Genomic DNA, 57,351 nt, shown 5'->3' on the forward strand with positions numbered 1-57,351 from the left:
AATCCAGTTTTGGGCGAAGTTTCAGATATTATGGCGGCAGTTGGCGGAACAACTATGCTTGCCGAGTTCCCTGAATTGTGTGGAGTAGAGCAGGAGTTGGTCAACCGTTGTATCAACGATGAAGACGGTGTAAAGTTCCTGAAACTGATGAAAGATTTTGAAGCCTCTGTTGTTGCGGCAGGTTCAGGATTTGATATGAATCCTTCTCCCGGAAATATTAAAGACGGTTTAATTACCGACGCCATGAAATCTGCAGGAGCATCCAAAAAAGGCGGAGCTGCCCCAATCGTGGAAGTTCTCGATTTTACAGAATATGCTACAAAACCAGGTCTGAATCTTTTGTGCACTCCCGGAAATGATGCCGAATGTACAACGGCTTTAGTCGGTTCAGGTGCGACTGTAGTCCTTTTCACCACAGGTCTTGGAACTCCGATGGGAAATCCTATTACGCCGGTTGTGAAGATTTCTTCCAACACGATTTTGGCAGAAAAAATGTCAGACATTATTGATTTCAATGCAGGAACTGTAATCAGCGGAGAAAAAACAATTCCCGAAGCGGCAGACGAACTTCTGGAACTCATCATCAACGTAGCCAGCGGCGAAGTAAAAACCAAAGCAGACGTTCTTAATCAGAATGATTTCATTCCCTGGAGACGAGGTGTCTCTCTGTAATGGGTTAATTATATTAAATATTAGGGTTGAAAATGCTTTCTACATCGGTAGGGAGCATTTTCTTTTTGGTGGTTAAATAATTATTGATTGCTTAATTGTTAGTTTGAATAAAATTTGTCAAGTTTTATATCTTTAATTTCCATTCATTTACAAGTTCCGGAATTCTACTTAGAACTTCTTTTCCAAAAATCACTTCATCTACTAAGCCCATATGCATCGAATCTATTAGTCGACATAAATAAGATCTGCCTTTAACCCACCAGGTAAAATAATCATCTACAATTAAGTAATGTAAAGCGTCTTTTCCAACATTTTCTTTTGCTTCCCATAATTCCCATCCATCAAGTTGAGTTTCATAAACTCCATCAGCAACTCGACTTCCAAAAGTTGTGGTGTAGTAATATTCTTTAATTTCCCAAATTGCAATGGGATTAATTACACCTGGAAAAGCACCATCAACTCTTCGAGATAATGTTCTAATTGGAAATCCATTATCGGTAAATGCAGTAAGTTCTTTTGGGTCAAAATCACAAGAAAATTCAGCTTTATTCTCATTGATAAGCATATTTACTAGTCCAGTAAGATAAGAGTGATCCCTTTTTTCATCTTTTTGTTTATTAAATGGTAATGGAATTTGAGGGTTTAACTGATTTTTTAAATTATAAAATGTTTCTTTTGCAGAATCCTTGTCCATCAAATTAGGCTTTACAAAGTCAGTAAGTAATACTCCTCTATAAATCATATAATCGATTATTAATTGTCCGAATTCTGTAAAAGTATCATCGTTGTTTATAATTTTAGTGAAATTTAGACCTTCACTAATAAAAACTGTTTTTATTTGTAACAAAGTTGGTATAATGAATCCACCGGTTGGGTTTTTTGGACTTTGTCTTAAAACATATCCTAATCGTTGATTTAATAATTTAATATTTGCCCAAAATTCTAATGTTTGGTTTTTGAAAAGTTTATTTGGTTTCATTTAATCTTTCTTCAAATTTTTTTATGAATTCTGTCAAAGTTGTATTCATTGTCTCAACAATTTCTTTTAATTCAATTAAATCAATTCTTCTTTCACCGTTCTCTATTTTGCTGATAAAAGATTGAGCTACATTAAGTTTTTCAGCTAAATCACTTTGAAGTAAATTGTTTCCAATTCTTAAACTGTACAACGTTTCTAATAAAATTTTGTATTCCTTGCTATAAATACTTTTTTTCATAACACAAATCTATATTCTAAAAAAGGATATACCAAAATGGGATATTAGCACATAAAGTAGTATGTTTGTATTTTTAAAAGATTATGCAGTTAACATTAGATAGCAAATTTGCTTCGTACATACCACCAAAATCTCAGTTATTGAAATGGGTTGGAAACAAACAGAAATTTGCAGGACAAATAAGCAAGTTTTTTCCTGCAAATTTTGATACATTTTATGAACCATTTTTAGGAAGCGGTGCAGTAATGGCTACTGTATGTCCAACTAATGGAGTAGGTTCTGATATTTATGAACCGTTGATTGAAATTTGGAATACTTTGAAGAATGATCCTGAAAAATTAGTTCAATGGTATAAGGATAGGGTCGATAGAATTAAATTTGAAGATAAGAGTGATGTATATAATTCAATATTAGAATCATTCAATAGAAATAATAATGGAGCTGATTTCTTATTTTTAACAAGAACTTGTTACGGTGGAATTGTTAGATTTAGAAAATCAGACGGTTATATGAGTACGCCTTGTGGTATACATAATCCTATTCCTGTTGAAACCTTTAGAAAAAGAGTTTCTGAATGGAATTATAGAATGAAGAATATCGAATTTTTACATTGTGATTATAAAGCTATTTTTGAAAAAGCAAAAGTAGGAGATTTAATTTATTGCGATCCACCGTATTCATACAGCCAAAGTATTTTATATGGAGCACACGATTTTAAATTAACAGAACTTTTCAAATGTATAGAAGAAGCAAAGCAAAAGGGAGTTTTTGTTGCGTTAAGTATAGATGGTTCTAAAAAATCAGGAAATTATCTTTGTGATCTACCAATTCCAGAAGGTTTATTTGAACAAGAAATTTTAATTTCTTTGGGAAGATCTATGTTACGAAGATTTCAAATGGAAGGACAGACATTAGAAAATGAAGATGTTAAAGATCGTCTTTTGTTGACTTACGATCTTTAAAATTCCCCCTCACGCTAACGCGAGCATCCTGCTCGTGCCCATTCAAAAAGATACGAGCGAGACGCTCGCGCCAGCAAAGCAAAAACAGATATTTCCACGTTCCCAACCCCAACCGACACGTCCAATACCTATCCCGCCACGTTCCGAAGAAGTTTCGATACGTTCTGTAAAGGTTCCGATACGTTGTACAACCTATCCCGATACGTTCATCAGAAGTCCGGCGGGGTTACCGATACCTTCGATAGGGTTCCCAATACATTCGTACACGTTATACAACCTATCCCGACAGGTAAAATATATGTCCGGATATATAAAAGACCACTTCCTACCTTTCCAGAACGTGTCCTGAGGAGTTGATAACTTCGTCCGACCATTAAAGAACGTCTCCGGATGATTAAATAAGCTGTCCGAAGATATGTTGAATGTATCGGAAGTAGTATAAAATGTCTACCGAGCATTCAATGACGTATCGAACCTGTTGAAAAACGAATTGAAAGCATAAAAATACCCCTCCGTATAATTGAAGGGGTGGTTAATTGTTGCTTTTTACTTTTTCGCCTCGGGTGGAGAAGTAGAGATGATGTTTTTGATAAAAAACTGTTTCAGATCTCTGTATTTATCCTCAAACCCCGGTGCTGAAGTGCCTGCTTTGTAAGTGCTGTATGAATAATCCACCAAAGCCGACTGATAGTTGTCGTAATCGTGAAGTGTTTTGGCATTATTCAATCTTGTAATCACACTTTCGAGCCTGCTGATCATGGTCTCCATGTTGTTTCGGGAGCTGTGATCTTTGTCAAATTCTTCCCAATCCACTTCGGGAGAACTCAGGTTAGACTGACTCTGATTGTAGTCGTAGACTTTGTTTACAAACAGTTTGTTTTGTTCATTGATGCTTCCGTAACGCCTGCGGTCTTCAGGTGAAAGATTGACTGTTATTTCAGCAAGAGCTGTTTCCAACGCCGCGATAGCACCCTGTGCGGCAGTGATCTTTGCACTGCTCAAATGGGTGGAGTTCAAATTTGTTAATCCCATCATTTTTGATTTTTAAAGGTTAATACTTGTATATAAAATCGTGTGTTTTTATTTTGAGGAATAACTAAGGTAGGAAAAAAATTAAAACGAAAAGAAAAATTTTGAATGTCTGAAATAACACCAATTTTATTCACCGGGAAATCCCCCTCCCTTAGAGGGGTGGATTTTTCCGAAAGGAAAAAGATGGGGTGGTTAAAACACTTACGATAGAATTTTCCATCTACTTGTGAAAACAAACCACCCCATCAAAAATTCTTTCGAATTTTCGCCACCCCTCCAGAGGAGGGGAATTTTTAATCTTTCGTTTATCTCTATTGTTTGAATTTGCAGAACCTTTGATTTAATAGCAAAATAAAATTAAAGCTGAGATTCTTCCTTCGTCAGAATGACAAAGATGCTGTAAAAGGAATGCTGACAAATATTTTATGCGCTTAAAAAAACGACATAGGAAATGAAAGCGTTAAGAAAATGATTTCTGTGAACGTTAAGAAAATTCTTCTGTTCGAAGCGCGAGACAAATTAAGAACCGAAGAAACAATTATGAATTCGCGCAAGTTTTAGAATTTTTAGAGAACAGAATTCATTTTTAGCCTTTCAGTTCCAAGTCTTGAATTTTTGTTTCTTTTGTTTTAAGACAAAAGAAAATTTACTTCCTCTTTGAAGACTTCCTGATGTAAAGTTGCGGAGCCAAAACCACTTTCTTCTCAATAGAAACTCCGGAACCGTTTTCTTTTACACTTTCGATAAAAACCTGGCCGGCCATTTTCCCCATTGTAACAGGAGTCTGATCAACGGAGCTCATCGGAAGCTCCATGAATTGCGTAAACGGTTCGTTGGAAAAACCGATAACTGCAACTTCTTCGGGGATTTTTATTTTACGTTTTTTCAGTTCCTGACAAGCGCCCAAAGCGGCAAAATCACTTGATGAAAAAATAGCATCGGGGATCGATTTTCTGCCCCAAAGCTTTTTTATGGCATCGATACCTTCATCAATTGAGCTTCCGGTAATGATGATATTGTCTTCTTTTACCTGAAAATTATGGTCGATTAATGCCTGCTTATAACCGTTCAGACGGTTTTGGTAAATTTCAAGATTCAGATCACCGGCAAAATGACAGATATTTTTATATCCTTCTTTGATCAGATGTTCTGTTGCCAAATAACCTCCGCGATAATCGTCGATTGTAACCGTGCTTATTCCCGGAATATCTTTTTTTCTGTCAAAGAATATTATAGGTGTATTGGTTGTATTTAAAATATGTTGAATATGTTCGGTATCGATCGTGGTACGCGAAACCGACATGAAAATGCCGTCTACCTGAGCGTTTAATAAAGTATTTAAATGCTTTTTTTCTGTTAAAACATCTTCGTGGCTTTGGCAGATAATGACGTGATAACCGTGCTCAGAAAGTCCTTCTTCAATCCCGCGGATGACAGATGAGAAAAAATTTGTGTTGATATAAGGGACAATAATTCCTACGTTTTTTGTTTCCCCGCTTTTCAGAGCTTTGGCAAGATTATTCTGCTTATAATTCATTTCTTTAGCAGTTTTCAGTACCAAATCTTTGGTTGCCTGGCTGATCCTCGGATTATTGTTGAGTGCTCTGGAAACAGTAGCCACACTCACATTGAGTTTTTTTGAAATATCGTATATGGTGGCATTTTTTTTATTCATAAATGTTTTTCTGCGGGGTTGTAATTAATCAACTTTTGTCAAAAATTGTTGATGTAAATTTAATCAATTTATGCCTAAGTATATTTGAGTTTATTGTAATTTATGCCAAAACTCAGGTTTTAATTAATCTAAAAAACTGAATTTTAAATTGTCATTATGAAGCAATTAAATTCTAAACTGAAGTATTGTTTTCTCGGTTTTGATTAAAATTTTATATTTATAAGTATTACTCAACGAATTTGCTGTTTAACACAGTAAATATAAGCAATCGATTGCGCAAAATTGAATTTATTGTTAAAGTTGAAGTTTTACTTAAACTATTTAATAAACCAATTCAGCTTTTCCGGTTATGCATTTAACAGATGTTGGTTCTGCCGTCATCATACAATCCGACGTAATATTGTATTTCTTATTATATTCGGACATATTTGCGGTGTATTCTTTAATTATCGGAAGAATGGTGGCTTCAAGCTTTTTAGGGTAAGCAATATAGGTAATCGGACCGCCGCAGGCTTTAGCGCCCAATGGTGAGAATGTCCATTCTGAAGCATTCGTACATTTTTCTTGACTGGCCAAAGACTCAATGGAAGCTTTTAGTTTATCAAGCTGTGCTTCGTCATATCTTTGGCTGCTTTCATTGGCCGGCCTTTCAGAAATATCTTTAGGTAGAGTAGAAGGGTCGCCTTGTGAAGTTTTGCAGGAAACTGCTGAAAGACTTATTAATAGAAGTACTGCAGAGATTTTGGTTAATTGATTTTTCATAATTACTTTTTTTAAAGGCAATCAAATTTCGTTCCTTATTTACATTTCCGTAATTTTGCCATCGATGAACAATCATTTTTTTGACTTAATAGAACATACCAGCAGAAGCGTTTTTCTTACAGGAAAAGCGGGGACGGGTAAAACCACATTTCTTAACGAGTTTGTAAAGAAAACCCGGAAAAAACATATTGTCGTTGCACCTACAGGAATTGCGGCAATCAATGCGGGTGGAGTTACGATTCATTCTATGTTTGGGTTGCCTTTGAGGACTTTTTTACCAACTACGGACAGAATTGATACCAGTTTGGCAAATAATATTGCCGATCTGATGTCTCATTTTAAATATCGAAAAGATAAGCTTAAACTTTTAAGAGAAGTTGAAGTTTTGATTATTGATGAGGTTTCGATGTTGAGAGCCGACGTTTTGGATATGATGGATTTTTCCCTGAGATTTATCCGAAGAAACAATCAAAGGTTTGGGGGTGTTCAGATGTTGTTCATTGGCGATTTGTACCAGCTTCCGCCGGTTGTGCGGGATGAGCATATTTTAAAGATGTGTTACAATTCACCTTTCTTTTTCGACAGTCATGCGATAAAAGATATTCCTTTAATTACCATTGAATTAACGAAAGTATACCGTCAATCTGATGAAGAATTTCTTGAAATTTTAAATGCAATTCGCGATGGCGACGTTTCTAATATAGATTTTGAATATCTTAATAAAAGATATATTCCTGATTTCAATTCAGGTGATGAGCCGTACGTTTATCTTTGTTCGCACAACAAAATGGCGGATGATATCAACCAGCAAAAATTAGCAGAAATAAAGCTTAGCCCCAAAATATATGAAGCAAAACTTTTCGGTGAATTCAAAGAAAATCAATTTCCGAATGAGCAGTTTTTAGAATTGAAAATTGGCGCTCAAGTCATGTTTATCCGGAACGATATTTCAGGCGAAAAAAGATATTACAACGGAAAATTAGGCGAAATTTCTGCTTTAGACGAAACCGAAATCAAGGTCATTCTCGACGGCAGCGAAAGGGAAATTACCGTAAAAAGAGAAGTTTGGGAGCAAAAAAGATATTCACTTGATACCGAGAAAAATATTAAAGAAGAAGTTTTAGGAAGCTTTGAACAGTTTCCGATCAAATTGGCTTGGGCGGTGACGATTCATAAAAGCCAGGGTTTAACGTTTGACAAAGTGATCATTGATGCAGGAAAAAGTTTCACGGCCGGCCAGGTTTATGTTGCGCTTTCGCGTTGCCGAACTTTGGAAGGAATTGTTTTGAAATCTAAAATCACACCCGATGTTATTTTTAAAGACAACAGAATTCTGCAGTTTCAGGGAGCTACTTTTGCCAACGATCATGTTGAAGCTATTTTAAATAAAGAAAAATACGATTACAGCATAAGAAAGGTGCTTCGTACCATAGATTCGAGATGGCTTTTGAAAGAGTTGGAAGATTGGAATAATTTATCGATCATTACAAAAAGTATTGATACGGTGAAGACCAATCAGCTTTATGTTCAACTGAAGCATGAAATTACCCAGCTCGGAAAAATCTTTGAAAAGCTCGAGAAAATTTTATTTCAAAAGGTAAACAATTTCATCGAAAATAAAGAAGAATGGAGCGATATTGAAAGTAAAGCAAAAGGCGCGGTTAACTTCTTTTTTAGCGAAATAAGAGATAAAATTTTCAATCCGTTAAAAGATTTTTATGCGGAAATAAAAGGAGCAAAAGGCTTGAAACAATACAACGAAGATTTCAGAAATTGGCTAGAAGATATTGAAGAATATTTAAACAGCTTAAAGGAAATTTACTTGTTGGAAACGCAACTTTTAGAAGAAAAAAACAATAAGGAAATCAGCATGAAAATTGCAAAAGTTCCGTCGCAGGTTCTTACTTTCCAATTGTTTGAACAAGGAAAAACGATTTCCGAAATCGCTCTGGAAAGAGGTTTGGTAAAAGAAACCGTGATCGGACATTTGGCAAAATTTGCCGAGCAAGGTTTGCTGGATATTTCAAGAGTGATTACTTCTGATAAAATCAAAACTTTTGAAAATGAATTTCATAAAAATCCACACGAAACTTTAAACGAATGGAAAACTGCATTGCCAAATGATTTTGAGTTTAATGAAATCAGGATTTTAATTAATCATTTTACGTATCAGAAGGAGAAAAATAACGGTTAATCTATCAAATGTAGCCTGAAATCTTCTGCAATGATATATTGATTATTAATCTTTATTAATTGGTTGTGTGAAAAGTTTTTCTCTCCAAAACAGCTGATTTTAACTCTGTTTTGATCTGATAACTCTTTAAGTTTTTCCATTATTGAAAAGGGAACCCTCATAAGTTTACCAGATCCTTTTTGTAAATTTTGGAGGAAAATTTCGTAAGTGATTCCTGTATCAATTTCAATATAGCCTTTCCAATTCCTCCATTCTTGTATGATGTAATTGATAGAATGTTTAATTTCTTCAATAAATTTATTAGGAGATTCAGGCTTTGAGTTCAGAAATATATCATACATGCTTTCGTTGTAATCAATTAACAAAGGATGTAATTTGTAAAAAGACAAATTTCCAACTTCCTTCTGCTTTAAAAAAGCTTCTTTTTTATTTATGAAATCAAAACGATACAATCTTTCTTGAAACTTTAAAATGATAAAAGTTGCTTGAAAATCTTGAATTTCTACAATCTGATCATGAAAATTTATAATTTTATCCATCATCAAATATAATTTTTTTAGATATAAATTGATGAGATATACAAATTAGACTTTTTATAAGTAAATCACATAAATTTATGTTTCAATAGTTTTTTCTCACCACAGCAATCAGACTTATCAATTACAAAAAGTAACTAATGCAGTTTAGAAGTTTTAAATTTGCTTGTTTAAAATTAATTTATGAAACATTTTGAAATATCCGTGCTTGATCTTGCTCCCGTAAAGCAGGATAAAACAATTCACGATACTTTTCAGGACAGTTTATCTTTAGCAAACTTTACTGAAAATCTTGATTATAAAAGATTCTGGCTTGCCGAACATCACAATATGGAAAGCATTGCCAGTTCTGCAACTTCAGTTCTGATCGGTTTTATCGCCAACGGAACAAAAAAAATAAGAGTCGGGTCGGGAGGAATAATGCTTCCGAATCACAGTTCGCTTGTGATTGCCGAACAATTCGGAACTTTGGAATCGCTTTTTCCAGGAAGAATTGATCTAGGTCTGGGAAGAGCTCCAGGAACAGATGGTTTAACTGCTCAGGCTTTAGGAAGAAATCCTGCAACCATCAACGAACAGTTTCCGAGACAGATTTTGGAACTGCAAAAATATTTTTCCAAAGAAAATTCTAATGCTTTGGTTCGCGCCATTCCAGGTGAAGGTTTGGATATTCCGCTGTATATTTTAGGTTCGAGCACAGATAGTGCTTGGCTGGCTGCGGAACTTGGACTTCCGTACGCTTTTGCGGGACATTTTGCGCCTGAGCAAATGGAAATGGCTTTTAATATTTACAGAGAACATTTTGAGCCTTCAAAACAATTGGATAAACCGTATATTTTAGCTTGTGTAAACGGTGTTGCAGCAGAAACTACAGAAGAAGCGCACAAACTTTCTACAACTTTATTTCAGACGTTCATTAATATTGTAAGAAACGACAGAAAGCCTTTTGCTCCACCGGTGGATGATATGGATGAGATTTGGTCAGCAATGGAAAAATCCATGGTTTTACAAAAATTGAGATATACTTTTATAGGTGATCAATCTGAAATTGAAGAAAAACTGAAAAGTTTTCAGGAAAAATTCAATGTTGATGAATTAATGATTAATTCTCACATTTACGATCATCAAAAAAGACTAGAATCTTACGAGATCATCAGAAAGGCAAAAGACTCATTATCTAAAGCGTAACAAACCGTTTATATTAATTGGCGGGTGCTTGTTTTTATGAGTATCTTTGCAAAAATTTAAAGTAAAAATGTCTGATATTAAATTAAATACTATTCCCGAGGCAATCGAAGACCTTAAAAATGGTAAAATAATCATAGTAGTAGATGATGAAGACAGAGAAAATGAAGGAGATTTTCTTTGCGCTGCAGAATTGACAACTCCGGAGCTTATAAATTTTATGGCTGTTCACGGAAGAGGCTTGATTTGTATGCCACTTCCTGAAAAAAGATGTGACGAGCTTGGCTTGGATATTATGGTAAGCCGAAGCAGCGATCCGAAGGAAACAGCTTTTACAGTTTCTGTTGATCTTTTGGGAAATGGTACTTCTACAGGAATTTCTGCAGGTGACAGAGCAAAAACTATTTTAGCTTTGATGGATGAAAATTCTAAACCGACAGATTTCATGAGACCCGGCCATATTTTTCCGCTTCGTGCTAAAAAAGGGGGTGTTTTGAAAAGAGCAGGACATACCGAAGCTGCAATTGATCTGACTCATTTGGCCGGATTAAAAGAAGGTGGCGTAATCTGCGAAATCATGAATGAAGATGGGTCAATGTCTCGTTTGCCGGAGCTTTATGCTTTTGCTCAGAAACATGATATGAAGATTGTTTCTATTGAAGATCTGATTCATTATCAGCTTAAAAAAGGAAATCTTATCGAAAGACTGGAAGAAAGAAAAGTAAAAACTGCTTACGGAGAATTTGACTTTTTTGCTTTCAGAGAAACTTCAAATGATCAGATTCATTTTGCTTTGACTAAAGGAGCCTGGACTGTTGATGAACCTGTTTTGGTGAGAGTTCAGTCGTCTGATTCTTATTTTGATGTTTTAACAAGACTAAATAATGGTGAAAAACCGTTGTTGGAAAAAGTGACCAACATGGTGAATGAAGCAGGAAAAGGAGCTGTTATTTTCATTAATAATGTTTCAAATTCTGAAAATACATTAAGAAAGTTACAGCAGTTTTTGAATTATCAAGATGGTCAGCAAAAGCATCCGACTGCAGCCTTTAATTATAGAGATTATGGAATCGGAACTCAGATTTTAAAGAATCTTGGAATTAATAAATTTAAAGTAATCACTCAAAATCCAGACATAAAACCTCAAGTTGGAGGATACGATGTTGAGGTGACGGAAATGGTTCAGCTTTAAAAGTGAATTGTGAATGGTCAATTTTGCTTTGCAAGTGAATTTTTCACAGTTTTAAAATTGACGGCGTAGATAATTCATAATTGGCAATTGACTTTCGGCGAAATAAAAATGGCTTGATTTAATCAAGCCATTTTTATTTCGTCGAAATTTCTAAATCCATTTAGAAAGTCTTTGATATTCATCCTTTTTTTGCCTTCTAATTGTAATTCCAAAGGAAAATAAACTCCGTCTTTAATAAAGATTTTAAATTCATTTTTAGAAATATCAAGACTTCCGACTGAGTTTTCATGATTTATAATTTCAAATTTACCTCCAAATATTTTTAATACTTTTTCTTCTTCTCCAATTTTTAAAGTAGTAAAAGCAGCAGGATAAGGCGACATTCCTAAAATAAACTGATGAATTTCTTTTGAACTTTCTGTCCAGTCAATTCTTGTATCTTCCTTGAAAATTTTAAAAGCATTTTTAGGATGTTCAACGTGTGGCTGAGGCTTTTCAATAATTGAATTTTCCGCAAGTCCATTCAACGTTTTTACCACCAATTTTGAGCCCATTTCCATTAATCTGTCGTGAAGACTTCCCGCATTTTCATCAGGTAAAATTTCCAATTCTTCCTGAAGTAGAATATTTCCTTCATCAATTTTTTCGTTGATAAAAAATGTTGTGGCTCCGGTTTTTTCTTCACCATTAATCACAGCATAATTGATCGGCGCTGCGCCTCTGTAATCGGGAAGTAACGAAGCGTGAAGATTGAATGTCCCCATTTTAGGCATTTCAAAGAGAACTTTTGGCATCATTCTGAAAGCAACAACCACAAAAACATCAGCATCTAGTTTTTTTAATTCTTCTAAAAATTCGGGGCTTCTTAATTTTTCTGGCTGAAAAACAGGAATATTATTTTCCACGGCAAAGATTTTTACCGGAGACTGATTGATTTTTTGGCCGCGTCCGCTTGCTTTGTCGGCAACCGTTACAACACCTACAACTTCATGATGAGATTGATGAATGGCTTCGAGTGAGGTTTTTGCAAACTCAGGAGTGCCTAAAAAAACGACTTTCAATGATTTCATTTTGCAAAGATAAAATTCTTTGAGTTATGAATTATAAATTGAACTACCTATTGCTTATTATCCATTACTTATGTTAATGTGTATGTTCTGAAATTCAGCATTTTAACTTTTCCGGCGTCTAAAAGAAAAATAAGATTTTCTAAAATATTTTCTTTCTTATGAAAATTAAGCTGAACAGAAAGTTCTTCAATTGTTGAGGGCCTTTTTGCCAATAAACTAAGGATTTCAGATGAAATGTTTTCCCCAAAAATAGACTGCTTATTTTTTTCACAAACCGAACATTGCCCGCAATTTTTTGTGTTTTTTTCTCCAAAATAAGCAAGAATAAGCTTCATTTTACAATATTTACTATCTTCAATAAAAAACTTCATCTCTTCCCATTTCTGGATTTTATTTTTCTGTATATGTTCGAAAAGTTTCCAGTAAATTCCTGCGTTCGCTCTTTCGTCACGAGGTTTAAGAAATTTCACACTGGATAACGCTCCATCTACATATTCAATATATTTTTTTTGCTGTAATTCTTTCAGTTTTTCTTTTATTAGATGGATACTTACGCCAATTTTATTACTCACATTTTGCTCGCTGAACATCACTTTATGAGTTGAAATTCCTGAAACTGTTCGCAATAAAAGTTCTATAAAATAAGAATCTTTTTGTGAAAGCTGATCAATTTCATCAGGTTTTATAAGAAGTTCTAATGACGATAAACTTTTGCTGCTGTTGTAATAAATTATCTCTTGAGTATGCAGGAAGTTGAGAACAATTTTAATTTTTGCCGTTGATAGTTTTGTGAAATTCTGGATTCCGGAAGTGTTGAGCTGAAATACTTTTTCGGGTAATTCAAATTCGACCACCTGAAAAATAGAGTAGAGGTACGAAATGATTTTTAAGAATTCTGCTTTATTTGGAATTTGATTTTTAAGAATCTGATCAAAATTTAAAAGCTCTTGTTTGTCCCAAAGTAAAAATGCATAACTGCTTTTCCCGTCCCGTCCGGCTCTTCCTATTTCCTGATAATAATTTTCGATGGAAGGTGAAGGTGAAAAATGAATCACAAATCTTACATTATCTTTGTCAATCCCCATTCCAAAAGCGTTTGTGGAAATCAAGACATTGTTATTACTGTTGTTCCAAAGGTTTTGCCTGTTGTTTTTTTCTTTCGTCGTTAATCCTGCATGAAAAAAGTCAACGTTTTTAATTTGGTTTTTGTGGAGAAATTCAGTGAGTAATTCGGCTTCTTTCCTCGTTCTTACATAAATAATTCCGGATTCTGTAGCGTATTTTAGAATTGTGAAAATCCTTTGATATTTATCTGAAATTTCTTCTGAACATATCTTTATATTTTCTCTTTTAAAACTTTTTTGAAATAGATTTGGGTTTTTTAGTTCTAGTTTATTTTTAATTTCTTCTAATACTTTCGGAGTTGCTGTGGCCGTTAAAGCAAGACATGAAATTCCAGGATTATTTTTTCTGAATTCTTTAATATTCTGATAACTTGGCCTGAAATCCTGCCCCCATTCTGAAATACAATGAGCCTCATCTACCGCAATAAATGATAACTGAATTTCTTCAATATTCTGTAAAAACTGTTTATTGGTAAGTCTTTCCGGTGACACGTATAACAATTTTGTAAGCCCGTCTTTGCATCGGTTATAAATAACTTCCGCATCAAACTCATCTAATTCGGAAGATAAATATTCTGCTTCAATTCCTCTGAATTTCAACTGATTTACCTGATCTTTCATCAATGCTAGAAGCGGAGAAATAACTAGGCAGACCCCTTCTTTCAACAAAGCTGGAAGCTGGTAACATAAAGATTTTCCGGCTCCGGTAGGTAAAAGCACCAATGTATCTTTTGAGGTAACGACAGAATCGATTATTTCCTCCTGAGAATCTCTAAAAGAATCATAACCCCAAAAGTGCTTGAGGGTTTTCTTTTTCAGTTCCTGAAAATCTTGTGAAGAAATCATCATGTAAAAATATAAAAACTAATATAACAAAAAAAGCCACGCATTGCGTGACTTTTAATTTATGTAAATAAATTTTAATTATTTAGCTTCGAAATAAACTCTTCTGTTTGCTCTGTTTTTCCATTCCGGACATTTAGTAGCAGGTTCACACTCAGGGTATTTAAGGTCTTTCTCACCTCTACCAACAGCGTTTAATTTAGAAGAATCTACACCATTCTTGATCAAATAGTTTTTAACACTGTTTGCTCTTCTTTCAGAAAGTTTTTGATTATAAGCATCTGAAGCTCTTGTATCTGTAGCTCCAATTACTGTATAAGCACCGTTTGAAGAATTAATATAGCTAACGGCATTGTTTAGAATTGGCGTATTTGAAGGTAAAATTCTGTCAGAATTTAAATCAAATTCAATTCCTTCAAGATTAGTTACCGTTTCACTAACAGGGCCTGTAGGTGTTGTAGGAGTCGTAGGACATCCATTGTTTTCAACCGGTCCAGGTACTGTCACACACTGATCGTAAAGATCAATTACGCCATCTAAATCTGCATCAAGAGCTACACCAGCACCATCTACTCTTGCACCTGCAGGAGTGTCAAGTTGTCTGTCCCAATCATCACAAACTCCATCATTATCAGCATCTCCTTTTTTACAAACTTCGATATCCTGATTTTTGTTGGCTAGTACATCTAATTTATAATAAATCTCCTGCAATGGGTCATGCCACATTAAGTGAGATTCGTGTTTTCCTAATTTTAAAGATAAACCTAAAGTAGCATTGAAGAAGTTATCTGAAACTTGGTCTTCTCTCTTGTTGATAGCGCTATATTGTTTACCACCACCATCGAATTGATCATCTCCAGTGTAAACGTACATTAATCTTGTTTCAAGATCTATTCTCCTGTTTACTTTAAATTTAACACCTGCACCTGCTTGACCAAATAATGAATTTAGTTTAAAAGGCTTGATTTCAGTCATCAATCTTTGACGTGTAGCATCTTTTTGGTAAGCTCTGTATGCCATTGTTCCTACACCTACATAACCGTGTAAAGCCCATCTGTAAGTAGATTTGTTATCAACTCTTCTTAATAGGTTTGAGAAGTTAATGTCTCCCAATAATGATATTGCATCATATTGAGTTCTTGCACCTACTTGTTGGTAAGGAAGATCACTAGGAGCATCATCTTTTGTATTGAACCATCCTTGTCTGGTTTCACCCCTGTCATATTGAAGCTTTAGTCCAAAAGCATGAGTAATTGCTTTGTCAATACTTACATAAGCAGAATATCCAAAAAGGTTTTTTCCGTTACCGTTTTTTATTGAGGTTAAATCTGCAGACTGCATTAATGGTACACCTACACCTGCAGAAATTGCCCAATCATTAAATCTTTTAGACTGCTGTGTAAAAGGTGATACATTCGCAGATCCAGATGAAAAGGTATTTGGGTATTCCTCAATTGAAACTGCTGTTGAGTCTTGTGCGTAACTTGCTGTAGGGACAGCCAGTGCTAATGCAACAATTGCTAAACTTAATTTCATAGTATATTTTTTATTTAGTTAATTAAATGATTTATTATTTAATAATAATTAGTTTGGACAACCATTATTATCAGCAGATCCTGCTACGGTAACACACTTATCATATAAGTCGATTACTCCGTCAAGATCCATATCTAAAGCTACACCAGAACCGTCAACTCTAGCTCCGGAAGGTGTATTTAGTTCTCTATCCCAGTCATCACATACGCCATCGTTGTCGCTGTCTCCTTTCTCGCATACTATTAGTTCTTCAGTTGTGTTTTCCAACACATGAGTTCTGTAATATACTTCTTGTAAAGGATCATGCCAAGCTAAATGTGATTTGTGTTTTCCAAGTTTGAATGACAATCCTAGATTAAATGTCATCGCAGCATCAGAATAAGAATCGTTTATTAGATTATAGTTGATTCTGTCTCCGGCAGCAGTTTCAAGCTCTCTGCCTTCTCCGCCACCATCAAATTCTTCATCAAAACTGTTGATGTACATTACTCTAGCTTCTATGTCTATCAGTTTGGATACATTATATTTCAATCCTACTCCGGCTTGCATAAAGAAAGATTCGATGCCAAGCTTTTGATCAATCATAATAGGAATTCTTGGAGGGTTGCTGCTCCATCTTGAAGCATCACTATCTATAAGTTCAGTTTCATAACCCATGAATCCACCACCTAAATATCCATGAAGAGCCCATCGATACGGTGAATGATTGTCAACTCTTCTCAAAAGGTTTGAGAAGTTAACGTCTCCTAATAAAGAAACCTGATGAAACTTCGTCCATGCAGTGGCTACACCGGCCGCCGGGTTGGTTTTCAATTCAGCTTTCTGATTAGTTTTTCCCATCTGGTATTGCAGACTTAGACCAAAGGTATGCGTTATCTGCTTGTCTAAGCTTACATACGCATTATAACCCCAGTTTATTTTTTTGTCATAAAATGAAGTAACATCTGCAAAAGTCATAAAAGCTGCACCACCTCCAATTGAGACCGCCCAATCGTTGAACTTTCTGGATTTGTTGTCAAACTTTTGAATATTTGCAGAGCCCGAAGAAAAAGTATTTGGGTACTGGTCTGAAGTATTAACCGCAATGCTATCTTGAGCGTAAGTAGCAATAGGGAATGTGGCCAATAAGAATAAACCTAATTTCATACAATTTGTTATGTTTTGGTTAAATAAAATCTTTTAATAATATTCTAGAAAATTCCCTTTCAAAAAGATGTTTTTTATGAGGGATTTCTAATCTTCTTGATGTAAATTTCAATTCATTATATTTAATGATGTCAATATCTATAATCCTGTCGGTATACCCATCGGTAACTTTAGAATCATTTACCCTTCCCATATTCCTTTCAATTGTTTTCACAAAATCCAGCAGCTGAATTGGAGATAAAGACGTAAATATTATTGTTGCAATATTACAAAAAATATTAGAACTGACAAACTCTACAGGATCAGATGTCAAATATTTACTTATTTTTAATATTGAAGCCTTCTCACTTATTCTTTTCATGGCAGTTTCTATATTACTTTTTTTATCACCAATATTACTTCCGAGTAACAAAATGACCTTATGCTGCGACATATTGAAAAATGATTATTTATGAAGAGTTTCTTTAAAAATGTATTAGCAAATATAGTGGCAATTGTGATACTTTGCGCTGTATTTTTCTTCTTTTTTATTATGATGGTCGCAATTGGCTCTATGAGTGGTGAAAAATCTGTAACGGTAAAAAAGAATTCTGTTTTAACGATTAATTTAAATACAGATATTATCGACAGTCCTACAGAAGATCAGCAAAGTATTTTCAATGTAAACAATAAAAACACAAGTGTATTAATATATGATGTTTTAGAAGCTGTAAAAAAAGCTAAAGATGATGATAATATTAAAGGTATAAGTATTGAAGTTGACAATTTAAATGCCGGAATTACACAAATTGACGATCTTAGAAATGCAATTCAGGATTTTAAAAAGAGTGGAAAGTTTGTATATGCTTACGGAAATGTTGTTTCGCAGGGGTCCTATTATTTAGGTTCGGTGGCGGATCAGTATTATCTAAATCCTGCCGGAGGAATTGATCTGAAAGGTCTTGCAACAGAAGTTGTTTTCTTTAAAGATTTTGCAGAAAAGTACGGAATCGGAATTGAGGTTATCCGTCACGGAAAGTTCAAATCTGCTGTTGAGCCATTCTTAAGAAATGATATTTCTCCTGAAAATAAAGAACAGCTAAGCACACTTTTAAATGATATTTGGAGCAATACATCTTCCAAAATTGCTGCTTCAAGAAAAATGGATGCTGCTCAGTTTAAAACTATTGTTGACAGTCTTTACGGAATGATTCCTGATCAAAGTTTAAAATATAAGCTTGCAGATAAGCTGATTCAGAAAACTGAATATGATAAAATGATCAGAACTAAACTGAGTCTTAAAGAAGATGATAAGCTTAATAAAATTTCTTTAAATAAATATATAGATTCGTTTTCCGACAAAGATCAATCTGGCGAAAAAGTGGCGGTTTTATATGCTTCAGGTTCTATAAACAGTGGTGATGAATACGGTGATATTTACTCTGAAAAGTATATTAAATATATAAAAGCGCTTCAGGATGATAAAAAAGTAAAAGCGGTTGTATTGAGAATCAATTCTCCTGGAGGAAGTGCCAATGCTTCTGATGAAATTTTATTTGAGCTTCAGCAATTGCAAAAAACGAAGCCGCTTGTTGTTTCTTTTGGAGATTATGCTGCTTCCGGAGGTTATTACATTGCAATGGCAGCCGATAAAATTTATTCCGAGCCCAATACGCTTACAGGTTCAATCGGAGTGTTTGGTGTGATGCCTTACTTTAAAGATATTGCCAATAAAAATGGAGTTCGTTCAGATATTGTCGCGACCAATGCCAATTCTGCTTTTTATTCTTCATTACACGGATTGACGCCTTACGGAGTAAACTTAATGACCAGAAGTGTTGAAGGAACTTACAAGAGATTTGTACATTTCGTTACCGAAAACAGAAAAAAATCTTTCGAAGAAATAGATAATGTTGGCGGCGGAAGAGTGTGGAGTGGTACGCGTGCCAAACAAATTGGTTTGGTTGATGAATTGGGAAGTTTGCAAGATGCCGTGAAATTTGCTGCACAAAAGGCGGGCTTAAAAAAATCTTACAGTGTTTCTTCTTATCCTAAAAAAATGACCGCGTTTGAGCAGATTTTTCAGGATTTGAATGAAGACGATCTTTCCGCAAGAATGATTAAAAATAAAATAGGTAAGGCCAATTATGAAATTCTTCAACAGATTACCGACGAAAAACTGAAGTCTGAAGTGAAAATGGAAATGCCTTATCAGATTAAGATTAACTAAATTATATTGTTTTTATAAAAAATCCGGGACTGAAATTTTTCAGACCCGGATTTTATTTTAATATTGTTTATTATTTCTTGGTGACCATCCTGTAGATTGCCAATAATAAAACTGCGCCACCAACTGCAACAAGGAAGCTGGAAATGTTAAAACCGGTTACATCTACGCCAAATATCATAGATCCCAGCCATCCGCCAAGCATACTTCCCAATATACCAATAATGATTGTGATGATCCATCCACCGGGATCGTTCCCTGGATGTAATGCTTTTGCAATTGCTCCCGCGATAAGACCGAATAAGATCCAAGCTAAAATTCCCATAGTTTAAAATTTTTAATGTTAATATTGAATTTGGTTTAAAGAAATATGAATTATCTCTTTTTGAAAAAAGAATCTACAAATTCTGTACCATTAAAAAGTTGTAAATCCTGCATCTTCTCTCCAACGCCAATATATTTCACAGGAATTTGGAACTGATCTGATATTCCGATAACGACTCCGCCTTTCGCAGTTCCGTCCAATTTTGTTACTGCCAATGCGTTTACTTCGGTTGCTGCTGTGAATTGTTTTGCCTGTTCAAATGCATTCTGTCCTGTTGACCCATCCAAAACCAGCAAGATCTCGTGTGGAGCATCAGGAATTACCTTTTGCATCACTCTTTTTATTTTGGAAAGTTCATTCATCAGATTTATTTTATTGTGAAGTCTTCCTGCGGTATCAATGATTACCACGTCTGCATCTTGGGCAACAGCACTTTGTACAGTGTCAAAAGCAACAGAAGCCGGGTCTGAGCCCATTTCCTGCTTTACAATCGTTACTCCGGCTCTTTCACTCCAAATTGTAAGCTGATCTACCGCAGCAGCACGGAAAGTATCTCCTGCACCTAAAATTACTTTTTTTCCATCGGCTTTAAACTGATGAGCCAATTTTCCGATTGTTGTTGTTTTTCCTACACCGTTTACACCTACAACCATGATGACGTAAGGTTTTTTTGAAGTGTCTATATTTCCTGTATTTGCTTGAGGATTTTCTAATAACAATCCTGAGATTTCTTCGCGAAGAATACGGTCAAGTTCACTTGTATTGACATACTTGTCTCTTGCAATACGTTCTTCAATTCTTTGGATGATTTTGATGGTGGTAGAAGCGCCTACATCGGAAGCGATAAGTATTTCTTCAAGATCATCAAGTACCTCATCATCTACTTTACTTTTGCCGACAACGGCTTTCGTCATTTTTTCAAAGAAACCCTGATTCGATTTTTCCAAACCTTTATCTAAAGTTTCTTTTTCTTCTTTTTTAAAAATATTTTTAAACCAACTCATATATACAGTGATTTTAATTATTATAATTCTATTTCTATTTCATCTCCCATTCTGGCAATATTAAAACCGTTTGCCAAAACTGTTTTACTTTGTTTGCTGTCTTTATTCAGGAGCTTGTTTGTATGGTTAAAATGAATAAAATAAATTTTCTTTTTGTCTTTGGCAGAAAGATTCTTAAAAAGTTCCATGCTTTCTACAACAAAAGGATGCGGAATCTCGGAGACATCTCTGAATCCTATTTCTTCGGCATCATAAAAAGTGGCATCTAAAAATGCATAATCCACATTTTTTATAAGATCGGTGATGTTGTGTTTCCACTTATTCCATTTATCAATATCGGGAATAAAAAGCGCTTTCTTTTTTGGGCCTTCAATCAGAAATCCTACGGTTTCGGAAAATTCGTCGCGATGCGGAACTTGTATTGGAGTTACCTGAAGATTGAGGCTTAGCTTCACCGGAACTTCATTTTGAATATCTTTAATGATAATATTTTTTGTGCTGACCAATTGCGACCACGGACCATTTTCTTCAAGATATTTTTTAAGTTTAGGCATAGCGTAAACAGGAATATTTTTGGAATTCATTGCTTCTTTTCCTAGATACATCAAACCTGTGTAATGGCCGATATGTGCATGCGTGATAAAAATACCGTCTGGTGTGGTTTTTTCTGAAGTGCCTGCGCGTTCCTGTAGAAACTGGATCTGCTGAGTAAAATCAGGGCTGATGTCAAAAAGATAGTTTTGTTCCAAATCATGATCTATAACTCCGATGGAAATTATTTTCCGGCTCATATCCGGATTTTTCCAAAGATCTGCACAGCATTCTTTTTTACAGCCGGCTTGTGGCGAGCCTGCGTCCTGCACATTACCCAAAACAATAAGCTTTACACCTTTGCCTGTGTTTTTAGCATTTTGTTTAGTAGTTTGGGACGAAAGGCTAATGCCTAAAAGCAGAAAAAATAATAACTTCATTTTGATGTTTCGAATCAAGATGTAAATATAAATAAAAAACTACCCAAAATATGAGTAGTTTTATATTGTAAATAAAGTAACTTATTATTTTTTCAAATAACCGTCAACTTCGTCTGCATTCATTACTTTTTCTTCGAAAACGTAAGCCCCTGATTTAGATGACTTCACCATTTTCACAACTTTAGTCATTTTTTTAGACTGTCCGCTTTGTAGGGTTGCTACTACTTTCTTTGCCATGGTAAATTATATTTTATAAATTACTTGATTTCTTTGTGAAGGGTAGATCTTTTAAGAACAGGATTGTATTTTTTCAATTCCAATCTTTCTGTTGTGTTCTTTTTATTCTTTGTAGAAATGTATCTAGACATTCCCGGCATACCGCTTTCTTTGTGCTCTGTACATTCAAGGATTACTTGAACTCTGTTTCCTTTTTTTGCCATGATTTAGTTCTTTTTAATCAATCCGTTTCTAGTGGCTCTTTCGATCGCCTCTTCGATTCCAATCTTGTTAATTACTCTCAATCCATGAGCTGAAACTTTCAGTGTTACGTGCTTATCTTGCTCTGGAAGGTAAAATTTCTTCTCCAATAAGTTAATTTCAAAACGACGCTTCGTTTTGTTATTAGCGTGAGAAACGTTGTTACCAACCATTGCACGCTTTCCTGTTATTTGGCAAATTCTTGACATATCTCGATGTTCTTATTTGTATAATATTTGAGGTTGCAAAATAACGGATTAATTTTTAGATAGACAAGTTTTTAAATAAATTTTTGAAATAATTATCTTCCTTGAAACAAAGTTGTTAATAAAGCTCATAAAAATAATTTCTTGTAATCGCCGATCACGGTTTAAAATAACAGAAATTTGGAAAAAAAAATATTTAAGTAATAATTAAATTGTGTTTTTCTGAAACTTTTTCTGGAGACGTTTTATAAAAAAATAAGCAAGGAGAAAACCTAAAGCAAAAATTGAAAACCTTGTCAAAAGATCACCTGCTTTCACATAAAATGTTTCGCCTTCATATAAATTTATTTTAGCAAATAAAGCAGTTTTGTCGCCATAAAAAGTGTCTTCCAAAACTTCTCCTTTTGCATTGATGTGTGCAGAAATCCCGCTGTTGGCAGATCGTGCAATTTCTCTTCTGGTTTCAATAGCTCTTAATTTTGCGTAGGAGAAAAGCTGTTTGTGGCCTTCAGTCACGCCCCACCAGGAATCATTGGTCATAATCGCCAGAAAATTAGCTCCTTTTTTAACATATTCTGTCGTGAATTCACCGTAAATACTTTCATAGCAGATAATTGGCGCAAGTCTTCCTTTATTGTAAGGATTTGAAAATGCCACTCTTTCGTCGTCCGTTCCCAAAGAAGCGACAGTTCCGCCCAAATTGAGCATTGCATCGCCTAAAAGAGGCTTTAAAACGCTCATGTAAGGAAAGATTTCAACGCCTGGAACCAGTTTCCCTTTATGATAAACTTCTACTTTTTGATTAGGAACAATTTGCACCGCAGAATTGTAGCTTTCAACCCATAATCCGGAATTAATTTGGTAAGCTTCTTTAGGTAAATTTTCGTGATTAAGATAATAACGATGCGACGAAATTCCTGTCGCAAAAACAGACCCGGGATGTTTCGTTAAAAATCCTTTCACATTATTCAGTAAGCCGCTTTTTTCAAAAGCAGTCTCCGAAATAGAACCTCTTCCGGGAATAGCTGTTTCCGGAGCGATGTAATAATCTATTTTACCTTTTGTATTTTCTTCGGCAAGCGTTAAAAGTTCATTGACAATGGTGATGCTGTCTTTAGAATATTTTTCCGCATAAGGATCAAGATCGGGCTGAAGCATCAAAACGCTGACCTCACCAACAGGTTTTTCATCAAAATTATTAAACTTAAATAATGAAATAATCATCGGAATAATGATGAGAAGGGCTGAAATAGAAACATTTCTGATCAGATCTTTTCTTTTTCTTCCGGCTTCCCAGATTCTTAAGGTGTAAAATATAAAAATATTGGTCAGTAAAATCCAGAAGCTTCCGCCTGTTGCGCCCAACGTATCATACCATTGAATCAGTTTTGGATAATCAGAAAATACATTTCCTAGATTCAGCCATGGCCAGGTCAATTCCCAACTCATGTGAAATTTTTCAAAACTCATCCAGATTGCAACAAAAAAAGCCAATCCCCAATACGTTCCTTGAGCATTTTTGTACCAATGATAGCACTGAAAAACCAAAGAATACAGAAAAGAATTGACCAAAACAGGAAATACGACCGCCATCATCGAATGGCTTCCGTCAGGGTTTTTGGAGCCATAAAGCCAACCCGTCGTTACAATATTCCAGATTACAAAACATAAATAGGAAAGCCCAAAAACGACCCAACTTTTTCTTTTAAAATCTGAAAATTTTGATACTTCATGTTCCATCATCAAAAGCGGAACAAGAGCGACAAATATGAAAAAAGGAACTCCGTAAGTCGGCCATGATACGGATAGAAGCATCGCTGAAATGAGCGTAAGTATGACGTATTTCATTCAATTAATTTAACATACAAATTTAATGTTTTTGAAATGAATAACTTCGCAAATGATGTTAATTAAAAAGTTAAAGAATTTAATTTTAACCGTTCAATTCTTTAGCACGCTTTTCGGCATTTAAAATTCCTTTTTGCAGGATTTCTTTAAAATTATTTTCTTCGAATGTCTTTAAAGCGGCTTCTGTGGTTCCACCTTTTGACGCAACATCTTTTATCAGCTCTTCAAGGCTTTTTTCGGAATTATTGATTAAATGATATGCTCCCAACATCGTTTGCTGCACAAAAAGTTTAGATAAATTTTCATCAATTCCCATCTTCATTCCTGCTTTTATCATGGCGTCAACGATGTAATAAAAATAAGCCGGTCCGCTTCCGGAAAGTGCTGTCACGCCATCAAGTAAATCTTCGTTTTCCAGATAAACGGATCTCCCGGTACTGTTTAAAAGTCTTTCAATATTAATAAGCTGACTAAAAGAAATGCCTTCTGCGGAAGTGTAACCCGTAATTCCCATTCCTAAAAAAGTCGGCGAATTGGGCATCGCTCTTACCACTAAAGGATGGCTCAGCAATTTTTGAATTTTCACGATTTTGATTCCTGCCATAATGGACAAAACCATTTGGTTTTCTTTCAGCTTAAAATGAATGTTTTCGGCAACGAATTGAAAATCCTGCGGCTTTACAGCAATAATAATTAAATCTGCATCTAATTCATCAACATCCTGAAAAACAGAAATCCTGGATTTTGGGAATTCTTCTCTTATTTTCGAAACTTTAGATTGATTTCTTGTGATAAGATGAAGGTCTTCAGGTTTTATCAGATCGTATTTCAAAAAAGATTTTGAGAATGATAAGCCCATATTTCCGGCTCCTAAAATTGCTATTTTCATTTGTGTGTTTTTGTTTTTTTAAGATTCTTCGACTTCGCTCAGAATGACATCGTTAATACTAAATATGAAATATCGTGCTAAAGTACCGAAGCGTCTATTTGTAAATTATATAATGTTCACTTCTCTTTCCAGTTCAATTCCGAATTTTTCTTTTACAGAATCAATAATTAAAGTTGAAAAGTCAAAAATTTCTTTTCCTGTCGCTTTTCCTGTTGCGTTGACGATCACTAAAGACTGCAATTGATGCGAAGCAACATTTCCTATTTGTTTTCCTTTCCAGCCGCATTGCTCGATCAGCCAGCCGGCGGGTACTTTGACAAAATCTCCATTCGGATATCCTTGGATGTTCTCAAATTTTGCTTTTAAATCTTCAAATTGTGCCAAAGGAATTGTTGGGTTTTTAAAAAAACTTCCTGCATTTCCGATGATTTTCGGATCAGGTAATTTGCTTTGTCTGATATTGATTACGGCTTTAGAAACATCTTGAATCGTTGGATTTGAGATGCTTAAATTTTTTAACTCGGCCTGAATGGCTCCGTATTCAGTTTTAATAAAATGGTTTTTTCTTGTCAATTTAAAAGTCACTTCCAGAATCACGTATTTCCCTTTTCCTTCCTGCTTGAAAATAGAATCTCTATATCCGAATCTGCATTTTTCCAAATCAAAATCTTCAACAGCTGAAGTTTCAGGATTTAAAACTTTACAGTTTGCAAAAACATCTTTTATTTCAATTCCGTATGCTCCGATATTCTGCATCGGCGAGGTTCCAACATTCCCCGGAATTAAAGATAAATTTTCTAAACCGCCATAATTTTTTTCTAAGCAATACATTACCAGTTCATGCCAGTTTTCTCCGGACTGAGCGGTTACCAAAACTTCATTTTCACTTAAAATCTCTTCAGAAATTCCTTTTAAATCCAATTTTATAACCAATCCTTCAAAATCCTGTGTCAGCAAAACATTGCTTCCGCCGCCTAAGAAAAGTATTTTTAAATTTTTTGAAGCGGAGAATTTAAGGGCTTCTTTTAATTCTTCCAAAGAGTTTGCTTCTGCAAAATATTGAGCTTTGGCTTCCACTCCGAAAGTATTGTAAGGTTTTAAAGAAAAGTTTTCGTGCATTTGAAAGTAATTATTTTAGAAATTTAGAATGGAAATGTGCCTGTAAATTATTTGTATTCTTTAGGAATGATTTTCTCCAGTTTATTTTTAAAATTCTGCAATTGTCTGTAATTTACAGTATCATTATAAGCATTGACGTAAACATGAGAATTTTTGGTAGTTTTTATCTGGAAACTTTCGTCGATTCCGTCTGGCTGAATGCTAAGTGAACTTTTTATTTGGGCTAAATCTGTTATTTTAAAAGAAGAAACAAGTGTTTGCCAGGTTTTGTTGCTGATCGCCGAATCCCATTCCTGATGTTTTTTTTCGACAGTGAATCCTTTTTCCAGATGTATGGAATCTTTCGTGATTTTGATAATCCTGTAGCTTCCCGAGCTTCCGCCGATATTTGATAAGCCAATGAACGTGATTTCTTCATTACTTTTAATAATTGGCTTGTTTGCGCTCGCTTTTTTTGAACATGAAAAAAACATCAGCAATAAAAATGCAAAAAAAGCTGTATTCAGATCTTTGATTCTTATTGCTGACATTATTTATTAAAGATTAAATTCTAATCTGTATTTTTCCAGTGCGTCTTTTAAAATTTCTACACTTCGTCTAAGATCTGCTTCTTTTAAAACATAAGCGATTCTCACTTGTTTTTTGCCTAATTCCGGGTTGCTGTAAAATCCTCCGGCTGGCGCTACCATGATTGTTTCATTATAGAAAGAATATTTTTCTAAAAGCCATTGTGCGAATTTTTCGGTATCATCTACAGGAAGCTCGGCAACGCAATAAAATGCTCCTTTTGGTTTCGGGCAGATCACTCCTGGAATAGCATTTAGTAAGTCAACCAAAACATTTCTTCTGTGCGTGTATTCTTCTCTTACCGCTCTGATATATGCGCCGTCATTGTGATGAGCGGCTGTTGCTGCAATTTGTCCCAACAAAACAGGACTTAGTCTTGCTTGCGCAAAAAGCATAGCAGCATCATGGATTTTTTTCGAGCGGGTAATCAGGCTTCCTATTCTTACCCCACACATTGAATATCTTTTAGATTCAGAATCAATGATGATGCAGTTTTCGCTCAGTTCAGGAAAGGCCAACATAGAAACCTGCTGTTTTCCGTCGTATACATATTCTCTGTACACTTCATCAGAAATAACAACAATGTCGTATTTCAAGGCAAGATCTGCCAACTGTTTCAACTCTTCTTTTGTATAAAGATATCCGGTTGGATTTCCGGGATTACAGATAACAATTGCACGTGTTTTTGCAGTGATTTTCTTCTCAAATTCTTCAATAGGAGGAAGCGCAAATCCGGTCTCGATGGTAGAAGGTACCGCGACAACATTCACATTGAAAGTGCTTGTAAAGCCATTGTAGTTTGCATAATAAGGCTCAGGAATTATCACTTCGTCTCCATCATCACACAGGGTGGAAATTGCGAAATTTAAAGCTTCAGAACCTCCGTTGGTCACAATAAAATTATCTGGTGTAAGATCTGTGAAATCCAAAGAGTGGTAATAATCTGTAAGCGCTTTTCTATACTCGATATTACCTTCTGAAAGAGCATATTCCAATACTTTCAAATCAATATTTTTTAAAGCATTAAGAGCTGTTTCAGGAGTTTCAATATCGGGTTGTCCGATATTTAAATGGTAGACTTTCATTCCTCTCTGTTTTGCTTTTAGTGCAAAAGGAACCAGTTTTCTTACCGGCGAAGGCGGCATCTGTTGTGCTCTGTTTGAGATGTTGGGCATTGTTCTAAATTTGTATGGCAAAAATAAGATTAAATTCTCAATATTTGAAATACTGTTGCGGGGAATAAGGTTTTACATCTATTTTTTGTATTTAATTTAATATTTTAACATTTATTTTGAGTTTATTTTCGTTTAAATTTATCAATCATGTATTTCTGTTAATAATTTGAATTTCGTTATATTTATTTAAATTCATTGATATTATTTAAATGTTATAAAATATATAACTTTAATTATTTTATATTGTTTTTTTATTAAATTAGCCAATATTAAATTATCAATATGAAAATAAACTATCTTTTTGGATTAGTCAGTTTATCGCTGATTCTTTCCAACACGGGCGCTAATGCTCAGAATTTTCAAACAATGCCGGTTCAATCTGGTTATAACGCGGATGTCATTGCCAACGGCGTAGGCTCATCAATGGTTTCTACAACAACAGATGTGGATGGAGTTTCTTTTGCTTTTGTGGCAACAGATTTTCAGTTGACTTCTACCAGTACTCCTATTACGTATGGTATTCCGGTAAATGGAACCATTAATTCTGTAGCTGGAAGTACACCGGGATTGAGCTTTCAACTGGGAAACTTAACTGGTATGAATTCATTGAAACTTCCTGTTACCGGAAACAGCGGAACATTGGTATTTACAACACCAAAAGCTGCTTTTAAATTATATTTACTTTCCACCAGCGGTAGCGGTACATCTTCAGTAAGTGCAACGGTGACTTTTACAGATAATTCGACGCAGGTATTTTCTACTATTGCTCTTTCTGACTGGTATGACGGAGCAAATTATGCAATTTGGGGGATCGGAAGAATCAACAGAACCAATAATGTTTTGGAACCCAATAGCACGAATCCAAGAATGTATCAGTCGGTTTTAAACATTGATGCCGCAAATCATACAAAACCAATTCAAAGTATTACCATCGCAAAAACTACAGGAAGCGGAATTCCTAATATTTTTGCAGTTTCAGCGGACGCTTTTACAGATTGTTCAGCTCCGGCTTTGCAACCGGTAGGAACGCTTTCTTCAAACTCTGCGCAGGTTTCTTGGACTATTCCGGCAACAACAACCGCAACAAGCTATGATTTATATTATAGTACAACAAATACGCCTCCTACAAGTTCTACCTCGCCCAATATGACAGGGATTACCGGGACTTCTACTACAATTGGAAGTTTAGCAGCATCTACAACTTATTATTATTGGGTACGAACAAATTGCAGCACGGCCACAAGCCAGAGCGGATGGTCTCTTCCGGGTACATTTACTACTTTATGCGGTGCAATAGTACCTTCATACACTAATACTTTTAGTCAATTCCCTGGTAATTGCTGGAACGCTAATCTTTCGGGTGGAACTCCTGCAACAGGACCGACTGGAACTTCTTCATATTGGGGGGAAGATGGTTTTTTAAATGTGACAGGTACAGGTTCTGCAAGCATTAACCTTTATAGTACAAATAGAACAGGATGGCTGAAAACTGTTCCGTTTGATCTTTCGGCCGGAGGATACAGAGTGAAATTTGATTATGGTGTAACGACTTACTCTGGTACTGCAACTTCTACAATGGGATCCGATGATATACTTCAATTTCTTATTTCTAATGATGGTGGCAGCACATGGACGGTATTGCAGACATGGGATGTAAACAATACACCTTCCAATACCTCAAATATTTTTAATTATGAATTAACTAATTATTCCGGTTCCAACACTGTATTTGCATTCTATGGAAGTGACGGAACAGTAAATGATGCTCCGGATTATAACTTTTATGTAGATAACTTTACCTTAGAATTATCACAATTGAGTACATCCGAAACGAATGTAAACAAAAAAACAGTCAGTATTCATCCAAACCCGTTCAAGGATGTATTGCACATTTCAGATGTAAGAGATCTGAAAACGGTAATCGTGACGGATGTATCAGGAAGAATGGTGAAAACAATTGATAATCCTACAAAAGAAATCAATCTGAATACATTAAATTCCGGTTTGTATTTTATCAATATTCAATTTAAAGACGGTTCGACCGGTACAGTAAAAGCTATCAAAAAATAAGTTTTTTTTAATATTAATTTAGCAGCTATACGAAAGTATGGCTGCTTTTTTTATATGATATTATTTTTGTTATTTTGAAGTATCTAAAAATTGTTAAAAAATGCAAATCCCTGCAGTCTCCATAGAAGATTATATTTCAAAAATCCCTGAAGAAAGACAAGAAGTTTTCAAAAAATTGTTTGACACGATCAATGACAATTTACCGGACGGTTTCAAAAAAGGAAACAGCTACGGAATGGTGGGTTGGGATGTTCCTTTGGAGACTTATCCTTTGGGTTATCACTGTACGCCGGGTTCGCCGCTTCCATTTATGGGATTGGCTTCACAGAAGAATTTCATTGCTTTGTATCACATGGAAATGTACGCAAAACCCGAACTTTTGGATTGGTTTGTAGCCGAGTTTCCGAAGCATTCAAAAAGAAAACTGGATATGGGCAAATCGTGTGTCCGTTTCAAAAAAATAGATGATATTCCTTTTGAACTGATTACTGAGCTGAGTAAAAAAATGACCGTTGAAGACTGGATTTAAACGTATGAAGCCAATTTTAAAAAATAATTTTCTGATCAAGATTTCAGCAACTGTATTTTTATTAATATTCTTATTAAGTTGCAAAAATTCAATTGTTCCAGGTTTAAAAAATGGCGATCTTCTTTTTGTGACCGCAAAAGAATCCGGACTTTCCGGAGCGATAAATAATGTGACTCAAAAACAGAAAAATGCATCATTTGATCATATCGGAATTTTACAGAAAGATAAAAAAGGTGTTTTTGTACTTCATGCCGCTCCAAAAGGTGGCTCTCAAAAGCAAAAATTAAACTATTTTTTGAAAGATCAGGCAAATGACGGACAAAAAGTTGTCGTTTACCGTTTAAAACCTCAATACCAAAATGCAATTCCTGCAGCAATTGAAAAAGCGAATTCCATGCTGGGAAAAAAGTATAATTTTAATTATATTTTAGATGAAAACTCTTATTACTGTTCGGATTATATAGAAAGATCTTTTCGGAAAGATCAGATTTTTAAACTGGAGCCCATGACTTTTATTGATCCTAAAACCGGAAAAACCAACGAGTTTTGGGAAGAATTTTATCAAAAGAAAAACCTTAAAGTGCCGGAAGGTGAATTGGGCTGCAATCCCAATGGCTTAGCTGCTTCGGAAAAGTTGGAAAGGATAAAAGAAATGTAAAAATATAGAGAGAAGTTAATTGCTTCTCTTTTTTTATGTTAAAATTAAAAATTAATAGTCTACTAATTTGGTAGACTAATAATTTTTAATACTTTTGTCTTGAATTTAATTATAAATAATTGACAATGCAATTGAGAATTCAACTGATTAATCAAAAAATGCTTTAGTTATGATTACGACAAATTTGCAGCCTTTGCCCAAAAATGTAAGCCTTATCAAAAAAAACCTGATCATTGAAGTAGAACTGAATGGAAAAGTGAAGTTCGATCATCTTTTGAATGCTATTTATCAGCAGATGGGAATTTGTTACAAGGTATTGAGCGCAAATGTAGAGTATATGAACGGGGCAAATTTTGGTTCATTTCAGTTGCATATCAATGCAACTTCAGAAGAATTTCAGCAGCTGGAATATTTTCTGAACAAAAATAAACTCATGAATTCTACTGTAGAATATATCTGTAGAAAGTATTCGTGAGCTGTAAGTCCGTATAGTTTTTAAGGCGCTCAGTTATTGAGCGCTTTTTTTTATGCATTTATCCGTGAAAAACATTTATTTTTAATCTAAATTAAATACAAAATTATGGTTGCACTTATTATCCTTGGTGTTTTGGCGATTGCTGTTTTTTATGGAGTATCCATTTACAATCGGCTTGTAAAACTTAGAAACCTTGTTCAGGAAGCGTGGAGCAGTATTGATGTGATGCTTAAAAAACGTCACGATCTTATTCCAAATCTTGTGGAAACTGTAAAAGGCTATGCAACACATGAGCGCGAAACTTTAGACAGTGTTACCAGAGCAAGAACACAAGCGGTAGGCGCCAATACGGTAGAAGCCAAAGAAGCAGCCGAAAAAAATCTGAATCAGGCGATGATGAATCTATTTGCGGTGGCCGAGCAATATCCGGATTTAAAAGCCAATACCAATTTCCAACAATTGCAGGCTGAGTTGAGCTCAATCGAAAATGATATCGAAAAATCCAGAAGATATTACAATGGAACGGTAAGGGAAAACAATACGTTGGTAGAATCTTTTCCGAGTAATTTTGTTGCTAATATGTACAAGTTTGAAAAAGCTAAGTTCTTTGAGCTTGAAAACATCGCTGAAAGAGAAGCTCCAACGGTAAAATTTTAAATAATGAAGAAGGTTTTATTGCTGTTTTACCTTCTACTTTTTGTAGCAGGCTTCGCTCAGAAAGAGGAAACGCGGGATATCGATCAAATGTCGATTGTAGAAAATGTTGAAAAAATTATTTCTTTTCATTCAGATATTGATGTTGATAAAAATTCAGGGCTTACGGTTACCGAAAAAATTAAAGTTCAGAGCTTGGGTGATGAAATTAAAAGAGGAATTTTCCGCATATTTCCATTATCAAGAAATTTGAATAATAAAACTCAGAAAATAAAATATGATATTATTTCTGTCAAGAAAAATGGAGTTGATGAAGATTTTAAAAAAGAAATAGAAGACGGTTTTTTAAAAATCTATATTGGAAGCAAAGACGTCATTCTTCAACCTGATGTTTACGATTATGAAATAAAATATAAAACTGAAGACCAAATCGGATTTTTTGATAATTATGATGAATTGTATTGGAATGTCAATGGTAATGCTTGGGGTTTTCCGATAGATTCGGTTTCAGCAACAATTAAGCTTCCCAACGGAGCCGGAATTATTCAAAATAGCTGTTACAAAGGTGCTTACGGAAACAATTCGCAAGATTGTTCGGCAAAAGTTTTATCAGATCATAATATAGAGTGGGGCACTTCGAATTTGGATCCAGGTGAAGGACTCACGATTGCAGTTGGTTTCAAAAAAGGAATCATGATCCCGCCACCGCCGCCGACTTTCATTGAGAAATATGGAATTCTGAGCGCCGGAATTATCATTTTTTTAGGCTTGTTGTTTTATTATTATTCAACATGGCGAAAATACGGTGTTGATCCCGAAAAGCCTGTTGTTTACCCGCAATTTAACGTTCCGGAAAATCTTTCGCCGGCTTCTTTAGGTTATTTGCACAACGAAAATTTTAAAAATAAATATTTAACTGCTGCATTAGTCAATCTTGCTGTGAAAGGCTATGTTCAGATCATTGAAGATGAAGATAACGGAATTTTAGGTCTTTTTAAAAGTAAAACATTTATTGTGAAAAAGCTTAAAAACGCCGATCAGAGTTTGCCGAAAGAAGAAATCAACCTGATGAATTCTCTTTTCTCGGGAGTTGAAGACAGCGTAAAGTTTGACGGAAAATATGATCCTAAAATTGAAAACGCAGTCTTGAATTTTAAAGAAACACTCAAATTTCAATATGATGCATTTTTAAATGAAGGGAATAATATCAGAAAAATATATTTACCAAGCATTATCATCAGCATTGTTTATTTGTTTGGCTTAATTATAAGTTATCAGCTTTTCCCGGAATTTGAAAAAGTTATTATAGGGATTTTTCTGTATGGTGTTTTGTTTGTGGCTTTTATATTGTCAATTATTTTATTTAAATATTTTCCTTTTTTATTTAAATTCTTTCTTATCATACCTGTGATTTTCTTCTTGTTTGTGGCAAGGTTTTTATGGAGTCAAAATGAATTTACGATTGATAATAATTTTAATATCTGCTATATTTTTATTGTTTTAGGTTTTACTTCTTTGGTTATTTACCAGTTTTTAATTAAAAGGCCATCTGAAGAGAAACTCAGAAAGAAATCATTGATTGAAGGTTTTAAAATGTACATGGGAACAGCGGAAAACGAGCAGCTAAAATTTCATAATCCTCCGAAGGTCACGTCCGAAATTTTTGAAAAATTATTACCGTTTGCGATGGTTTTGGGCGTTGATGAAATCTGGGGAAAAAAGTTTGATGATATGCTTGCCAAAATGTCGACAGAATATCATAATAATTGGTATGTAGGCTCTTCTATGAATTATTTTGCTTTATCAAGCGCCTTAAATTCCAGTCTCACCAATTCTATACAGTCTTCGGCTACACAGCCAGCGAGTTCCGGAAGTAGTTCAGGATCTGGATCTGGTGGCGGTGGTTTTTCCGGAGGCGGAGGAGGCGGAGGCGGAGGAGGCGGTTGGTAGCCAAATAATATTCATTCACAAATAAAAAGCGTTCAGAATTAATTTTTCTGAACGCTTTTTGTATTTAAATGTTTAGTAAAGTCTGGCTGATATTAATTTTGCCTAAACCTAAATTCTCTCAATATCCGCACCAATGGCTTTTAGTCTTCCGTCGATGTTTTCATAACCTCTGTCGATTTGCTCGATATTGTGAATAATAGATTTTCCTTCGGCAGAAAGTGCAGCAATAAGTAAAGCATTTCCGGCTCTGATATCTGGAGAAATCATCGTTGTTCCACGTAGCGGAGCTTCCTGATTTAAACCAATTACAGTCGCTCGGTGCGGATCGCAAAGAATAATTTGCGCTCCCATGTCAATTAATTTATCAACAAAAAACAATCTCGATTCAAACATTTTCTGATGTACCAATAAGCTTCCTTTTGCCTGAGTTGCGACCACCAAAATGATCGAAAGCAAATCTGGTGTGAATCCCGGCCAAGGGGCATCTGAAACGGTAAGAATAGATCCGTCGATAAATTTCTGAATTTTATAATTTTCCTGAGAAGGAATGTAAATATCATCGCCGCTTTGTTCAAGCTGAATCCCCAATTTTCTGAATGTATTTGGAATGACACCAAGCTGGTTCCAATTGACATTTTTTATGGTGATTTCAGATTTTGTCATGGCTGCAAGGCCAATCCACGATCCGATTTCGACCATGTCGGGAAGCATTGCGTGTTCAGTTCCGCGAAGATATTCTACACCTTCAATTGTTAATAAATTTGAACCGATTCCTGAAATATTGGCGCCCATTCTGTTGAGCATTTTGCAAAGCTGCTGAAGATAAGGTTCGCATGCTGCGTTGTAGATTCTTGTTTTTCCTTTTGCTAAAGTTGCCGCCATTACGATATTGGCGGTTCCTGTCACGGAAGCTTCTTCAAGAAGGATAAATTTTCCGTTGAGTTCTTTGGCTTTTAAAGAATAAAAGTATTCATTTTCATCATAATTGAATTCTGCTCCAAGCTCAACCAGGCCCTGAAAATGTGTGTCTAATCTTCTTCTTCCGATTTTGTCGCCACCCGGCGTCGGCATGTAAGCTTCTCCGTATCTTGCCAGCATCGGTCCCATCAACATAATTGAGCCTCTTAGCTTTGCCCCGTCTTTCTTAAATTCATTAGATTTAATATAATCAAAATTGACATTATCTGCTTTGAAAGTGAAGTCTCCGTGTCCGTTTTTAGTCACTTTTACTCCAAAATCTCCCAAAATCTCTATCAATCTGTTGACATCATGAATGTCGGGGATATTTGTAATTCTTACCTCTTCATCCGTTAATAAAACTGCGCATAAAATTTGTAAGGCTTCATTTTTTGCCCCTTGTGGAGTGATTTCGCCTTGCAGTCTTTTTCCTCCTCTTATTTGAAATGTCCCGCTCATTATCTTCTATTCTTGTTGTTATTGTTGAATCTTCTTTTATTGGTATTTGATTGATTTCTGTTATTTGTGTTTTTATTAAGATTGTTACGATTGGCAGTTGCGTAATAGATCTTACTTTTTTCAAGAGCTTCTATACTTGTAAGATCAAGCCTGTTTGCCGATAATTCCTTTAAATGACGGAAAATTACATCATCAGTTACATGTTCTTTGTTGTAAACGTTGTAAGATTTCTTCATATTGTTGGCAATCACTTCTATCAGAGCTTCTTTTTCATCTCCGGGTTCAAGTTCAATTGCTTTTTCGATTAATTGAAGAATGCTTTTTCCATAAAATTTAAAATCACCCTGAAGCTTTGGATACTCCATTTTTTTAGGTTTTTCCTCAAGCTGCTCCTTTGTAGGAAAAGGATAAACAGGATCTACATCCAGATCATGATTGGCTAAAATATATAAATGATCCCAAAGTTTATGTTTGTAATTTTCTTCATCGCGAAGCTGCGGGTTTCTCTGACCCATAAAATCGATGATCGCCATTGCCATTTCGTTCCTTTCTTCTTTTGTAGGAAGCTCTTTGCAACGCTCAACCAATTGTTGTATGATTCTGCCGTATTCCGGCATATTAAGCTGAGTTTTTTGGGTATTGTATTCCATAGTCTGCAAATATATGGATTAATAAAAAAAATGTTTGGAAAAACTTAAAAGTTTATGCTTTTTTAATAATAATATAATGTGGTAACAACTTCTGAACCAAGTTTAACATTAAAATTAAATTAATTTTAAACGGTGCGAATTTTATTTTGTAAAAATTGTAATTTAGTTGTCAGTTGATCACTAAAAAATATTTTATATGAAAAAAACACATTTTATTGTTTCTTTTTTAGCCTTAGGGTTTATAAATTCCTGCCGGAGCAATGACGAAATTGTAGATAAATCTCCTGAACAATTGGAAGTTCATAGCAAAACAGGCAATGTGACAAATCACGACGGAAAACCTTTTAGTACAGGAAACGGAAGCGAATCTATGAACGGAAAATTTGTATCGGGGCCAGGAGGAAGTGTGCTAATGCAGGGGTTTTATTGGGATGTTCCTGAAGGTGGCATTTGGTGGAATACCGTTAAAGAAAAAATAACAGATTGGTCTAATGCCGGAATTGGTGCAATTTGGCTGCCTCCTGCATCAAAGGCTCAAAATGGAGCTTATTCGATGGGATACGATCCGACAGATTATTATGATTTTGGAAATTTTAATCAAAACGGAACCACTGAAACACGTTTCGGTTCCCGAACAGAGTTGGAAGCATTAATTACAAAAGCTCATGCCGAAAATATGCAGGTTTATGCAGACATTGTTATTAATCATAACAGTGGAGGGCAATCGCAAGCCAACCCTTTTACCGGGACTAATACATGGACAGACTTTTCGGGCATTGCTTCAGGAAAATTCCAAAGAAGCTATAATGATTTCTACAAAAACGCATACGGAAATAATGATGAAGGTGTTTTCGGAGGTTTTCCGGATTTGTGTCATGCCAATCCGTATGTTCAGGACTGGCTTTGGGGAAGGGACGATTCTGTCGGAAAGTATTATAAGAATGTAATGAAATTTGACGGTTGGAGATTTGATTATGTGAAAGGTTTCGGGCCTTGGGTTGTCAATACATGGAACTCAAATGTAGGTGGGTTTTCGGTTGGCGAATTGTGGGATTCAAACGTAAATACTTTAGAATGGTGGGCAAATAGCGCAAACAGCTCGGTATTCGATTTTGCAGCATATTATAAAATGGATGAGGCATTCGACAACGGAAACCTAAATGCATTAAACGACGATATGATGTGGAAAAGAAATCCTTATAAAGCTGTGACTTTTGTTGCAAATCATGATACAGATGTCATCAATAATAAGAATTTGGCTTATGCTTATATTTTAACTCACGAAGGCTATCCTACTATTTTTTACAGAGATTATGAAGAATGGCTAAACAAAGAAAGATTGAATAATCTGATCTGGATTCACAACAATAAAGCAACAGGAACAACCTCAATTCTCTATACCGACAATGATGAATACATTGCCAGACGAAACGGCTATAACGGAAATCCGGGATTGGTCGTTTATCTCAATAATTCTTCGACTTGGCAGGAAAGGTGGGTTGAAACAAATTGGAGCAGCCAACAAATAAAAGATTTTACAGGCCATTCAACATGGTATCCTACAACTCAAGGTGACAAATGGGTGAAAATTCAATGTCCGCCAAATTCTTATTCGGTCTGGTCGTTGAATCAATAATTAAAAAAGACTGCTTTAATTAAAGCAGTCTTTTTATTTTAAAAGTCTATAAATTTGTTAGAAAATCTTTAAACCTCAATAAACTTTTTCCTTTGATGAGGTGTCGGTAGATAACATTTTTGATTGGCAAGTTCCATTCTGTTTTTAGAAATTATATCGTAAACTTTATCACTTAAAAAAGCGGGGATAATCTTTCCAATAGCCGAAAGTTTAAAAATTCCGCCGAGTAAACTTGCGATTTTCAGGACTGCGCGGGATTTCATCAGATAATATTTGTTGGGTTTCCAGAGATACATGGTGTTAAAAACTTTTGTTTCCAGACCTCTTTCGGATAAAAATTTTTGTCCAAAATCAGATTGTAAAGACGCAAACATAAATTGGTCATTTTTATCTCTTTCTAAAATCCATTGAACCCAAAAATTACAAACTCCACATTCCCCGTCAAAAAATACAATATGTTTATCCTGCCAGTTTTCCATGATCTTGATTTTTAAAATACCATTGCCTGCTCAGTCTGTTCTTTTACTTTCTTAAAATATTTAATAAGTTGCTGCCTTTGTTCATTGGTCAGTTTTGCATCCTGATGCCCTACAAAATATGATTCTAAAGGCATCTCTTCTTTTTCGATCATTTCAATACATTCCTGCAATTTGTGTGCCTGTCTTTTTGGCTCATACATCACAAAGGTTGAAAAGTTGAGATGACTTCTTCCTTCATCAATGTGATCTTTCAGAATCCATGCGAAAGGCGAAATGCTGGAATACCACGGATATTCTGTTTCGTTCGAATGACAGTCATAACAGGAAGTTCTTATTAATTTCGCAATTTCAGGCGGTGTATCTTTTACTTTCAGAAAGTCCATTCCGGGAGTTGGTGGCGGATTTGTCTTATCAATAGGAAAAAACTGAATAATAATAAATGCTACTAAAAGCACAACCAATATTTTTTTCATAGATGCGTTCTTTTATGATTAATTCTCTATAAAAATAAGACAGTTTTTTGAGAACAGGAGATATTTTGTTTAGAAAAATAAAAAAGTTGACAATATTTTACAATAAAATGGCGGTTCAAAATCGTTTTATGTTACTAAATAATAAAGCATTATCTTTGCAAAAAAATTGAGCTCCAAAAGTTGGAGTAACTCATTGATAATCTTGTCCTACGCTTTGTCGAAGGATTATTAAACATTTTTTTATGTCAAATATTGTTGCAATCGTTGGGCGTCCCAACGTAGGAAAATCCACACTTTTTAATCGTTTGCTTGAAAGAAGAGAAGCTATCGTAGATTCTACTTCAGGAGTTACCAGAGATCGTCATTACGGAAAATCTGACTGGAGTGGTGTAGACTTTACTGTAATCGATACAGGTGGTTATGAAGTAAATAGCGAAGACGTTTTCCAAGAAGAAATTTCAAAACAAGTTCAGCTGGCCATTGATGAAGCGACGTCAATTATTTTTATGATGAACGTAGAAGAGGGTCTTACTGATACCGACTACGAGATTCATGAAATGTTGAGAAGAGCAAACAAGCCGGTTTATCATGTGATTAATAAAGTTGACTCTTCGAAAGAAGAATTGGCAGCTACAGAATTTTACCAGTTAGGAATTGAAAAATATTACACTTTATCTTCAGCTACAGGTTCCGGAACAGGAGAAATTCTCGATGCTGTGATTAATGATTTCCCGACAACTGATTACAAAGATCCATTCGAAGGTCTTCCCAAAATCACTATTGCAGGTCGTCCGAACGTAGGGAAATCTACTTTAACAAATGCTTTGCTTGATGCTGAAAGAAACATTGTGACGGATGTTGCCGGAACTACAAGAGACAGTATTCAGACGCTTTATAATAAATTTGGTCACGAGTTTGTGTTGGTTGATACAGCAGGAATGCGTCGTAAAGCCAAAGTAAATGAAGATTTAGAATTTTATTCTGTAATGAGATCCATTCGTTCAATCGAATTTTCTGATGTTGTGATCATCATGGTTGATGCAACTTTAGGATGGGAATCTCAGGATATGAATATTTTCGGTCTGGCTCAGAAAAACAGAAAAGGGATTGTAATCGTTGTTAATAAATGGGATTTGATTGAAGACAAAACAACAAATACCGTAAGAGATTTCGAACAATCTATCAGAGATAAAATCGGACAGTTCAGCGATATTCCAATTCTTTTTGTTTCCGCTTTAACGAAGCAGAGAATCCTGAAAGCTGTAGAAATGGCAATGGTTGTTTACGAAGACCGTAAGAAGAAAATCAAAACTTCAAAATTAAATGAAGTAATGCTTCCTATCTTCGAACGTACACCACCGCCAGCAAACAAAGGAAAATATATTAAAATCAAATATTGTGTACAGTTGCCGACACCGTCTCCGCAATTTGTATTCTTCTGTAATTTGCCGCAGTATGTGAAAGAAGCATACAAACGATTTACAGAAAATCAGTTGAGAAAAGAATTCGGTTTCACTGGAGTTCCGATTGAAGTGTATTTCAGACAAAAATAATAGTATTCAATTACGATTTAAAATCATAAAAAAATAGTCCCTTTCAGTAATTTTCTGAGAGGGGTTTTATTTTATATTTCATAATTTTGTTGTAAGAATAATCAAAATTATGACGGTAGAACTTTCTAAAACTTTTTCTTTAGTTAATTCGTGGATTAACGAGCTTCGAAACGTAGAAATTCAGCCTGACCGAATGAGATTCCGCAGAAATATGGAGCGCATCGGAGAAATTGCCGCTTTTGAAATATCTAAAGATTTAGAAATAAAAGAAATTGAAATTCAGACTCCTTTAGATACAATAAAAGTTCAGGAAATTGCTGTTCAGCCCGTTATTACAACTATTTTAAGAGCCGGAGTTCCATTATTTGAAGGAATTTTGAATTATTTTGACAAGGCAGATTGTGGTTTTGTTGCTGCTTACAGAAAGCATGATGCTAACGATTATTTTTCGATAAAGCAAGATTATTTGACGTGTCCGAGCATTGAAGGTCGACCTTTAATTGTTGCCGATCCGATGCTGGCAACGGGAGCTTCGCTGATTGAAGCCTTAAAAGATCTTTTGACACACGGAAATCCTTCACAGTTACATATCGTGGCTGCAATTGCTTCAAAACAAGGTGTCGAAACCATTGAAAATGCTTATCCGCAAGCAAAAATTTGGGTCGGAGCTATTGACGAAAACTTAACGACGAAAGGTTATATAACTCCAGGTTTAGGTGATGCGGGAGATTTGAGTTATGGTGAGAAATTACAGCGGTAATTTTAAAGACAGATGAAGATAAGTTTGATATTTAAAATCGTTAAAGAATTTCTGTATGGAATTGTGCAAATTTGTTTAGGAAGTGGCGAAACTAATTTTGGCGTTGCTGTATTTCTTTTATTTGGAGGAATTGTTTTACTCATAATTCCTGCTGAAGAAAAACCAACAGTATTTTATTTTTTTGGAATTTTATTAATATTTTTTTCGATCAGAATATTTTATTTAAGTGTAAAAGAAATAGTAAATAAGAATAAAGATTAATTTACATTGAATCTGCACTTTCGCATTAAAACTCTTCAACTCTAAAACCCCCAGCCCAATCACTCATCCATCGCCATGACCAAAATACTTACTTTATTATTTTCTGATTTTAAAATTTCCCAGACAATTGTAGATAAAGTATTTCCTGTTGTAAAAACATCGTCAATCAGCAAAATATGTTTTCCTGAAATTTCTTTGGTTAACGAAAATGTATTTTCTGTTTCCAAGCGGTGTTTCTTATCTTTTAAAGCTTGTGCTTTAGAATAATGGTTTCTTTTAATCAAATCATGATTAAACGGAATTTCATAAAATTCGGATAAAGTTTTGGTGAAAAGGTGAAGCTGATTATAGCCCCTTTCTTTCTGCTTTTTAGGATGCAAAGGAACGCTTATCAAAAGATCCGGTTTGTTATTTTTAAAATCTAATCTTTCCGAAACCCAACCGGCAAGAATTTTTCCTGTTTTTTCTCTGCTTCTGTATTTCAGTTCATGAATGATTTTTCGGCTGAGATTTTTTTTTCCAAACTGCATTAAAGAAAAGGCATCTTCAACAGGAAAAAGCAGCTTGCATTTCTCTTTAAGTTTATTTTCGTCCGAATAATTAAAATGTGTAAAATGAATTTGCTCAAAACAAAGATTACAAACTATTAAATTGCAATCGATAATCCTGTTGCAGCTGATGCAGCGGTTTGGAAAAAATATATCTAAAATCATCATTGTTGTTTGAAAGTGAATTTAACGAAAATTATTTTAATATAAGCCGAGCCGAGATATGGATCATATTTTTGTTCAAATTATCTATCTTTGCACCATGATACGTATTACAAAAATTTTCACATTCGAGACGGCTCATGTGCTGTACAATTACGATGGAAAATGTAAAAATATGCACGGGCATTCCTACAAACTGTTTGTAACAGTAAAGGGAAAACCTGTAAATGATCTGGAAAATCCTAAAAACGGAATGGTGGTAGATTTTGGTGATATTAAAAGTATCGTAAAATCTGAAATCGTAGACGTTTGGGATCATGCAGTTTTGATCAACGGCCTTTCACCTCACAAAGAATTGGGCGAAGATCTTGAAAACAGAGGACATAAAGTGATTTATTGCACTTTTCAGCCAACTTGTGAAAATATGCTTTATGCCATTGCTGCGAAAATAAAGTCAAAGCTTCCTGCAGATGTTTCTTTGGCTTATCTTAAGCTTCACGAAACCGAAAACTCCTATGGAGAATGGTTTGCAGAAGATAATTAGTTTATTTAATACTATTTAATTGTGCTAAAAACAACCATCAATTTACAGCCCGGGAAAAAAGTATATTTTGCTTCGGATCAGCATTTTGGTGCTCCGAATCCGAAAGAAAGCAAATTGCGGGAAGAAAAATTTATCCGTTGGATGAATGAGATAAAAGAAGATGCTCAGGTTTTGTTTTTGATGGGAGATTTATTTGATTTTTGGCACGAATGGAAGCATGTGATTCCCAAAGGATATGTACGTGTTCTCGGGAAAATTGCAGAGTTGAAAGACCACGGGATTCAGGTGTATTTCTTTGTAGGAAATCATGATCTTTGGATGAAAGATTATCTTGAAGAAGAGATTGGATGTACTGTTTTTTACAAAAAACAATATTTTGAAATTTCCGGCAAACAGTTTTTACTGGCTCACGGCGATGGTTTGGGGCCTGGCGATAAAGGGTATAAAAGGATGAAGAAACTTTTTACAAATCCGATCGCACAATGGGCTTTCAGGTGGCTTCATCCAGATATTGCCATGAAAATTGCACTTTATCTTTCTCAAAAAAATAAAATGATTTCGGGTGATGAAGACAAAGCATTTTTAGGGGAAGACAAAGAATTTTTGATTATTTATTCTAAAAAGAAACTTGAGACAGAAAATATAGATTATTTTATTTACGGTCACCGCCATCTTCCGATGATCTTGAATCTGAACGAAAAAGCAAAGTATATCAATCTTGGCGACTGGATTTCTTATTTCACTTACGGAGTTTTCTCCAACGATTTTGAACTGAAAACTTTTGAAAAGAAATAAAAAAATTACCTCAAAAAAGAGGTAATTCCCAACAATGGTTTGCTGCCATTATTTCTAATCCTATTCCGCAGGTTTGATTGCAATAACTTGACCAAATTTGTTACTTTTATATTAATGTTTCTTAATGAAAACGTAATTGTCTCAAAATGAAATAATAATGTTTTAAAATTAATCTTACAATTGAAAAATATATTTGACATACAGACAGAAACAGAGTTTTCGGATGTCGCGCTTACAACTTTTCGTTATCAATACAAAAATATTGAAGTGTACAGAAAGTTTGTAGATTTTTTGAATATCAATGTTGAAAAAATTAATTCTATAGAAAAAGTTCCGTTCCTTCCGATCGAAATGTTTAAAAAGCATAAAATTTTAGATAAAAATATTTCAACAGATTTGTTTTTTCAAAGTTCAGGAACTACACAAATGAATTTGTCAAAGCATTTCATCGCCAACGAAAATCTTTATCAGGAAAGCATTTATAGAAGTTTTGAGCAGTTTATAGGCAAGCCTGAAGAATTTATTTTTTTAGGATTGCTTCCGAGCTATTTGGAAAAGCAAAATTCATCATTAATATATATGGTTGATTATTTGATGAAAAAATCCGGCAAACCTGAAAACGGATATTTTCTCTACAATCATCAGGAATTGTATGATCTTTTACAACAATTGAATGATAAAAAAGTGATTCTTTTCGGGGTTTCGTTTGCACTTTTAGATTTTCTTGATTACTGTGAATTAAATTCTAAATCTTTTAAATTTTCAAACTCTATCACGGTGATAGAAACCGGCGGAATGAAAGGGCGTAAAGAGGAAATGACAAAAGATGAATTGTTGAAAATTTTACAAAATGGCTTTAAAACAGAAAAAATTTATTCTGAATATTCTATGACAGAATTGCTTTCGCAGGCATATTCTTTAGGAAATAATATTTATGAATGTCCAAAATGGATGCGTGTTTTGATCAGAAATGCAGAAGATCCATTCAATTATGAAAAAGCTGGAAAAACCGGCGCAATCAATATCATAGATTTAGCAAATATTCATTCTTGTTCGTTTATCGCTACGCAGGATTTAGGTAAACTATTGCCGGAAAATAAAGATAATTTTCAGGTCTTGGGAAGAATAGATCATTCAGATATTCGGGGTTGCAGTTTGCTGGTTTCTTAAAAAAAAATTAATAAATATTCATATTTAAAATTTAACAAGGTGTTAAAAATAGAAGAGCTAATTCATGCATTTATTCATTCGCATTGTGATTTTGAAAAAGAAATCATTCTGACCAACCATTTTCATTCGGATTGGGAAGCGGATGTTCTGATTATTAATTCTGAAGGTTTTAGCCATGAAATTGAAATTAAGCTGTCAAAAAGTGATTTTAAAAATGATTTTAAAAAATCGTATATCAATACTAAAACCGGTGAAAAATTTCTAAAGCACGATAAAATATGTTGCGGAGATTATGTTTGCAATTCATTCAGCTTTTTGCTTCCGATGGGTTTGATCGAGCATTCGGCGATTCCTGAACATTGCGGAATTATTGAATTTTATCATAATGTTGATAACTGGAATACGGAATTCTATATCATCAGAAAACCCAAAAATGTGCATGAAGATTCTTACTGGAAACTGAATGATAAAGATCTTTTTATCCGCAAAATGGCTCTGAACCTGCTACAAAGAAAAATGGAAATCAAAGGAAAACATGAAGAGCTTATTTTCAAAAATCCTTTTGATATAAAGAAATTTAATGTTTAAAATAAAAACATTATGAATATTTAAATAGAAAAATCCGGAAAGCAGACTTCCCGGATTTTTTTTCTATAATTAAATTGTTCAAACCACTTTCAATGCCGCTTCCAAAGCCAGTTCGATCATCGGTTTTAAAGCTTTTTCTCTTTCATCAGCCGAAATATTTTCTTTTGTCGGAATAATGTCTGAAACGGTAAGAATTGTTGCCGCGTTTTTACCTAAATGTTTTGCATTGGCAAACAGCCCGAAAGCTTCCATTTCGACAGCCGGACAATTGTATTTTGTTGCAATTGCAGGGATTTTTGGATCTTTTCTGTAGAAAATATCGCTGCTGTGAATATTGGTGGCTTTTGTAGTTAAAGACATTTCTTTTGCTGTTTCATTGATAATGTCAAAAATATTTCCCTGATGAGAAATAATTTCATCTTTAATTTCCCAAGCAAATTTTGCATACGTGCTTTCACTTGCTGCATTTTCAACATTTAAAATATCAAAAACTTTCAGATCCGTCGAATATGCGCCACACGTACCGATTCTGATAATCGTCTCTACTTCATATTCTGTAAACAATTCAAAAGAATAAATTCCGATACTCGGAAAGCCCATTCCGCTTGCTCCGACAGAGATTTCTTTACCTTTATAAGTTCCTGTATAATAGAAGATACCTCTTGTCTGACTTACTAATTTTGCATTTTCAAGAAAATTCTCAGCGATATATTTTGCACGCAGCGGATCTCCGGGTTGTAATACTACTTTAGCAATTTCTCCTTTTTTTGCACTGATATGAACACTCATAATATTGTTTTGTAAAAGAGCAAAGATAATGACTTTTGGATATATATAAAATCGGAGATATCACCGTTTCCGGAAACAGCAATATTGTTTCTCAACTGAAAGAGATTTTCGCGAAATAAAAAATCCAGCTCAATTTTGAGCCGGATTTTTATCAATTATTGAATATCCTCTTCACAGATTTTTTTCCACTTGGCGATCGTCGTTCTGCTTATTTTATATTTTTTCGAAATATAATTACTCGAAAAACCATGCTTTTTCTGATACATCAAAATTTTCAGCATCGTTTCTTTGTCGTACGTTCTCAGTTTTTGGTTGTTTTCTAAGCTTTCTTTAGACTGCTTAAAAAATTTTTCGTTAAATTTAATCACTTCATCAGAAGTATTAAGGTTTTGCAAAAGCTTTTTTACTTTTAAGTCTTTAAGCTTTTCGGGATTCTCTTTAAGGAGCAGATCATGATAGATCCTGGTGTAATTTGGTTTCATTTTCATATTATATTTTTGTTGTTTTTATTGGTTTTTCTGTAGCCATCGATGAAGGGTGCTCTTCGGGATCGAATAGGTTTTGATTACTTCAGACTGCGTCATTTCTCCGGATTCAATTTTCGTTATGATAAAATTTTTAATCTCCTGAGTGTAAATGTTTTTTCTGAATTGTGGTGTTTTATTAGTTTTCTGATTGGTTTTATTCACTGCTGACGGCGGCGCATACAAAATAAGATGTGAAGAGTACAGTCTGAAAAAATCATATTCCAGGAGTTTAGACCATCTCAAAAGAAGATCAGTATCTATCGATTTGCTTTCGTATACTTTTTGTACAGATTCTTCGTCTGTATTCAGAAAATTGCAGATCCTTTCCATCGGAACTTCTTTTTGATCCACAAGCTCTTTTATCGATTGACCTATATTTATGACTTTATATAACATTTATAAATAATGATTTATTTTTAAATATTTCTTAATATCAATCATTGATTGATAAGCATTTGTGTTTTTTTTTGAAAAAATGAATGTAACTGTTATTTTACATACTCGAAATAAGATAAATAATATTGAATTTTATTTAAATAGCTTAAATTCAATACTTTACATGTAAGGATTTGCTAGTTAATTAGCTTTTTTTAATTTATCTTAATGCTGATAAAGATGAGGGCTTCTTTAATAGCTGAAAAAAAAGTTTTTTAAAATGTTAAATTTAATTTTTGGGTTAAATTATATTGCTGTCAAATATTTGTTTCAATTTAGTCTCTGCAGCAGTCTTCAAATTATTTTTTTCCTGCTCAAATGTAGATAAAAATTGGCAATAAAATGCAATTTTTTTATTTAAAAAATAATAATAATAATTAATTTATGTTGAAAGTAGATGGTAATTTTGAGGTTTATTGGCTATAATTAGTAATAAAAATAAAGGCTTTCTTAAAGATTTTCAATAGTATACATTTATTTTAATACGCTAAAATATGTGGTAAAAAAATCACTAAAATACTATCTGATTCTGAACTCTTTTTTTCAAAATAAAAAATGTAAATGCATCTAAATATTAGAATATGTTAATGGTTTATTTTTAATCATTCATATTGTTGTTTTGATGTTAAATATTTAAAATGGTTACTTAAAGTGTTGCTCGTTTGATTTTCATATTATTTATCATATTTATAAATCTCGATTTTGAAAAAAATAATTCTGTTTTAAAGTAAAAACCATTCTAAAATTGTCTTTATATAAAAACATTTTATATTATCTAAATCTTAAAAATTATTAAAAAAAAAATTCATTGCAAGAAAAATTTTATCTTTGGATAATTCAATCAATTATGAAGAGGAATATTATAAAAATATGATCAAACTTTTCAATAAAAGCTAAATACAAACTTTAACTTATACTGTTTTGAAAGTAGATATCGACATCCAAAACCACGCTCATTTTTCTTTTGATCTGTGGCTCACCTTAATAAAATCTCATCCGGAATTTAAAGCAAAAAGAGTGGAGCTGTTCGCTTCGTTTTTTAATATTGACAAGCCTTTGGATGAAATTACAAAAACCGTAAAATATTACGATGACCTTTGTAATACAATTAATGAAGTGATTGGCGGAAATGTTGATACTTTTGAGATTTATCTGCTGATTTTAGGAGCTTTGGATATTGATTTGAAGCAAATAAACAAAGAGACTCTTCATGATTTTTATGTGAAAAGTGAAGAATTGTTTTTAGAATATAAGCCGGTTATCATTTTTGAAAATATTCATCAGTTTTTTGATGAAATTAAAAGTCAGGGCAAAACCATTAATATTTTAAGCAATACAGGATTTATCAAAGGTACGACGATGAGAAAGTTTCTGATCAATGAAAATCTTGATCAATATATAGATTTCCATATTTATTCGGACGAAATTAAATGCTCAAAACCAAACCCGCTTGTATTTCAGGAAGTGAAAAACAAGATCGTAAAACAAGATCTTCTGATGAATCAGATTCTGCACATTGGAGACAATCCTGTTGCAGATTACAAAGGCGCAATAGATTTTGGTTTCAACGCTCATTTACTTAAACACTAAAAATATAATATGAACAAAAGATATAGCTTACATAAAATACATTCTGCGGAGGAATTTACATTTTCCCCGACAGAATACAGCTATTTCAAATACGGCGACAAATCTTTTGCAGAGAAGTTTGCTAAAGAATTATTTGACGGTTTTGTTGCTGAACACAAAGAAATTTTAGATACGGATAAAGAAATTGTGGTTTTGCCGAGTCCGTATATGGCGATTCCGACGGCCTCCAACTTTTTGTGTTTTTATTTTAAGAAAAAGCTTGATTTTTATTTATTTCAAAAAGGAAAAAAGTCCAGTATTTTATCAAAAATAAATCGGAACCACACCTATACAACAGATTATGGAAATCTTAGTTTTGAAGACCGTAAAAATCTGATCGCGAATGATACTTATTATCTGGATAAGGACTTTTTAAAGGAAAAGCTTTGCATTTTTATTGATGATATAAAAATAACGGGAAGTCATGAGTTTACGGTAAATAAAATTCTGAACGAATTCAGCGTAAATGCAGATTTTCTTTTTCTGTATTATGCAGAGCTTACGAATTTTGAAATCGATCCGAAAATTGAAAATTATTTTAATTATTACACCGTAAAAAACGTAGAAGATGTCGCCGAAGTAATGCTGAAACCAAGCTTTCAGTTCAATACAAGGATCGTGAAATATATTTTGGGTTTAGATTCCGAAAAATTTGAGTATCTTACGTCGAAAGTAGGAAAAACTCAGATGGATCATCTGCTCGAATTGGCGATCAGCAACAATTATCATCTGATAAAAGATTACGAAAACAATATAAATACTTTAATACAAACAGAACTATATTATGGCTATTAATTTGCAGAAAGGACAAAGAGAAAACATAAATGCACCCAAATTCACCATTGGTCTTGGGTGGGATATCAATAATACATCAACAGGAGGAGCTTTTGATTTGGATGCATCTTTATTTCTGTTGGGCGAAAACAAAAAGTTGGTTTCAGACAGCCATTTTATTTTTTACAACAACCTGGAATCTCCCGATAAAGCGGTAATTCATTCCGGTGATAATCTTACAGGTGACGGCGATGGCGATGATGAGCAGATTAAAATTGATTTAACTAAAATTGATGCTGCTGTAAAAGAAATCACAGTTGTAGTGACCATTCATGATGCTGAAACAAGAAAACAAAATTTTGGACAAGTAAGAAATTCTTTCATCAGAATTTTTAATACAGATACAAACGAAGAGCTTTTGAAATATGAATTAGATGAAGATTTCTCAATCGAAACTGCAGTAGAATTCGGAAGAATCTACAACAGAAACGGAGATTGGAAATTTGAAGCGGTAGGAGCCGGACAAAGAGACGGTCTTGAAAAATTTGTATCACTTTATCAATAATTTACTATGGATAATCAACCCAATCAACCCACTGATCCGCTTCAGCCGATTGAGCCACTTAAGACATTTGAGCCAACTCCGGCACAGCCGAATCAGCCTGTGCAAGCAGCAGCAGCTCCAGTTCTTATAGACAGAGACGGAAATGTAAACGCAACCCAGCTTCAGGGAGAAGAGCGCCAGAAATATGAAATGATTGCCAATTCTATTGATGAAACCAATCCCGGTTCTATCGTGAATTTTGGTTCAGAACTTCAGAAAACTTTAGCCAACCAGAGTGATAGCTTTTTAGGAAATGTAAGAAGATCAAACTCTGGAGAAGTAGGCGAATTAATCAATAATTTATTGGTAGAATTAAATTATGTAGACGTTGACGAGCTTAAAGGCAATAAAGTAAAAGGTTTTCTGAGCAGAATTCCTTTTATGAAAAAAATGATGACTCAGGTAGATAATCTGTTTGCCAAATATGATAAAATTACCAACAACATCGATCAGATTTCGCATAAAGTAAATGCCGGAATCATTACTTCTACTAAAGATAATGCAGTTTTGCAGACGATTTTCGACAGCAATGTAAATTCTATAAAAGCGATTGAAGATCTTGTCATTGCAGGAAATCTGAGAATGGAAAAAGCTGGACAAGAACTTGCCGAAATGGAAGCCAATGCTCAGAATCATGCCGATTATCAGATTGCTGACAAAAGAGATTTTATCAACAGATTAGACAGAAGATTGGCAGATCTTAAAGTCGTGCGTCTTATTATGATGCAGTCTTTGCCGCAAATCAGATTGGTTCAGAATAACAACGTTTCTATTGCTGAAAAAGCACAGACGATTTTGACCACGACTTTACCGGTTTGGAAAAATCAGCTTTCATTGGCGGTTGCAATGCACAGGCAGCAGCAGAATATTGAGATTCAGCAGAAAGTTTCTTCAACAACAGAAGAAATCTTAAGAAAAAATGCAGAGCGTCTCGGTCAAAATTCAAGAAATGTTGCTAAAGCCAACGAACAAACAATCGTATCAGCCGAAACACTGAAAGAAACGACCGCAATGCTGATCAATACATTGAATGAAGTGAAACAGATTCAGAAGCAAGGTTCAGAAAACAGAAGAAAGCTGGATCAGGATCTACAGACTTTAGAATCAGAATTAAAAGCAAATATCAGAGGTTAATAATACAGCAAAAAGGTGAATGATGAGGTTGCGATCATAATGTCTCAAAGCAAAAGAAGATTAACACGGCTTAAACTTCTCTCTAATTTTTTTGAAAATGTTGATATAATTTCTATTTATATTAAAACAGATATTATTCACAATTTATTCAACGAAAATAAAACGTTAGATCACAACAAGCTCGAGCTTTTTCACCTGCAATATACAGACAGCCTGATAGAATTGTTGACCAAAATCAAAAAGAAAAAGGAAAATGATCTGTTGGCGGTTATCAACGAAATTAATATCAACAACCAATACATTTCTGCGTTTGAAGAAAGGAAAGTTGATAGTTTTGAAACAGACAGAAAAATCTACAGCGGGATTTTTTCTAAACATTTAAAAAAGCTGTATAAAGATCTTACCGAAGATAAATTTTCGCTTGATTGGAATGATGTTTTATATTTTCATAAAAAATATGCAGCAGAATTTTACAGAACTGAAGCTGATGAAACAAAGCTGAAACTTAAAGAAGTTCCTTCGTATCAGTATAAGGATTATTCGATCGAAAGAAAATTGTTGGGAAAGCTTAATATTCAGAATTTTAAAGTTCGTTTTGTGTGCGGATACCGGATCGGAAGAGATGAATATGAATTGTTTAAGATTTTTCAGTCTGATGAGCATTTTTTATTTAATGTGGAAGAAAAAAGAATGTATTTAATTGATGATGAGTTATCGTATTTGGATACTTCAGAAAACGAATCAAATCAGGCTTCGGTGATTAATCAGCTCAAAAGAAAGAATGAAGAATTGGAAGAAACCATTCATGAGCGAAAAAGAACTTTGCCTGATGATGTAGAATCTGTTTTAAAAGATTATCTAAAAAATCTCGAAAACGTAGATATAATGAGTAAAATATTTGATGTGAATGAAGAAACCAATATTCTTCGCGCCATGTTAAATTTAAACTTAAATAATTAGCAAGAGCTAAAAACAGAATTAATAATAAAATAACAATATAAAATGGCTATTAACTTACAAAAAGGTCAAAGAATAAACCTTACCAAGGAAAATGGAACCACCCTTTCACAAGCTTGTGTGGGGATAAATTGGGGTGCGATCGAGAAAAAAAGTTTTTTCGGCGGAAGTAAAAAAGAAGCAGTTGACTTAGACGGAAGCTGCATTTTGTACGATTCTAATAAAAACGCAACAGAAATAATCTATTTCGGAAACCTGAAATCTAAAAATGGTTCTGTAAAGCACAGCGGTGACGATTTGACAGGTGATGTAGATGGTGACGACGGTCTTGATAATGAGGTTATTACGGTAGATTTTGCCAACTTGGATCCTGCTGTTGAGCATGTAGCTTTAGTTTTGAACAGCTACAGAGGCCAGGATTTTGGCACAATTCCTTTTGCTTCGATCCGTATTTATGAAGGAACCCCGACCAGCGTAAAAGAAGTTTTTGCTAAATATGATATTGCCAACGACAAATCTTTCGGCGGTCATGTTGCGATGGTGATGGGAGTTTTCTACAAGAAAAATAACGAATGGAAATTCAATGCCATTGGTGATCCTACTGCAGACAAAAAACTGGAGCAAACGATTCAGACCGTTCAGCAAAAATATTTATAACTGATTATAATCATATCATTAAAACAGCAATAACTGTACTTTTACAGCTATTGCTTTTTATCATATAATAACACATAAAATAAAGTGGAACAACATCAAAGTATTTTAGAACTGCATCCTGGTTTGGTGTGGGGGTTTGCGATAACAGTTGTTATCATGTTACTTTTAGATTTAGGAGTTTTCAATAAGAAAAGCCATGTAGTTACCTCAAAAGAAGCTACAATCTGGTCTGTTGTATGGATTTCTTTGTCGATGGTTTTTTCGGGAGTTGTATATTGGGCTTTCAATGATGCAGAGGGCCATGCGCTTGCCTTGGAAAAATTCACCCAATATCAGGCCGCTTACTGGATCGAAAAGGCACTTTCTGTAGATAATTTATTTGTATTTATCTTAGTTTTCGGTTTTTTCAAAGTGCCGAAATTCCTTCATCACAAGGTTTTATTTTGGGGAATTATAGGAGCTTTGATCTTCAGGGCGATCTTTATTTTTGCCGGAGTCGAATTAATCAATCTTACCTATTTACCTGAAATGAATATCTTCGGACATATCGTAAGAATCAATGTTGTAATGACACTTTTCGGGCTTTTCTTAGTCTATGCGGGAATAAAATCCTGGGGTGACGGCGGTGATGATGAAGATGAAGATTACAGCAATACAGCCGGAGCAAGGTTGATCAAAAGCTTCTGGAAAGTTTCTGATACTTACGACGGAGATAAGTTTTTCACTGTACAAAATGGTGTAAAAATGGCAACGCCGCTTTTGGTGGTAGTCGGAGTGATTGAATTTACCGATGTACTTTTCGCGGTTGATTCCATTCCTGCGATTTTTGCAATTTCGAATGACCCTTTCATCCTTTATACGTCAAATATTTTTGCAATTTTAGGATTAAGATCATTGTATTTCCTTTTGGCAAATTTCATTCACATGTTCAGCAAACTTCCTTATGGTTTGGCGATCATTTTAGCATTTATTGGTGTTAAAATGCTGATTGCTCCGTGGATTCATATTCCGTCGCCAATTTCTTTGGGAATTGTTGGTGGAGTTTTGGTGCTTTCGGTGCTCGTATCAATTATGTTTCCTGACAAAAAAGAAGAGGAAAAAGAAAAACTAGATTAGTAATATTTAATTAATAAATATCATAAAAGGCTTTACAATTTTGTAGAGCCTTTTTATTATATTTGGATAGAATCAATTATTATACAAATGAATAAATTTACTTTTCTTATTTTATTTCTAGGAACTTTCACACAAATACTTGCCTGTAAATGTCTGGGCGAAAGCATTGCAAAAAGATATTTAGATGCTGATATCGTTGCACTTGTAACCATTGAAAAAACTTATGGAGATAAGGAATTTAAAAAAGGAATAGGATTGAGAATTTATAGCGCAGATTTAAAATTTGAGAAAGTTTATAAAGGAGCAGCATTCAAAACTTTAAACGTTTTCGGTACAACAGTTTATGCAAGTTCTGGTGCTTGTGAAACACTCGTCCAAAGAGGAGAAAGATATTTAATTTTACTATCAAAAAATAGAGACGGAGAGTATTATGTTTCGTCTTGTAGTACAATGCCTCAAATTTCTGATTTGAAATATCTAAAAAAATATGAAGATATTTTTAAAGTTTTGGAAAAACATAAAGGTAAATTGGTATTTCCTGGCTTTGCAGTTTATGATGATTCTTCAGAAGATTATGATGTAAAAACGCGTAAAGTAATTACAGACTTTTCAAAACTAAATATTAAAAATAGAGTTGGGATTTATAAAGTTGAGGTTGATGATGACGGGAAAATTTTGTCTGTTTTGTCAATAGAAAAAATTGGAATTAAGGAAAAACAAGTCCAAAAGATTATTAAAGAAAATTTTATTGTTTATGACGGATTTGCCACGAAAAGTGGTTGGTATTTAATATTGGTTCAATTTTAGCATAAACGTTTATTTTAAATTTAATAATTCCACTATTCTATTTATATTTCAAAAGCTTATTGATTTTTTTCCTCGTCTGAAGCGAAATTTTATAAGCTTCATCCCGAAGCCTTTGAATCTTACCAACCGGCTGAAAAATCTCAGCGCTTTCAAAGGGATTGAAAGAAAGTAATTCATTTTCGCAGGCTTTAGGATTAACCAAAGAATTTTTTTCAATTTTTACTTCGCCGATTTTTACAAAAGGCGAATTTTTCCATTCACGGTTCAGAATATTGATCGGCTGATCCTTCAGGTCATAACACAACTGGATAAAAACATCAGCGTCATAATCGGCATTAAAACAAAAATTTTCAATTGCTTTTTTAGTTATCAGTTTTCTCCCAAAACTTTTATGAATGTTTTTCGGACTCAATTTTATTTTGATCATGTGATCGCCCAAACGGTAAACGCCGACAGAATGATAGTTGAAAGACAGCATAAAATCATTTCTTTTTCCAAAAAACCGAATCGTAGTTTTAAGAAAAGAGAAAGAAAATAAGCCGGGCAGATTTTTATAAAGATGAAATAGCAACGGAAATAAATTGGCTCTTTTTTTTATAAAAAAACGGTTGATTGCTGTAAATAATTGTAAAAATTTTGATACAGAATTAATGGGAAATAAAGGAAAATTCACCAACGGATAATTGGCAATGGTACGATCTGCCTCATCTTTTATTTTTATTGAAAATCCATAAGCAGGAATATCTTTTTTGTTACTTTTAATTTTCAGGTGGGCATTAGAAAGCCTTACGATAATGTCATATTTTTCTTTATCAAACAGATAAAGTAAATCGGAACGCATTTCAGGGTTGATAATAAATTCACCTTTCAAAACAGCGTACGTTTTGGCATGTGCATTTCTCGTTGCGTAGTTTACGTCACTTAAGGTTGAAGAGTTTTCCACAAAATCTGCAATGCTTTTTTTGGTTTCTTCGAGAAGCTGTTTTTCTTCGTAAGAGAGCTTGTCAAAGCTTTTATTATATTGTAATGGATTTGGCATATATTTTAAAAATCAAGTATAACGCCAAGTTTTTATTTCTACGTTAAGAGAATATTAAACTTTTTTTAATGTTTTTTGTGCTGTAAAATGAAGCTTTTAAAATAATGCTTCAAATACTTCCAACTGAATTATTTAGCTTCAAACAGTAAACCTTATCTTTGTAAAAAAAATATGGGAGTAGCAGATATGTTATTTAAAAGGAAAAAAGAGCTTGCAGAGAAAAATCTGAACGAAGGGAAAGTATTTTTGGAAGAAAATTCTAAAAAAGAAGGTATTGTTACTTTGCCGAGCGGTTTACAATATGAAATCATTACGGAAGGTGACGGCCCGAAACCAAACGCTAAAGATACCGTAAAATGCCATTATCACGGAACAACGATAAAAGGTGAAGTTTTTGACAGCTCTGTAAAAAGAGGAGCTCCGGCATCTTTTCCTTTGAACCGTGTGATCACCGGATGGACTGAAGCTTTGCAATTGATGTCTGTAGGAAGCAAGTGGAGATTGTTTTTGCCGCCAAACGTAGCTTATGGTGAAGAGCAGATCAGTAAAGAGATCGGCCCGAATTCTACGCTTATTTTTGAAGTTGAGTTTTTAGGAATAAAATAATTTTAAAAATGTACAGGTTTATCTTTTGGTAAACCTTTTTTTAAAAATAAATTGTAATATATTTTGTTGCAATTAAAATATTTGTAACTTTGCTAATAATTATGGGCAATACAAGATTCGCAACAGCGATACATATTATGACTTTACTGACAAAAAACCATCAGGAGTGGCTTACTTCCGATTGGATTGCCGGCAGTATCAATGTAAATCCTGTCATTGTGCGTAAAGAACTTGGCGGACTTAGAAATGCAGGATTAATTACAAGCCGTTTAGGAAAAGAAGGTGGAAGCCGACTTGCAAAAAATGCTTCAGAAATAAATATTTCAGAAATATATGAAGCAGTAAAAAACAATGAAGTTTTAGGCAAAAAAAATCAAAAACCGAATCCTGCTTGTCCGGTTGGGAAAGAAATCAACAGTCATTTATGTATGCTTTTTGAAGAAGCAGATCAATTGGTAAAAGATTTTTTGGGAGATAAAACTCTTCAGGATTTTACGGATCAGTTCGAGTAAATTTTTTTTGAATATAAATGTAACAAAAATTATTACAATTATTTAAATAATGAAAATGAAACTGAAAAGGTTCGTGAATTCGTTTAAAAATAAATAAAAAAAGTATGAACAAAAAAGTAGCAGTTATTGGTGCCACAGGATTTGTTGGCAGCCATGTTGTAAAAGAATTAGAAAACAGAGGCTATTCGGTAAATGCGATAGCAAGGGATATTTCTAAAATTGAGCAGAGCGAAAAAGTAACCGCAAAGAGCATTGACATCACTAATATTACTGATCTTTCGGAAAGCTTAAAAGGAAATGACGCCGTAATCAATACCTTCAATCCCGGCTGGACGAATCCGAATCTGTACACTGATTTTCTAAATGGCAGCAAAAACATCGAAAAAGCAGTTAAGCTTTCCGGTGTGAAAAGATTTATAACGGTAGGAGGAGCCGGAAGTCTTTATATTGACGGAAAACAA

At 34.2% G+C, this 57,351-nt stretch carries 62 protein-coding genes (2 of these 62 only partly in view); 31 read left to right on the forward strand and 31 right to left on the reverse strand.

The window, feature by feature from the left end:
• Window positions 1–672 carry the final stretch of a UxaA family hydrolase gene (locus AC6CHK_RS12505; RefSeq protein WP_498096620.1) on the forward strand. 942 nt of this gene lie to the left of the window's left edge, so only the last 672 of its 1,614 coding nucleotides appear in the window; its start codon lies beyond the left edge, outside the window; its stop codon occupies window positions 670–672.
• Window positions 673–796: 124 nt separating this feature from the next.
• Here AC6CHK_RS12505 and AC6CHK_RS12510 read toward each other — a convergent pair whose 3' ends face one another.
• Together AC6CHK_RS12510 and AC6CHK_RS12515 are read right to left on the reverse strand one after the other, a co-directional pair.
• Window positions 797–1,651, reverse strand: coding sequence for a DUF7687 domain-containing protein (locus tag AC6CHK_RS12510; RefSeq protein ID WP_498096622.1), 855 nt, complete (start codon window positions 1,649–1,651; stop codon window positions 797–799).
• On the reverse strand, window positions 1,638–1,889 hold the full coding sequence (locus AC6CHK_RS12515) for a helix-turn-helix domain-containing protein (protein ID WP_498096624.1): 252 nt from the start codon (window positions 1,887–1,889) through the stop codon (window positions 1,638–1,640). Before AC6CHK_RS12515 ends, AC6CHK_RS12510 begins: the two co-directional genes overlap by 14 nt.
• Before the next feature lie 83 nt (window positions 1,890–1,972).
• Between AC6CHK_RS12515 and AC6CHK_RS12520 the strand changes: the two genes are divergently transcribed.
• Window positions 1,973–2,851, forward strand: coding sequence for a DNA adenine methylase (locus AC6CHK_RS12520; RefSeq protein WP_498096626.1), 879 nt, complete (start codon window positions 1,973–1,975; stop codon window positions 2,849–2,851).
• Between the two features lie 546 nt (window positions 2,852–3,397).
• On the opposite strand, the gene AC6CHK_RS12525 is transcribed toward AC6CHK_RS12520, so the two are convergent.
• The 3 genes from AC6CHK_RS12525 to AC6CHK_RS12535 all read right to left on the reverse strand — a co-directional run bounded on the left by AC6CHK_RS12525 (window position 3,398) and on the right by AC6CHK_RS12535 (window position 6,320).
• Window positions 3,398–3,883, reverse strand: coding sequence for a hypothetical protein (locus tag AC6CHK_RS12525; protein WP_498096907.1), 486 nt, complete (start codon window positions 3,881–3,883; stop codon window positions 3,398–3,400).
• A 646-nt stretch (window positions 3,884–4,529) separates the two neighbouring features.
• Entirely contained in the window at window positions 4,530–5,558 is a 1,029-nt protein-coding gene (locus AC6CHK_RS12530; RefSeq protein ID WP_498096628.1) for a LacI family DNA-binding transcriptional regulator, read from the reverse strand.
• A 321-nt stretch (window positions 5,559–5,879) separates the two neighbouring features.
• Window positions 5,880–6,320 (reverse strand): hypothetical protein, encoded by a 441-nt coding sequence (locus tag AC6CHK_RS12535; RefSeq protein ID WP_498096630.1) that lies wholly within the window; start codon window positions 6,318–6,320, stop codon window positions 5,880–5,882.
• A gap of 64 nt (window positions 6,321–6,384) precedes the next feature.
• Here AC6CHK_RS12535 and AC6CHK_RS12540 point away from each other — a divergent pair, with 64 nt between their 5' ends.
• Window positions 6,385–8,514 carry a helix-turn-helix domain-containing protein gene (locus AC6CHK_RS12540; RefSeq protein ID WP_498096632.1) on the forward strand — a complete coding sequence of 710 codons (2,130 nt, stop codon included), beginning with the start codon at window positions 6,385–6,387 and terminating at the stop codon, window positions 8,512–8,514.
• On the opposite strand, the gene AC6CHK_RS12545 is transcribed toward AC6CHK_RS12540, so the two are convergent.
• On the reverse strand, window positions 8,511–9,056 hold the full coding sequence (locus AC6CHK_RS12545) for a hypothetical protein (RefSeq protein ID WP_498096634.1): 546 nt from the start codon (window positions 9,054–9,056) through the stop codon (window positions 8,511–8,513). The genes AC6CHK_RS12540 and AC6CHK_RS12545 overlap by 4 nt on opposite strands.
• Before the next feature lie 177 nt (window positions 9,057–9,233).
• Here AC6CHK_RS12545 and AC6CHK_RS12550 point away from each other — a divergent pair, with 177 nt between their 5' ends.
• Window positions 9,234–10,238: an LLM class flavin-dependent oxidoreductase gene (locus tag AC6CHK_RS12550; RefSeq protein WP_498096636.1), complete on the forward strand. Its 1,005-nt coding sequence runs from the start codon at window positions 9,234–9,236 to the stop codon at window positions 10,236–10,238.
• A gap of 67 nt (window positions 10,239–10,305) precedes the next feature.
• Window positions 10,306–11,427 carry a 3,4-dihydroxy-2-butanone-4-phosphate synthase gene (gene ribB / locus AC6CHK_RS12555; protein WP_498096638.1) on the forward strand — a complete coding sequence of 374 codons (1,122 nt, stop codon included), beginning with the start codon at window positions 10,306–10,308 and terminating at the stop codon, window positions 11,425–11,427.
• Window positions 11,428–11,549: 122 nt separating this feature from the next.
• Here ribB and fmt read toward each other — a convergent pair whose 3' ends face one another.
• The 5 genes from fmt to folK form a co-directional block, all read right to left on the reverse strand.
• Window positions 11,550–12,497 carry a methionyl-tRNA formyltransferase gene (fmt, locus tag AC6CHK_RS12560; RefSeq protein WP_498096640.1) on the reverse strand — a complete coding sequence of 316 codons (948 nt, stop codon included), beginning with the start codon at window positions 12,495–12,497 and terminating at the stop codon, window positions 11,550–11,552.
• 68 nt (window positions 12,498–12,565) lie between these two features.
• A complete protein-coding gene (locus tag AC6CHK_RS12565) occupies window positions 12,566–14,470 on the reverse strand; it encodes a RecQ family ATP-dependent DNA helicase (protein ID WP_498096642.1) in 1,905 nt (634 codons plus the stop codon).
• 75 nt (window positions 14,471–14,545) lie between these two features.
• Window positions 14,546–16,000 (reverse strand): OmpA family protein, encoded by a 1,455-nt coding sequence (locus tag AC6CHK_RS12570; RefSeq protein ID WP_498096644.1) that lies wholly within the window; start codon window positions 15,998–16,000, stop codon window positions 14,546–14,548.
• A 48-nt stretch (window positions 16,001–16,048) separates the two neighbouring features.
• Window positions 16,049–17,146 (reverse strand): OmpA family protein, encoded by a 1,098-nt coding sequence (locus AC6CHK_RS12575; RefSeq protein WP_498096646.1) that lies wholly within the window; start codon window positions 17,144–17,146, stop codon window positions 16,049–16,051.
• Window positions 17,147–17,165: 19 nt separating this feature from the next.
• On the reverse strand, window positions 17,166–17,579 hold the full coding sequence (gene folK / locus AC6CHK_RS12580; RefSeq protein WP_498096648.1) for a 2-amino-4-hydroxy-6-hydroxymethyldihydropteridine diphosphokinase: 414 nt from the start codon (window positions 17,577–17,579) through the stop codon (window positions 17,166–17,168).
• A gap of 18 nt (window positions 17,580–17,597) precedes the next feature.
• On the opposite strand from folK, the gene sppA reads away from it, so the two are divergent.
• A complete protein-coding gene (gene sppA / locus AC6CHK_RS12585) occupies window positions 17,598–19,355 on the forward strand; it encodes a signal peptide peptidase SppA (protein ID WP_498096650.1) in 1,758 nt (585 codons plus the stop codon).
• 70 nt (window positions 19,356–19,425) lie between these two features.
• Here sppA and AC6CHK_RS12590 read toward each other — a convergent pair whose 3' ends face one another.
• The 11 genes from AC6CHK_RS12590 to AC6CHK_RS12640 form a co-directional block, all read right to left on the reverse strand.
• Window positions 19,426–19,677: a GlsB/YeaQ/YmgE family stress response membrane protein gene (locus tag AC6CHK_RS12590; protein WP_498096652.1), complete on the reverse strand. Its 252-nt coding sequence runs from the start codon at window positions 19,675–19,677 to the stop codon at window positions 19,426–19,428.
• Between the two features lie 50 nt (window positions 19,678–19,727).
• Entirely contained in the window at window positions 19,728–20,681 is a 954-nt protein-coding gene (gene ftsY / locus AC6CHK_RS12595; protein WP_229985877.1) for a signal recognition particle-docking protein FtsY, read from the reverse strand.
• A gap of 20 nt (window positions 20,682–20,701) precedes the next feature.
• Window positions 20,702–21,652 (reverse strand): MBL fold metallo-hydrolase, encoded by a 951-nt coding sequence (locus AC6CHK_RS12600; protein WP_498096654.1) that lies wholly within the window; start codon window positions 21,650–21,652, stop codon window positions 20,702–20,704.
• Window positions 21,653–21,736: 84 nt separating this feature from the next.
• Window positions 21,737–21,889 (reverse strand): DUF4295 domain-containing protein, encoded by a 153-nt coding sequence (locus AC6CHK_RS12605; RefSeq protein WP_002976755.1) that lies wholly within the window; start codon window positions 21,887–21,889, stop codon window positions 21,737–21,739.
• Between the two features lie 20 nt (window positions 21,890–21,909).
• Window positions 21,910–22,092 carry a 50S ribosomal protein L33 gene (gene rpmG / locus AC6CHK_RS12610; RefSeq protein ID WP_027373683.1) on the reverse strand — a complete coding sequence of 61 codons (183 nt, stop codon included), beginning with the start codon at window positions 22,090–22,092 and terminating at the stop codon, window positions 21,910–21,912.
• A gap of 3 nt (window positions 22,093–22,095) precedes the next feature.
• Window positions 22,096–22,338, reverse strand: a complete 243-nt coding sequence (gene rpmB, locus AC6CHK_RS12615; RefSeq protein WP_002976757.1) for a 50S ribosomal protein L28 — start codon at window positions 22,336–22,338, stop codon at window positions 22,096–22,098.
• 204 nt (window positions 22,339–22,542) lie between these two features.
• Window positions 22,543–24,183, reverse strand: a complete 1,641-nt coding sequence (gene lnt / locus AC6CHK_RS12620) for an apolipoprotein N-acyltransferase (RefSeq protein ID WP_498096659.1) — start codon at window positions 24,181–24,183, stop codon at window positions 22,543–22,545.
• A gap of 85 nt (window positions 24,184–24,268) precedes the next feature.
• A complete protein-coding gene (gene proC / locus AC6CHK_RS12625; RefSeq protein WP_498096661.1) occupies window positions 24,269–25,072 on the reverse strand; it encodes a pyrroline-5-carboxylate reductase in 804 nt (267 codons plus the stop codon).
• A gap of 105 nt (window positions 25,073–25,177) precedes the next feature.
• Complete coding sequence (gene murB, locus AC6CHK_RS12630) at window positions 25,178–26,191, reverse strand: UDP-N-acetylmuramate dehydrogenase (protein WP_498096663.1); 1,014 nt, start codon at window positions 26,189–26,191, stop codon at window positions 25,178–25,180.
• Between the two features lie 47 nt (window positions 26,192–26,238).
• Window positions 26,239–26,721: a hypothetical protein gene (locus tag AC6CHK_RS12635; RefSeq protein ID WP_498096665.1), complete on the reverse strand. Its 483-nt coding sequence runs from the start codon at window positions 26,719–26,721 to the stop codon at window positions 26,239–26,241.
• Between the two features lie 6 nt (window positions 26,722–26,727).
• Window positions 26,728–27,933, reverse strand: coding sequence for a pyridoxal phosphate-dependent aminotransferase (locus AC6CHK_RS12640; protein ID WP_498096666.1), 1,206 nt, complete (start codon window positions 27,931–27,933; stop codon window positions 26,728–26,730).
• A gap of 282 nt (window positions 27,934–28,215) precedes the next feature.
• Here AC6CHK_RS12640 and AC6CHK_RS12645 point away from each other — a divergent pair, with 282 nt between their 5' ends.
• From AC6CHK_RS12645 to AC6CHK_RS12670, 6 genes are all read left to right on the forward strand, one after another.
• The gene (locus AC6CHK_RS12645) at window positions 28,216–30,003 is read left to right on the forward strand and encodes a T9SS type A sorting domain-containing protein (RefSeq protein ID WP_498096668.1); all 1,788 of its coding nucleotides are present in this window, start codon (window positions 28,216–28,218) and stop codon (window positions 30,001–30,003) included.
• Window positions 30,004–30,103: 100 nt separating this feature from the next.
• Complete coding sequence (locus AC6CHK_RS12650) at window positions 30,104–30,532, forward strand: DUF1801 domain-containing protein (RefSeq protein WP_498096670.1); 429 nt, start codon at window positions 30,104–30,106, stop codon at window positions 30,530–30,532.
• Between the two features lie 4 nt (window positions 30,533–30,536).
• Window positions 30,537–31,190, forward strand: a complete 654-nt coding sequence (locus tag AC6CHK_RS12655) for a YiiX/YebB-like N1pC/P60 family cysteine hydrolase (RefSeq protein WP_498096672.1) — start codon at window positions 30,537–30,539, stop codon at window positions 31,188–31,190.
• Between the two features lie 169 nt (window positions 31,191–31,359).
• The gene (locus AC6CHK_RS12660) at window positions 31,360–31,665 is read left to right on the forward strand and encodes an NIL domain-containing protein (RefSeq protein WP_498096674.1); all 306 of its coding nucleotides are present in this window, start codon (window positions 31,360–31,362) and stop codon (window positions 31,663–31,665) included.
• 105 nt (window positions 31,666–31,770) lie between these two features.
• Entirely contained in the window at window positions 31,771–32,322 is a 552-nt protein-coding gene (locus AC6CHK_RS12665) for a LemA family protein (protein WP_498096675.1), read from the forward strand.
• A gap of 3 nt (window positions 32,323–32,325) precedes the next feature.
• A complete protein-coding gene (locus AC6CHK_RS12670; RefSeq protein WP_498096677.1) occupies window positions 32,326–34,269 on the forward strand; it encodes a DUF2207 domain-containing protein in 1,944 nt (647 codons plus the stop codon).
• Between the two features lie 108 nt (window positions 34,270–34,377).
• Here the strand turns inward: AC6CHK_RS12670 and murA are convergent, their stop codons facing one another.
• Both murA and AC6CHK_RS12680 read right to left on the reverse strand, forming a co-directional pair.
• Window positions 34,378–35,685: a UDP-N-acetylglucosamine 1-carboxyvinyltransferase gene (gene murA, locus AC6CHK_RS12675; protein ID WP_498096679.1), complete on the reverse strand. Its 1,308-nt coding sequence runs from the start codon at window positions 35,683–35,685 to the stop codon at window positions 34,378–34,380.
• Window positions 35,685–36,335: a DUF4290 domain-containing protein gene (locus tag AC6CHK_RS12680; RefSeq protein WP_498096681.1), complete on the reverse strand. Its 651-nt coding sequence runs from the start codon at window positions 36,333–36,335 to the stop codon at window positions 35,685–35,687. Before AC6CHK_RS12680 ends, murA begins: the two co-directional genes overlap by 1 nt.
• Window positions 36,336–36,531: 196 nt before the next feature.
• Between AC6CHK_RS12680 and AC6CHK_RS12685 the strand changes: the two genes are divergently transcribed.
• A complete protein-coding gene (locus AC6CHK_RS12685) occupies window positions 36,532–37,971 on the forward strand; it encodes an alpha-amylase (protein WP_498096683.1) in 1,440 nt (479 codons plus the stop codon).
• A 68-nt stretch (window positions 37,972–38,039) separates the two neighbouring features.
• Here the strand turns inward: AC6CHK_RS12685 and AC6CHK_RS12690 are convergent, their stop codons facing one another.
• On the reverse strand, window positions 38,040–38,450 hold the full coding sequence (locus tag AC6CHK_RS12690; RefSeq protein WP_498096685.1) for a thiol-disulfide oxidoreductase DCC family protein: 411 nt from the start codon (window positions 38,448–38,450) through the stop codon (window positions 38,040–38,042).
• Window positions 38,451–38,461: 11 nt separating this feature from the next.
• Complete coding sequence (locus tag AC6CHK_RS12695) at window positions 38,462–38,923, reverse strand: heme-binding domain-containing protein (protein WP_498096687.1); 462 nt, start codon at window positions 38,921–38,923, stop codon at window positions 38,462–38,464.
• Between the two features lie 242 nt (window positions 38,924–39,165).
• Here AC6CHK_RS12695 and der point away from each other — a divergent pair, with 242 nt between their 5' ends.
• The 3 genes from der (at window position 39,166) to AC6CHK_RS12710 (ending at window position 41,497) form a co-directional block, all read left to right on the forward strand.
• Entirely contained in the window at window positions 39,166–40,476 is a 1,311-nt protein-coding gene (der, locus tag AC6CHK_RS12700; RefSeq protein ID WP_498096689.1) for a ribosome biogenesis GTPase Der, read from the forward strand.
• 109 nt (window positions 40,477–40,585) lie between these two features.
• The gene (gene upp, locus AC6CHK_RS12705; protein ID WP_498096691.1) at window positions 40,586–41,236 is read left to right on the forward strand and encodes a uracil phosphoribosyltransferase; all 651 of its coding nucleotides are present in this window, start codon (window positions 40,586–40,588) and stop codon (window positions 41,234–41,236) included.
• 24 nt (window positions 41,237–41,260) lie between these two features.
• Complete coding sequence (locus AC6CHK_RS12710; protein WP_498096693.1) at window positions 41,261–41,497, forward strand: hypothetical protein; 237 nt, start codon at window positions 41,261–41,263, stop codon at window positions 41,495–41,497.
• A 59-nt stretch (window positions 41,498–41,556) separates the two neighbouring features.
• Here the strand turns inward: AC6CHK_RS12710 and AC6CHK_RS12715 are convergent, their stop codons facing one another.
• Window positions 41,557–42,210 (reverse strand): ComF family protein, encoded by a 654-nt coding sequence (locus AC6CHK_RS12715; protein ID WP_498096909.1) that lies wholly within the window; start codon window positions 42,208–42,210, stop codon window positions 41,557–41,559.
• Between the two features lie 97 nt (window positions 42,211–42,307).
• Here AC6CHK_RS12715 and AC6CHK_RS12720 point away from each other — a divergent pair, with 97 nt between their 5' ends.
• The 4 genes from AC6CHK_RS12720 to AC6CHK_RS12735 all read left to right on the forward strand — a co-directional run bounded on the left by AC6CHK_RS12720 (window position 42,308) and on the right by AC6CHK_RS12735 (window position 45,304).
• A complete protein-coding gene (locus AC6CHK_RS12720; protein WP_498096695.1) occupies window positions 42,308–42,751 on the forward strand; it encodes a 6-pyruvoyl trahydropterin synthase family protein in 444 nt (147 codons plus the stop codon).
• Window positions 42,752–42,772: 21 nt separating this feature from the next.
• Window positions 42,773–43,546, forward strand: coding sequence for a UDP-2,3-diacylglucosamine diphosphatase (locus tag AC6CHK_RS12725; RefSeq protein WP_498096697.1), 774 nt, complete (start codon window positions 42,773–42,775; stop codon window positions 43,544–43,546).
• 180 nt (window positions 43,547–43,726) lie between these two features.
• Complete coding sequence (locus AC6CHK_RS12730) at window positions 43,727–44,716, forward strand: LuxE/PaaK family acyltransferase (protein WP_498096699.1); 990 nt, start codon at window positions 43,727–43,729, stop codon at window positions 44,714–44,716.
• Between the two features lie 39 nt (window positions 44,717–44,755).
• Window positions 44,756–45,304, forward strand: coding sequence for a hypothetical protein (locus AC6CHK_RS12735; protein WP_498096701.1), 549 nt, complete (start codon window positions 44,756–44,758; stop codon window positions 45,302–45,304).
• A gap of 78 nt (window positions 45,305–45,382) precedes the next feature.
• Here AC6CHK_RS12735 and deoD read toward each other — a convergent pair whose 3' ends face one another.
• The 3 genes from deoD to AC6CHK_RS12750 all read right to left on the reverse strand — a co-directional run bounded on the left by deoD (window position 45,383) and on the right by AC6CHK_RS12750 (window position 47,016).
• Window positions 45,383–46,093, reverse strand: a complete 711-nt coding sequence (gene deoD / locus AC6CHK_RS12740) for a purine-nucleoside phosphorylase (RefSeq protein ID WP_498096703.1) — start codon at window positions 46,091–46,093, stop codon at window positions 45,383–45,385.
• A gap of 155 nt (window positions 46,094–46,248) precedes the next feature.
• Window positions 46,249–46,575, reverse strand: coding sequence for a helix-turn-helix domain-containing protein (locus tag AC6CHK_RS12745; protein WP_498096705.1), 327 nt, complete (start codon window positions 46,573–46,575; stop codon window positions 46,249–46,251).
• 24 nt (window positions 46,576–46,599) lie between these two features.
• Window positions 46,600–47,016, reverse strand: coding sequence for a transposase (locus tag AC6CHK_RS12750; RefSeq protein ID WP_498096707.1), 417 nt, complete (start codon window positions 47,014–47,016; stop codon window positions 46,600–46,602).
• Window positions 47,017–47,976: 960 nt separating this feature from the next.
• Here AC6CHK_RS12750 and AC6CHK_RS12755 point away from each other — a divergent pair.
• The 8 genes from AC6CHK_RS12755 to AC6CHK_RS12790 all read left to right on the forward strand — a co-directional run bounded on the left by AC6CHK_RS12755 (window position 47,977) and on the right by AC6CHK_RS12790 (window position 54,733).
• Complete coding sequence (locus AC6CHK_RS12755) at window positions 47,977–48,645, forward strand: HAD family hydrolase (RefSeq protein WP_498096709.1); 669 nt, start codon at window positions 47,977–47,979, stop codon at window positions 48,643–48,645.
• Window positions 48,646–48,654: 9 nt separating this feature from the next.
• Window positions 48,655–49,479 (forward strand): phosphoribosyltransferase family protein, encoded by an 825-nt coding sequence (locus tag AC6CHK_RS12760; RefSeq protein ID WP_498096711.1) that lies wholly within the window; start codon window positions 48,655–48,657, stop codon window positions 49,477–49,479.
• Entirely contained in the window at window positions 49,469–50,023 is a 555-nt protein-coding gene (locus AC6CHK_RS12765) for a TerD family protein (RefSeq protein ID WP_498096713.1), read from the forward strand. Before AC6CHK_RS12760 ends, AC6CHK_RS12765 begins: the two co-directional genes overlap by 11 nt.
• Window positions 50,024–50,029: 6 nt before the next feature.
• On the forward strand, window positions 50,030–51,196 hold the full coding sequence (locus AC6CHK_RS12770) for a toxic anion resistance protein (RefSeq protein ID WP_498096715.1): 1,167 nt from the start codon (window positions 50,030–50,032) through the stop codon (window positions 51,194–51,196).
• A gap of 39 nt (window positions 51,197–51,235) precedes the next feature.
• Window positions 51,236–52,156 (forward strand): hypothetical protein, encoded by a 921-nt coding sequence (locus AC6CHK_RS12775; RefSeq protein WP_498096717.1) that lies wholly within the window; start codon window positions 51,236–51,238, stop codon window positions 52,154–52,156.
• Between the two features lie 42 nt (window positions 52,157–52,198).
• Window positions 52,199–52,810 (forward strand): TerD family protein, encoded by a 612-nt coding sequence (locus AC6CHK_RS12780; protein WP_498096719.1) that lies wholly within the window; start codon window positions 52,199–52,201, stop codon window positions 52,808–52,810.
• Window positions 52,811–52,894: 84 nt separating this feature from the next.
• Entirely contained in the window at window positions 52,895–53,926 is a 1,032-nt protein-coding gene (locus tag AC6CHK_RS12785; protein ID WP_498096721.1) for a TerC/Alx family metal homeostasis membrane protein, read from the forward strand.
• A gap of 87 nt (window positions 53,927–54,013) precedes the next feature.
• A complete protein-coding gene (locus AC6CHK_RS12790) occupies window positions 54,014–54,733 on the forward strand; it encodes a hypothetical protein (RefSeq protein WP_498096723.1) in 720 nt (239 codons plus the stop codon).
• A 37-nt stretch (window positions 54,734–54,770) separates the two neighbouring features.
• On the opposite strand, the gene AC6CHK_RS12795 is transcribed toward AC6CHK_RS12790, so the two are convergent.
• Window positions 54,771–55,772, reverse strand: coding sequence for a catalase family protein (locus AC6CHK_RS12795; protein WP_498096725.1), 1,002 nt, complete (start codon window positions 55,770–55,772; stop codon window positions 54,771–54,773).
• Between the two features lie 171 nt (window positions 55,773–55,943).
• Between AC6CHK_RS12795 and bamJ the strand changes: the two genes are divergently transcribed.
• The 3 genes from bamJ to AC6CHK_RS12810 all read left to right on the forward strand — a co-directional run.
• Window positions 55,944–56,378, forward strand: coding sequence for a BamJ family beta-barrel-assembly machinery protein (gene bamJ / locus AC6CHK_RS12800; RefSeq protein ID WP_498096727.1), 435 nt, complete (start codon window positions 55,944–55,946; stop codon window positions 56,376–56,378).
• A 101-nt stretch (window positions 56,379–56,479) separates the two neighbouring features.
• Window positions 56,480–56,890: an Rrf2 family transcriptional regulator gene (locus AC6CHK_RS12805; protein WP_498096729.1), complete on the forward strand. Its 411-nt coding sequence runs from the start codon at window positions 56,480–56,482 to the stop codon at window positions 56,888–56,890.
• A 104-nt stretch (window positions 56,891–56,994) separates the two neighbouring features.
• Window positions 56,995–57,351 carry the 5' portion of an NAD(P)-dependent oxidoreductase gene (locus tag AC6CHK_RS12810; protein ID WP_498096731.1) on the forward strand. Its footprint extends 297 nt past the window's final position, so only the first 357 of its 654 coding nucleotides appear in the window; it begins with the start codon at window positions 56,995–56,997; its stop codon lies beyond the right edge, outside the window.

Source organism: Chryseobacterium sp. GQ58, from assembly GCF_059758895.1.

Coding starts and splice junctions, on each gene's coding strand:
- AC6CHK_RS12510 (WP_498096622.1), bottom strand. CDS start 1,651: ATGAAACCAAATAAACTTTTCAAAAACCAAACATTAGAATTTTGGGCA.
- AC6CHK_RS12515 (WP_498096624.1), bottom strand. CDS start 1,889: ATGAAAAAAAGTATTTATAGCAAGGAATACAAAATTTTATTAGAAACG.
- AC6CHK_RS12520 (WP_498096626.1), top strand. CDS start 1,973: ATGCAGTTAACATTAGATAGCAAATTTGCTTCGTACATACCACCAAAA.
- AC6CHK_RS12525 (WP_498096907.1), bottom strand. CDS start 3,883: ATGGGATTAACAAATTTGAACTCCACCCATTTGAGCAGTGCAAAGATC.
- AC6CHK_RS12530 (WP_498096628.1), bottom strand. CDS start 5,558: ATGAATAAAAAAAATGCCACCATATACGATATTTCAAAAAAACTCAAT.
- AC6CHK_RS12535 (WP_498096630.1), bottom strand. CDS start 6,320: ATGAAAAATCAATTAACCAAAATCTCTGCAGTACTTCTATTAATAAGT.
- AC6CHK_RS12540 (WP_498096632.1), top strand. CDS start 6,385: ATGAACAATCATTTTTTTGACTTAATAGAACATACCAGCAGAAGCGTT.
- AC6CHK_RS12545 (WP_498096634.1), bottom strand. CDS start 9,056: ATGATGGATAAAATTATAAATTTTCATGATCAGATTGTAGAAATTCAA.
- AC6CHK_RS12550 (WP_498096636.1), top strand. CDS start 9,234: ATGAAACATTTTGAAATATCCGTGCTTGATCTTGCTCCCGTAAAGCAG.
- ribB (WP_498096638.1), top strand. CDS start 10,306: ATGTCTGATATTAAATTAAATACTATTCCCGAGGCAATCGAAGACCTT.
- fmt (WP_498096640.1), bottom strand. CDS start 12,497: ATGAAATCATTGAAAGTCGTTTTTTTAGGCACTCCTGAGTTTGCAAAA.
- AC6CHK_RS12565 (WP_498096642.1), bottom strand. CDS start 14,470: ATGATGATTTCTTCACAAGATTTTCAGGAACTGAAAAAGAAAACCCTC.
- AC6CHK_RS12570 (WP_498096644.1), bottom strand. CDS start 16,000: ATGAAATTAAGTTTAGCAATTGTTGCATTAGCACTGGCTGTCCCTACA.
- AC6CHK_RS12575 (WP_498096646.1), bottom strand. CDS start 17,146: ATGAAATTAGGTTTATTCTTATTGGCCACATTCCCTATTGCTACTTAC.
- folK (WP_498096648.1), bottom strand. CDS start 17,579: ATGTCGCAGCATAAGGTCATTTTGTTACTCGGAAGTAATATTGGTGAT.
- sppA (WP_498096650.1), top strand. CDS start 17,598: ATGAAGAGTTTCTTTAAAAATGTATTAGCAAATATAGTGGCAATTGTG.
- AC6CHK_RS12590 (WP_498096652.1), bottom strand. CDS start 19,677: ATGGGAATTTTAGCTTGGATCTTATTCGGTCTTATCGCGGGAGCAATT.
- ftsY (WP_229985877.1), bottom strand. CDS start 20,681: ATGAGTTGGTTTAAAAATATTTTTAAAAAAGAAGAAAAAGAAACTTTA.
- AC6CHK_RS12600 (WP_498096654.1), bottom strand. CDS start 21,652: ATGAAGTTATTATTTTTTCTGCTTTTAGGCATTAGCCTTTCGTCCCAA.
- AC6CHK_RS12605 (WP_002976755.1), bottom strand. CDS start 21,889: ATGGCAAAGAAAGTAGTAGCAACCCTACAAAGCGGACAGTCTAAAAAA.
- rpmG (WP_027373683.1), bottom strand. CDS start 22,092: ATGGCAAAAAAAGGAAACAGAGTTCAAGTAATCCTTGAATGTACAGAG.
- rpmB (WP_002976757.1), bottom strand. CDS start 22,338: ATGTCAAGAATTTGCCAAATAACAGGAAAGCGTGCAATGGTTGGTAAC.
- lnt (WP_498096659.1), bottom strand. CDS start 24,183: ATGAAATACGTCATACTTACGCTCATTTCAGCGATGCTTCTATCCGTA.
- proC (WP_498096661.1), bottom strand. CDS start 25,072: ATGAAAATAGCAATTTTAGGAGCCGGAAATATGGGCTTATCATTCTCA.
- murB (WP_498096663.1), bottom strand. CDS start 26,191: ATGCACGAAAACTTTTCTTTAAAACCTTACAATACTTTCGGAGTGGAA.
- AC6CHK_RS12635 (WP_498096665.1), bottom strand. CDS start 26,721: ATGTCAGCAATAAGAATCAAAGATCTGAATACAGCTTTTTTTGCATTT.
- AC6CHK_RS12640 (WP_498096666.1), bottom strand. CDS start 27,933: ATGCCCAACATCTCAAACAGAGCACAACAGATGCCGCCTTCGCCGGTA.
- AC6CHK_RS12645 (WP_498096668.1), top strand. CDS start 28,216: ATGAAAATAAACTATCTTTTTGGATTAGTCAGTTTATCGCTGATTCTT.
- AC6CHK_RS12650 (WP_498096670.1), top strand. CDS start 30,104: ATGCAAATCCCTGCAGTCTCCATAGAAGATTATATTTCAAAAATCCCT.
- AC6CHK_RS12655 (WP_498096672.1), top strand. CDS start 30,537: ATGAAGCCAATTTTAAAAAATAATTTTCTGATCAAGATTTCAGCAACT.
- AC6CHK_RS12660 (WP_498096674.1), top strand. CDS start 31,360: ATGATTACGACAAATTTGCAGCCTTTGCCCAAAAATGTAAGCCTTATC.
- AC6CHK_RS12665 (WP_498096675.1), top strand. CDS start 31,771: ATGGTTGCACTTATTATCCTTGGTGTTTTGGCGATTGCTGTTTTTTAT.
- AC6CHK_RS12670 (WP_498096677.1), top strand. CDS start 32,326: ATGAAGAAGGTTTTATTGCTGTTTTACCTTCTACTTTTTGTAGCAGGC.
- murA (WP_498096679.1), bottom strand. CDS start 35,685: ATGAGCGGGACATTTCAAATAAGAGGAGGAAAAAGACTGCAAGGCGAA.
- AC6CHK_RS12680 (WP_498096681.1), bottom strand. CDS start 36,335: ATGGAATACAATACCCAAAAAACTCAGCTTAATATGCCGGAATACGGC.
- AC6CHK_RS12685 (WP_498096683.1), top strand. CDS start 36,532: ATGAAAAAAACACATTTTATTGTTTCTTTTTTAGCCTTAGGGTTTATA.
- AC6CHK_RS12690 (WP_498096685.1), bottom strand. CDS start 38,450: ATGGAAAACTGGCAGGATAAACATATTGTATTTTTTGACGGGGAATGT.
- AC6CHK_RS12695 (WP_498096687.1), bottom strand. CDS start 38,923: ATGAAAAAAATATTGGTTGTGCTTTTAGTAGCATTTATTATTATTCAG.
- der (WP_498096689.1), top strand. CDS start 39,166: ATGTCAAATATTGTTGCAATCGTTGGGCGTCCCAACGTAGGAAAATCC.
- upp (WP_498096691.1), top strand. CDS start 40,586: ATGACGGTAGAACTTTCTAAAACTTTTTCTTTAGTTAATTCGTGGATT.
- AC6CHK_RS12715 (WP_498096909.1), bottom strand. CDS start 42,210: ATGATTTTAGATATATTTTTTCCAAACCGCTGCATCAGCTGCAACAGG.
- AC6CHK_RS12720 (WP_498096695.1), top strand. CDS start 42,308: ATGATACGTATTACAAAAATTTTCACATTCGAGACGGCTCATGTGCTG.
- deoD (WP_498096703.1), bottom strand. CDS start 46,093: ATGAGTGTTCATATCAGTGCAAAAAAAGGAGAAATTGCTAAAGTAGTA.
- AC6CHK_RS12745 (WP_498096705.1), bottom strand. CDS start 46,575: ATGAAACCAAATTACACCAGGATCTATCATGATCTGCTCCTTAAAGAG.
- AC6CHK_RS12750 (WP_498096707.1), bottom strand. CDS start 47,016: ATGTTATATAAAGTCATAAATATAGGTCAATCGATAAAAGAGCTTGTG.
- AC6CHK_RS12760 (WP_498096711.1), top strand. CDS start 48,655: ATGAACAAAAGATATAGCTTACATAAAATACATTCTGCGGAGGAATTT.
- AC6CHK_RS12765 (WP_498096713.1), top strand. CDS start 49,469: ATGGCTATTAATTTGCAGAAAGGACAAAGAGAAAACATAAATGCACCC.
- AC6CHK_RS12770 (WP_498096715.1), top strand. CDS start 50,030: ATGGATAATCAACCCAATCAACCCACTGATCCGCTTCAGCCGATTGAG.
- AC6CHK_RS12775 (WP_498096717.1), top strand. CDS start 51,236: ATGTCTCAAAGCAAAAGAAGATTAACACGGCTTAAACTTCTCTCTAAT.
- AC6CHK_RS12780 (WP_498096719.1), top strand. CDS start 52,199: ATGGCTATTAACTTACAAAAAGGTCAAAGAATAAACCTTACCAAGGAA.
- AC6CHK_RS12790 (WP_498096723.1), top strand. CDS start 54,014: ATGAATAAATTTACTTTTCTTATTTTATTTCTAGGAACTTTCACACAA.
- AC6CHK_RS12795 (WP_498096725.1), bottom strand. CDS start 55,772: ATGCCAAATCCATTACAATATAATAAAAGCTTTGACAAGCTCTCTTAC.
- bamJ (WP_498096727.1), top strand. CDS start 55,944: ATGGGAGTAGCAGATATGTTATTTAAAAGGAAAAAAGAGCTTGCAGAG.
- AC6CHK_RS12805 (WP_498096729.1), top strand. CDS start 56,480: ATGGGCAATACAAGATTCGCAACAGCGATACATATTATGACTTTACTG.